Annotated in this window: 39 protein-coding genes and 1 tRNA gene (2 of these 40 only partly in view); 20 read left to right on the forward strand and 20 right to left on the reverse strand. The window is 69.5% G+C overall.

All coding sequences use genetic code 11. The features are described from left to right. Together F788_RS0107810 and F788_RS0107815 are read left to right on the forward strand one after the other, a co-directional pair. Nucleotides 1–1,358: the 3' portion of a penicillin-binding protein 1A gene (locus F788_RS0107810; RefSeq protein ID WP_019589799.1), read on the forward strand. 1,012 nt of this gene lie to the left of the window's left edge; the window shows 1,358 of its 2,370 coding nt (coding positions 1,013–2,370); its start codon lies beyond the left edge, outside the window; it ends in the stop codon at nt 1,356–1,358. A gap of 2 nt (nt 1,359–1,360) precedes the next feature. Beyond that, nucleotides 1,361–1,981, forward strand: a complete 621-nt coding sequence (locus tag F788_RS0107815; protein ID WP_019589800.1) for a hypothetical protein — start codon at nt 1,361–1,363, stop codon at nt 1,979–1,981. A gap of 51 nt (nt 1,982–2,032) precedes the next feature. Here the strand turns inward: F788_RS0107815 and hemE are convergent, their stop codons facing one another. From hemE to rpsU, 4 genes are all read right to left on the reverse strand, one after another. Beyond that, complete coding sequence (hemE, locus tag F788_RS0107820; RefSeq protein ID WP_019589801.1) at nt 2,033–3,094, reverse strand: uroporphyrinogen decarboxylase; 1,062 nt, start codon at nt 3,092–3,094, stop codon at nt 2,033–2,035. A 7-nt stretch (nt 3,095–3,101) separates the two neighbouring features. Then, a complete protein-coding gene (locus F788_RS0107825) occupies nt 3,102–4,511 on the reverse strand; it encodes an FAD-dependent oxidoreductase (RefSeq protein ID WP_019021733.1) in 1,410 nt (469 codons plus the stop codon). Between the two features lie 109 nt (nt 4,512–4,620). Continuing rightward, the gene (locus F788_RS0107830; RefSeq protein ID WP_019589802.1) at nt 4,621–5,070 is read right to left on the reverse strand and encodes a GatB/YqeY domain-containing protein; all 450 of its coding nucleotides are present in this window, start codon (nt 5,068–5,070) and stop codon (nt 4,621–4,623) included. Nucleotides 5,071–5,138: 68 nt separating this feature from the next. Further along, the gene (gene rpsU / locus F788_RS0107835) at nt 5,139–5,354 is read right to left on the reverse strand and encodes a 30S ribosomal protein S21 (protein ID WP_018870999.1); all 216 of its coding nucleotides are present in this window, start codon (nt 5,352–5,354) and stop codon (nt 5,139–5,141) included. Between the two features lie 235 nt (nt 5,355–5,589). On the opposite strand from rpsU, the gene aroB reads away from it, so the two are divergent. The 10 genes from aroB (at nt 5,590) to F788_RS0107885 (ending at nt 20,856) form a co-directional block, all read left to right on the forward strand. Beyond that, nucleotides 5,590–6,687, forward strand: coding sequence for a 3-dehydroquinate synthase (gene aroB / locus F788_RS0107840; RefSeq protein ID WP_019589803.1), 1,098 nt, complete (start codon nt 5,590–5,592; stop codon nt 6,685–6,687). Continuing rightward, nucleotides 6,677–7,864: a deoxyguanosinetriphosphate triphosphohydrolase gene (locus tag F788_RS0107845; protein ID WP_019589804.1), complete on the forward strand. Its 1,188-nt coding sequence runs from the start codon at nt 6,677–6,679 to the stop codon at nt 7,862–7,864. The genes aroB and F788_RS0107845 overlap by 11 nt, the downstream gene beginning before the upstream one ends. 5 nt (nt 7,865–7,869) lie before the next feature. Then, complete coding sequence (locus F788_RS0107850) at nt 7,870–9,618, forward strand: AAA family ATPase (RefSeq protein ID WP_019589805.1); 1,749 nt, start codon at nt 7,870–7,872, stop codon at nt 9,616–9,618. A 141-nt stretch (nt 9,619–9,759) separates the two neighbouring features. Further along, a complete protein-coding gene (gltB, locus tag F788_RS0107855; RefSeq protein WP_019589806.1) occupies nt 9,760–14,220 on the forward strand; it encodes a glutamate synthase large subunit in 4,461 nt (1,486 codons plus the stop codon). A gap of 149 nt (nt 14,221–14,369) precedes the next feature. After that, nucleotides 14,370–14,966 (forward strand): Uma2 family endonuclease, encoded by a 597-nt coding sequence (locus tag F788_RS0107860; protein ID WP_019021728.1) that lies wholly within the window; start codon nt 14,370–14,372, stop codon nt 14,964–14,966. 203 nt (nt 14,967–15,169) lie between these two features. Next, nucleotides 15,170–16,987 (forward strand): DNA primase, encoded by a 1,818-nt coding sequence (gene dnaG, locus F788_RS0107865; protein WP_019589807.1) that lies wholly within the window; start codon nt 15,170–15,172, stop codon nt 16,985–16,987. Between the two features lie 188 nt (nt 16,988–17,175). Continuing rightward, nucleotides 17,176–19,059, forward strand: a complete 1,884-nt coding sequence (gene rpoD, locus F788_RS0107870) for an RNA polymerase sigma factor RpoD (protein ID WP_019589808.1) — start codon at nt 17,176–17,178, stop codon at nt 19,057–19,059. Nucleotides 19,060–19,180: 121 nt separating this feature from the next. After that, a tRNA-Ile gene (locus tag F788_RS0107875) sits at nt 19,181–19,257 on the forward strand. A 45-nt stretch (nt 19,258–19,302) separates the two neighbouring features. Next, entirely contained in the window at nt 19,303–20,643 is a 1,341-nt protein-coding gene (locus F788_RS0107880; RefSeq protein WP_019589809.1) for a hypothetical protein, read from the forward strand. A 24-nt stretch (nt 20,644–20,667) separates the two neighbouring features. Then, on the forward strand, nt 20,668–20,856 hold the full coding sequence (locus F788_RS0107885) for a hypothetical protein (protein ID WP_019592875.1): 189 nt from the start codon (nt 20,668–20,670) through the stop codon (nt 20,854–20,856). Here F788_RS0107885 and F788_RS0107890 read toward each other — a convergent pair. From F788_RS0107890 to F788_RS0107965, 16 genes are all read right to left on the reverse strand, one after another. Continuing rightward, complete coding sequence (locus F788_RS0107890; protein WP_231372038.1) at nt 20,844–24,152, reverse strand: DEAD/DEAH box helicase; 3,309 nt, start codon at nt 24,150–24,152, stop codon at nt 20,844–20,846. The two genes, F788_RS0107885 and F788_RS0107890, sit on opposite strands and share 13 nt — an antisense overlap. A gap of 68 nt (nt 24,153–24,220) precedes the next feature. After that, a complete protein-coding gene (locus F788_RS0107895) occupies nt 24,221–24,487 on the reverse strand; it encodes a type II toxin-antitoxin system RelE/ParE family toxin (RefSeq protein ID WP_019021722.1) in 267 nt (88 codons plus the stop codon). Further along, nucleotides 24,471–24,716 (reverse strand): DUF6290 family protein, encoded by a 246-nt coding sequence (locus tag F788_RS0107900; RefSeq protein WP_026300806.1) that lies wholly within the window; start codon nt 24,714–24,716, stop codon nt 24,471–24,473. Before F788_RS0107900 ends, F788_RS0107895 begins: the two co-directional genes overlap by 17 nt. Before the next feature lie 163 nt (nt 24,717–24,879). Then, nucleotides 24,880–25,581, reverse strand: coding sequence for a hypothetical protein (locus F788_RS0107905; protein ID WP_019589813.1), 702 nt, complete (start codon nt 25,579–25,581; stop codon nt 24,880–24,882). Between the two features lie 19 nt (nt 25,582–25,600). Beyond that, nucleotides 25,601–27,736, reverse strand: coding sequence for an adenosylcobalamin-dependent ribonucleoside-diphosphate reductase (locus tag F788_RS0107910; RefSeq protein WP_051080617.1), 2,136 nt, complete (start codon nt 27,734–27,736; stop codon nt 25,601–25,603). A 172-nt stretch (nt 27,737–27,908) separates the two neighbouring features. Further along, nucleotides 27,909–28,328, reverse strand: coding sequence for a hypothetical protein (locus F788_RS0107915; RefSeq protein ID WP_019589815.1), 420 nt, complete (start codon nt 28,326–28,328; stop codon nt 27,909–27,911). A 124-nt stretch (nt 28,329–28,452) separates the two neighbouring features. Further along, nucleotides 28,453–28,791, reverse strand: a complete 339-nt coding sequence (locus F788_RS0107920; RefSeq protein WP_019589816.1) for a nucleotidyltransferase family protein — start codon at nt 28,789–28,791, stop codon at nt 28,453–28,455. Beyond that, nucleotides 28,788–29,207 (reverse strand): nucleotidyltransferase substrate binding protein, encoded by a 420-nt coding sequence (locus F788_RS0107925; protein ID WP_019589817.1) that lies wholly within the window; start codon nt 29,205–29,207, stop codon nt 28,788–28,790. Before F788_RS0107925 ends, F788_RS0107920 begins: the two co-directional genes overlap by 4 nt. A 61-nt stretch (nt 29,208–29,268) precedes the next feature. Next, nucleotides 29,269–31,332, reverse strand: coding sequence for an exodeoxyribonuclease V subunit alpha (recD, locus tag F788_RS0107930; RefSeq protein ID WP_019589818.1), 2,064 nt, complete (start codon nt 31,330–31,332; stop codon nt 29,269–29,271). Next, complete coding sequence (recB, locus tag F788_RS0107935) at nt 31,329–35,117, reverse strand: exodeoxyribonuclease V subunit beta (RefSeq protein ID WP_019589819.1); 3,789 nt, start codon at nt 35,115–35,117, stop codon at nt 31,329–31,331. The genes recD and recB overlap by 4 nt, the downstream gene beginning before the upstream one ends. Further along, nucleotides 35,114–38,674 (reverse strand): exodeoxyribonuclease V subunit gamma, encoded by a 3,561-nt coding sequence (recC, locus tag F788_RS0107940; RefSeq protein ID WP_019589820.1) that lies wholly within the window; start codon nt 38,672–38,674, stop codon nt 35,114–35,116. The genes recB and recC overlap by 4 nt, the downstream gene beginning before the upstream one ends. Nucleotides 38,675–38,748: 74 nt before the next feature. Continuing rightward, nucleotides 38,749–39,438, reverse strand: a complete 690-nt coding sequence (locus F788_RS0107945) for a 2OG-Fe(II) oxygenase (protein WP_019589821.1) — start codon at nt 39,436–39,438, stop codon at nt 38,749–38,751. A 227-nt stretch (nt 39,439–39,665) separates the two neighbouring features. Then, nucleotides 39,666–41,567, reverse strand: coding sequence for a diguanylate cyclase (locus F788_RS0107950; RefSeq protein ID WP_019589822.1), 1,902 nt, complete (start codon nt 41,565–41,567; stop codon nt 39,666–39,668). A 91-nt stretch (nt 41,568–41,658) separates the two neighbouring features. Further along, a complete protein-coding gene (locus tag F788_RS0107955) occupies nt 41,659–42,417 on the reverse strand; it encodes a molybdopterin-binding protein (protein WP_019589823.1) in 759 nt (252 codons plus the stop codon). A 48-nt stretch (nt 42,418–42,465) separates the two neighbouring features. Further along, nucleotides 42,466–43,560, reverse strand: a complete 1,095-nt coding sequence (gene hemH / locus F788_RS0107960; protein WP_019570473.1) for a ferrochelatase — start codon at nt 43,558–43,560, stop codon at nt 42,466–42,468. Between the two features lie 72 nt (nt 43,561–43,632). Further along, complete coding sequence (locus tag F788_RS0107965; protein WP_019021709.1) at nt 43,633–44,229, reverse strand: HNH endonuclease; 597 nt, start codon at nt 44,227–44,229, stop codon at nt 43,633–43,635. Nucleotides 44,230–44,578: 349 nt separating this feature from the next. Here F788_RS0107965 and F788_RS0107970 point away from each other — a divergent pair, with 349 nt between their 5' ends. From F788_RS0107970 to F788_RS0108005, 8 genes are all read left to right on the forward strand, one after another. Further along, nucleotides 44,579–45,709 carry an NAD(P) transhydrogenase subunit alpha gene (locus F788_RS0107970; protein WP_019589825.1) on the forward strand — a complete coding sequence of 377 codons (1,131 nt, stop codon included), beginning with the start codon at nt 44,579–44,581 and terminating at the stop codon, nt 45,707–45,709. Then, complete coding sequence (locus F788_RS0107975) at nt 45,706–46,014, forward strand: NAD(P) transhydrogenase subunit alpha (RefSeq protein WP_019589826.1); 309 nt, start codon at nt 45,706–45,708, stop codon at nt 46,012–46,014. The genes F788_RS0107970 and F788_RS0107975 overlap by 4 nt, the downstream gene beginning before the upstream one ends. Then, nucleotides 46,011–47,399 carry an NAD(P)(+) transhydrogenase (Re/Si-specific) subunit beta gene (locus tag F788_RS0107980; RefSeq protein WP_019589827.1) on the forward strand — a complete coding sequence of 463 codons (1,389 nt, stop codon included), beginning with the start codon at nt 46,011–46,013 and terminating at the stop codon, nt 47,397–47,399. The genes F788_RS0107975 and F788_RS0107980 overlap by 4 nt, the downstream gene beginning before the upstream one ends. 394 nt (nt 47,400–47,793) lie before the next feature. After that, nucleotides 47,794–50,028: a primosomal protein N' gene (locus F788_RS0107985; protein ID WP_019589828.1), complete on the forward strand. Its 2,235-nt coding sequence runs from the start codon at nt 47,794–47,796 to the stop codon at nt 50,026–50,028. Between the two features lie 94 nt (nt 50,029–50,122). After that, entirely contained in the window at nt 50,123–51,886 is a 1,764-nt protein-coding gene (argS, locus tag F788_RS0107990) for an arginine--tRNA ligase (RefSeq protein ID WP_019589829.1), read from the forward strand. 4 nt (nt 51,887–51,890) lie between these two features. Further along, nucleotides 51,891–52,493, forward strand: a complete 603-nt coding sequence (locus F788_RS0107995; protein WP_019589830.1) for an SPOR domain-containing protein — start codon at nt 51,891–51,893, stop codon at nt 52,491–52,493. Nucleotides 52,494–52,495: 2 nt separating this feature from the next. Further along, nucleotides 52,496–56,440: an ATP-dependent RNA helicase HrpA gene (gene hrpA / locus F788_RS0108000; protein WP_019589831.1), complete on the forward strand. Its 3,945-nt coding sequence runs from the start codon at nt 52,496–52,498 to the stop codon at nt 56,438–56,440. An 18-nt stretch (nt 56,441–56,458) separates the two neighbouring features. After that, a protein-coding gene (locus tag F788_RS0108005) for an FAD-dependent oxidoreductase (RefSeq protein WP_019589832.1) crosses the window boundary here: on the forward strand, nt 56,459–57,671 show its 5' portion. Its footprint extends 44 nt past the window's final position; only the first 1,213 of its 1,257 coding nucleotides appear in the window; it begins with the start codon at nt 56,459–56,461; the stop codon falls past the right edge of the window.

Genomic DNA, 57,671 nt, shown 5'->3' on the forward strand with positions numbered 1-57,671 from the left:
GCGAACGGGCACTGAGAAACCTGGGCATTCACGGACGCCTCCTCTATCCCGCCGCGGTGCTGGAGACCGGCGACGACGGGACCCTGCGGGTCGACGGCGGCTGCATCGGGGAGATCGAACTGACCGCCGAGGGTCTGGCGCGGGCGGATTCACCGGACCTCCGGCGAGGGGACGTCATACGGATCCGGGCGCATGAAGAGACCGGGTGGCGACTGGCACAGAAACCCGAAGTCACCGGCTCGCTGATCGCCCAGTCCCCCGACGACGGCGCCATTCTGGCCCTGGCCGGCGGCTTCGACTTTTTCGACAACCATTACAACCGGGCCGTCCAGGCACAACGCCAGCCCGGCTCGGCCTTCAAGCCGCTGGTGTATGCCCTGGCGCTGCGCGAGGGCTACCGGCCACGCAGCACGCTGGTGGATGCCCCGATGGTGTTTGATGACCCGGCCCTGGGGGCGGAATGGCGCCCGCAGAACTATTCGCGCCAGTTCCAGGGCGACACGCCGATGCAGAGCGCGCTGGCGCATTCGCGCAATCTGGCTTCGATCCGTCTGCTCGACACGATCGGCGTTGAGAACGTGCACGATCAGCTGGGACGTTTCGGGCTGGACCCGGAGCGCCAGCCGCGCAACCTCTCCATGGTGCTGGGCACCGGTTCACTCACGCCTCTGCAGCTCAACACGGCCTACGGCGTGTTCGCCAGCGGCGGGCGACTGCACAGCCCCTGGATCATCTCGCGGATCGAAACCGTGGATGGCGAGCTGCTCTATCAGGCACCCGCTCCCCGCAGCTGTGAACCGCCCTGCGACAATCCGCCCGGGCAGGACCTTACGCTGTCCACCGGCGAGACGGTTCTGCAGCAACGCGACCCGGTGCCAGTCCTGGAGCCCGGCGTCGCCTGGCAGATGAGCCGGATGCTGAAACACGTAGTGGACGCCGGCACCGGACGGCGGGCGCAGGAACTGGGCCGTTCCGATCTGGCGGGAAAGACCGGCACCACCAACGACTATCGCGACGCATGGTTCGCCGGATTCAACGGCGAACTGGTGGCGACGTCGTGGATCGGGTTCGACGACAACCGGGAGCTCGGCCGCCGCGAGAGCGGAGGGCGGGCTGCCCTGCCAATATGGACCCGCTTCATGGGGAGCGCCCTGACGGACACCGAGGAAAGCCTTCCGGAACGGCCGGACGACCTGGTACGGGTGAGCATCCTGCCCGACGGCGGGCGCGCACCCGACGCCGGTGACAGCCGTGCAACCACCGAATGGCTGCTCCCGCAGCAAATTCCCGAGCGTTCGCGCAGCATTCCGGGTGACGACCGCAACGGTCGCGGCCAGCAACCCGAATCGGTCTTTTGACGATGAGCAGCAACGGCTCCCGACTGCGTCATGAACTCGCCCAGGAAGCCGGGCGAATCCTGCTCGACGAGGGCATCCGCGATTTCGGTCTCGCCAAGCGCAAGGCCGCGGAACACCTCGGGGTGGACGCTCGCCACGACATGCCGGCGAACATCGAGATCCAGGATGCCGCACTGGAACGCAGCCGGCTGTTCGCGACCGACGAGAGCCGCCAGGCGTATCGCAACCGCCTTGCCGCGGCACTGCAGGTGATGCAGCGCCTGTCGCATCTGGAGCCGCGCCTGGTCGGACCGCTGCTCACGGGGATGATCGAACGCTTCCCGGTGATCAATCTGCACGGATTCGCCGAGACCGTGGAAGAGGTGCTGATCGATCTGGCCGACCGCGGTATCCACTGCGAAACCGGCGAGCGCCGCTACCGCAGCCGGCAGGGCCGTGAGCAGCGCGTGCCCTTCATCGCCTTCCGCGGACCGGACGACACCGAGGTCGAACTGACGATCTTTCCGCTGGACGGGATCCGCCAGGCACCACCCTCGCCGGTGGACGGCAAACCCATGGCCCGGGCCGGGGCCGGAGAAGTGGAACGCCTCCTGACGGAGGGCCGCGAGGCGGAACGCCTCTGAGGCGCCCGCACCCCTTCCGAAGCGGGAGGGGTGATTCGGTGCGTTCCCGGCTCAGTCAGCGCGACGGTAATTGACCACCGTATCGACCATCGCCGCCACGCGATCCGGATCGATCGCCGGGTGCACGCCGTGCCCGAGATTGAAGACGTGGCCAGTGTCGCGGCCGAAGCCGTCAAGAACACGCCGGGTCTCCTCGCGCACCACGGCTTCCGGGGCATACAGCACGGAGGGATCGAGATTGCCCTGCAGGGCGACACGGTCGCCGACGCGCTGCGCGGCCTCGCCGATCTCGATCGTCCAGTCCAGGCCCAGGCCATCCGCGCCGGTGTCGGCCTGCGCCTCCAGCCAGGCCCCGCCGCCCTTGGTGAACAGGGTCACCGGGACGCGACGGCCTTCGTTCTCGCGGATCAGGCCGTCGACGATACGCTGCATGTACGCCAGCGAGAATTCGCGGTAGCTGCGCGGTGTCAGCGCACCGCCCCAGGTATCGAAGACCATGACCGCCTGAGCCCCGGCGCGGATCTGCGCATTCAGGTATTCGGTGACCGCATCGGCCACCTTCTGCAGCAGCGCATGCATGGCCTGCGGATCGCCATACAGCAGGCGCTTGGTCTCGGCGAAATCGCGCGAGCTGCCACCCTCCACCATGTAGGTGGCGAGGGTCCAGGGGCTGCCGGCGAATCCGATCAGCGGTACCTGGCCGTTGAGTTCGCGCCGGATCAGACGCACCGCATCGGTCACATAGCCCAGCGAATCCTCCGGGTCGGGGACCGGCAGCCGCTCGATGGCTTCCGGGCTGCGCACCGGATCGCGGAATTTCGGTCCCTCACCGGTCTCGAAGTACAGACCCAGCCCCATGGCATCGGGGATGGTGAGGATGTCCGAAAACAGGATGGCGGCATCCAGAGGAAAACGCCGCAGCGGCTGCATGGTGACTTCGCAGGCCAGCTCCGGGTTCTGGCACAGGCTCATGAAGCTGCCGGCCTGCGCCCGTGTCTCGCGGTACTCCGGCAGATAGCGACCGGCCTGACGCATGATCCAGACGGGCGGGCGGTCCACCGGTTCGCGGGCCAGTGCCCGCAGGAGGCGGTCGTTTTCGAGTTGCTGGGCCATGCAGTCCTCAGACGCCGAGGTATTCAAGAATGCCTTCGGCGGCCTGGCGGCCCTCGAAGACGGCGGTGACCACCAGGTCGGAGCCGCGGACCATGTCGCCGCCGGCAAAAACCTTCTCGTTGGCGGTCTGGAAGGCATGCCGGCCGGACTCCGGCGCACGGACGCGGCCGCCCTCGTCGATGTCGATGCCGTGTTCGCCGAACCAGTCGGACGGTGACGGACGGAAGCCGAAAGCCACCAGCACGCGGTCGGCGGGGATCACGTACTCGGAACCCGGCACCGGCTCGGGACGCCGCCGGCCACGCTCGTCCGGTGCACCCATCCGGGTGCGCACGACCTTCACACCCTCGACCTTGTCGTCGCCCACGATCTCGAGCGGTTGCACGTTGAACTCGAAGTGCACGCCCTCCTCGCGCGCATGCACGACCTCCTTGCGCGAGCCCGGCATGTTCTCTTCGTCACGGCGGTAGGCACAGGTCACCGAGGTGGCGCCCTGGCGAATGGAGGTGCGGTTGCAGTCCATTGCGGTGTCGCCGCCGCCGAGGACCACGACCTGCTGCCCGGCCATGTCGACGAAACCGTTCTCGTCGTGCTCCCAGCCCATCACTTCGCGGATGTTGGACACCAGGAACGGCAGGGCCGGATAGACCCCGGGCAGATCCTCGCCGGGAAAGCCGCCCTGCATCGCGTTGTAGGTCCCCATGCCGAGGAAGACCGCGTCGTATTCGTCCAGCAGCGCCTGGAACTCCACGTCGCGGCCGATCTCGGTATTCAGGCGAAACTCCACGCCCATGCCCTCGAGCAGTTCCCGACGGGTGCGGATCACGTTCTTTTCCAGCTTGAACGGGGGGATCCCGAAGGTCAGCAGCCCGCCGATCTCGGGGTAACGGTCATAGACCACCGCCTCGACACCATTGCGCGCGAGGATGTCGGCACAGCCGAGACCGGCCGGCCCGGCGCCAATCACCGCGACCCGCTTGCCGGTCGGCACCACATCCGACAGATCGGGCCGCCAGCCGGCCTTCAGCGCCTCGTCGGTGATGTATTTCTCCACCGAACCGATGGTGACCGCGCCGAAGCCGTCATTCAGGGTGCAGGCACCCTCGCACAGGCGGTCCTGCGGGCACACCCGGCCACAGACCTCCGGCAGGGAGTTGGTCTTGTGCGACATCTCGGCGGCGGCAAACAGATTGCCTTCCTCCACCAGCTTCAGCCAGTTGGGGATGAAGTTGTGGACCGGGCACTTCCACTCACAATAGGGATTGCCGCAGGCCAGGCAGCGCCCGGCCTGCTGGCCGGCGGTGGCGGGATCGAACTGGCCGATGATCTCGCCGAACTCGTGGATGCGGATTTCCGCGGGGGTCTTCTGGGGATCCTGGCGCGGGAGGTCCAGGAACTGCATCGGATTGGTCGCCATGGGTCAGTCGCTCCAACGAAACGGGGTCGGGGCCACAACGGCCGGAGGGGGCCCGGCACCGGCGCGGCAGGTCATACGAGGACAACATTTGACACGGGCCCGTCCGGGGTCAAGATTTCCCCAGTGCTGCGCGGACCTTGCCGCTGACGGCACCCATGTCGGCACGCCCGAAGACCCGCGGCTTGAGTACGCCCATCACCCGGCCCATGTCACCCGGGCCCTCGGCCCCGGTCTCGGCGATGACCTCGGCAATCACCGCATCCAGCGCGGCGTCGTCGAGCGGCTCGGGCATGTAGGCCTCCACCACGTCAATCTCCGCGGCCTCACGGTCGGCGAGATCGTCGCGCCCGCCCTGACGGTACTGCTCGATGGAATCGCGCCGCTGCTTCAGCATGCGGTTGAGGATCGCGAGCACGGCGTCGTCGTCCGCGTCGCGGCGCTCGTCGACTTCGAACTGGGAGATTTCCGCCTGAATCTGACGCAGGATCGCCAGGCGGTCCCGTTCCCGGGCCCGCATGGCCTGTTTCACGTCATCCTGCAACCGGGCCTTCAGCGACATTCGGCATCCCTCCTCGCAAGGATTCATGCGCAAGCCACGGGCCCGGTCGGGCCGGGGCTCCGCGGGGTTCAGTACAGCCGCGGCCGACGGGTCATGTCGCGCGAATTCTTCTTCAGCTGCCGCTTCACCGCGGCGGCCGCCTTGCGCTTGCGCTCGGCCGTGGGCTTCTCGTAGTACTCGCGGCGGCGGACTTCGGCCACCACACCGGCCTTTTCACAGGTGCGCTTGAAACGGCGCAGGGCAACCTCGAAGGGTTCGTTTTCGCGGACTCGAACGTGCGGCATACAATCTCCGGTTACAGCATTGGTTTCGACGAAACGGTGTACGTTAAGCCATGGCCGGCACACACGCCCGCCATGCAGAACGAAGCATGATAATCCAGGACAGCCCCTTTGGAAAAGCCCGTGACTCGGGAAACGCGGATCCATGTGCACGTTCGCGCTCGAGTCGCGTTTCACGAGACGCACAGGTTCACGGGCCTGACTTACGAGCACGCGACGTGCACGCTATGATGACCCTATGGAAACCTTGAACGTCGAACTGGGCGAACGCAGCTACCCGATCCACATCGGCCCCGGCGAGGCCGCGCGGGCCGAACGTTTCGCTCCGGTGCTGGAGGGACGGCGCGTCGCGGTCGTCACCAACAGTACCGTGGGTCCGCTGTATGGCGAGCGCCTGCGCGCCAGCCTGGCCGCGGCCGGTGTGCGCGGCGAGCCCCTGTGGATCGAGCTGCCCGACGGCGAATCGCACAAGACCCTGGCGACGGTGGAACAGATCCTGACCCGGCTGCTGGAGGCCCGCTTTGACCGCGGCAGCCGTATCGTCGCACTGGGGGGTGGCGTGGTGGGCGACATCGCCGGTTTTGCCGCCGCGATCTACCAGCGCGGAATCGACTTCGTTCAGGTCCCGACCACCCTGCTCGCGCAGGTCGACTCCTCCGTGGGCGGCAAGACCGGGGTCAACCACCCGCTGGGCAAGAACATGATCGGGTCCTTCCACCAGCCGCGCGCGGTGGTCATCGACACCGACAGCCTGCAGAGCCTGCCGACCCGCGAGCTGCGCGCCGGTCTCGCCGAAGTCATCAAGTACGGCCTGATGCAGGACGCGGATTTCTTCGCCTGGCTGGAGGAACACCTCGACCGCCTGCTCGCCCTGGAACCCGAGGCGCTGGCCCACGCCATCCGCCGCTCCTGTGCCTGCAAGGCCGAAGTGGTCGCCGCGGACGAACGCGAATCCGGCCGCCGCGCCCTGCTCAACCTCGGCCACACCTTCGGCCACGCCATTGAAACCGGCATGGGCTATGGCGCCTGGCTGCACGGCGAGGCGGTAGGCACCGGCATGGCCATGGCCGCCCGGATGTCCGCGCGCATGGGCTGGCTGGCGCCGGCCGACGCCGCGCGCGCCGAGGCCCTGATCCACCGCGCCGGCCTCGACACCCACCCGCCGGCGGAACTGGATGCCGCCCGCTTCCGCGAACTGATGGGGATCGACAAGAAGGTCAGCGAAGGGCGCCTGCGGCTGGTGCTGCTGCGCGGGCTGGGCGCCGCCGAGCTGACCGCCGAGTTCGACGACCACGCGCTGCAACACACCCTCGACGAGACCGCCCGTGCCGCCTGAGACCGCCTCGATCGCCCGCACCCCGAACGGCGTCGGCCTCGCCCCGTGGGCGGCCGCCCCGGAGCGGACACGCGGCCGCCGGCATCCGGAAGACGCCCCGCGCCACCGCAGCGAGTTCCAGCGCGACCGCGACCGGATCGTGCATTCCAGCGCCTTTCGCCGTCTCGAGTACAAGACCCAGGTGTTCATCAGCCACGAGGGCGACCTGTTCCGCAACCGCCTCACGCATTCGCTGGAGGTCGCGCAGATCGGGCGCTCCGTCGCCCGCGCCCTGGGCCTCAACGAAGACCTCACCGAGGCGGTCGCGCTGGCCCATGACCTGGGCCACACCCCGTTCGGCCACACCGGGCAGCACGCCCTGAACGACTGCATGCGCGAACATGGCGGCTTTGAACACAACCTGCAGTCGCTGCGGATCGTGGACCACCTCGAGGCGCATTACGCCGACTTCGACGGCCTCAACCTGACCTTCGAGACCCGCGAGGGCATCCTCAAGCACTGCTCGCCGGAAGACGCCCGCATCCTCGGCGAGGTGGGCGTGCGCTTTCTGCAGCGCGGCCAGCCATCGCTGGAGGCCCAGCTGGCCAACGTCGCCGACGAGATCGCCTACAACAATCACGATGTCGACGACGGCCTGCGCGCCGGCCTGCTGCAGCTGGACCAGCTGATGGAAGTCCCGCTGTTCCGCGACTGCCTCGACGCGGTGCGCGCGCGCTACCCGAGGCTGGAGGCCCGCCGCGTACAGCACGAAACCGTGCGGCGCATGATCGACACCCTGGTCCAGGACCTGGTCACCACCAGCCGCCACGCGATCGAGAGCAGCAGCCCGGAATCGATCGACGCCGTGCGCGCGGAGAGCGGCCCGCTGATCCGCTTCAGCCCGGAGATGGCCGAGCGCAACCGCATGCTCAAGACCTTCCTGCGGGAAAACCTCTACCGGCATCACCAGGTCCATGGCGTAATGCACAAGGCGCGCCAGATCATCCTCGACCTGTTCGCCGCCTTCGACCGCGACCCGCGCCTGATGCCGGAGCACTACCAGCGCCACGCCCGCGCCCTGAGCGAGGATGATCCGCACGGACAGCAGCGCGCCATCGCCGACTACATCGCCGGCATGACCGACCGCCACGCCATCCGCGAACATCACCGCCTGTTCGACCTCGGCACCCTGACCTGACCGCCATGGCACTCCGCGACCAATGCCTGGAACAGCTGGGCCTGCGCACCGACCCGTTCGCGGAGGTGCCCGACGCGGACTTCCTGTACACCGATCCGCTGCTGGACGGTGTCCTGGAATCCGCGCGACAGGCGCTGGAGCATCCCGGTGCCGTGGTTCTGCTGACCGGCGACAACGGCTCCGGCCGCAGCCTGCAGCTGATGCGCCTGCTCGGCATGCTGCCCGAGGGCTACGAACTCATCGCCTTCAAGGCACGCATCAACACCCATTTCGAGTCGGTGGACCTGACCATCCGCAACTACCTGCGCTCGCAGAACGCGGATGACCCCGATCGCTCGCTGACCGAACTGCTCGCCCAGCGGGTCGTCGACGGATTCGTACCGGTGATCGCGATGGACGACGCCCACCTGGTGGGCACCGACATCGTCAACAACCTGCTGCGCATGCGCTCGGAGATCCTCGAGCAGCATGGTCGCGCACCGCGCATCGTCCTGGTCGGCGGCGCGGGACTCCTGCGCCGCCGCCTGTACCTGCCGGACCCGGGAGACGAGGACCAGCTGACCCGCCTGAGCCTGCGCGCGTTCAACCTCGAACAGACCGCCGCCTACCTGCGTCATCGTCTGCTGGCCGCCGGTGCCAAAGACCCGGATACCCTGATCCCGCGCGAGGCCGTGCAGCGCCTGCAGACCGACAGCCAGGGGCTGCCGGGCGCCCTCAACCGCGAGGCGCGGATCCTGCTGGAAGCGAAATGTCGCCCGGCACCGGGCACGGCTGCGGCCCCTGCAGGCATGTCCGCCGGAGAAGCAGCCGCCACCGATGCCGCCGACGCCGGCGACAAACAGGAAGTTGCGGAATCCGGGACGGCGCGGTCGGGAACCGAACCCGGGCCCGCCCCCGATCCCGGAGAAAGCCTCCGTGCCAGCCGCGACGGCGACGATTTCACCCCGGCCGCCTTCGCCCTGCGCGGCGAGCGCGATACCCCGGACGCCGCCGCCGGAACCACGGCGGAGGACCCGCCCCTCGCGCCGGCAGAAGCACAACCGTTCTGGAACCAGCGCTGGTTCGTTCCCGCCGTAGCCGCCACCGTGGCCTTCGGGATCGCCGCCCCGCTGCTGTGGCAGCTGCTGAGCGGCTCGCCCGAGCATGCCCCGGAACCCGAAGAACGGGTGGAACTGCCCCTGCCGGAACGCCCGGACGAGCGGGACGCGGCCACGGACCCGCCCCTCGAAGCGGAAGAGCCGTCACAGGAGATCGCCCGGCTGGAACCGGAGCCCATCCTGCCCCCGCCAGCCACCGACGAACCGGCGGAGATGCCGGAAGAGCCGGGCCCGACCCCCGACGCCGAGCCGGAACCAGAACCAGAACCAGAACCGAAACCGGAACCGGAGCCCGAGCCCGAGCCCGAGCCGGCCGATCACACCACCGAAGCCCTGGCCGACGCCGAGGGCGACGGCGAGCGCCTGCAAGGCGACCTGGAATGGCTCGAGGGTCAGGATGCCTCGCGCATGACCATCCAGCTGGTGGCCGCGCCGGACATGGACACCGCGCGCGAATACGCCGAGCGCCACAATCTCGGCGGCATCCGCTACATCCCCACCCGGACGGACGGGAACGACTACGTCGTGATCCTCGCCGGCGCCTTCCCCGACCGGGGCGCTGCGGAACAGGCGGCTGCCGAGCTGCCGGACAGCGCGCGGGACGCCGGCACCTGGATCCGCTCAATGGGTTCGGTCCAGGAGGCGGCCCGCCGCTGACACCGGCCCCGGGCAGGGCTGTCCACTCCACCTGCGCGTGTAATTGCACCCCTCCGGTTTGCCGGAACACGATCATTCCGGTATATTCCTGCGCCCCTTTTTCCAGCCTGGTGCATACGCACCACGACCGGAGGCCTATCGATGCAGCAGACCCGACTGACCGGCACCCTCCATCGCCCCGAATTCGAACGCGACAACTGCGGATTCGGCCTCATCGCACACATGGACGGGCAGGCCAGCCACTGGGTACTGGAAACTGCAATACGGGCTCTCGAACGGCTGACGCATCGCGGCGCGATCGCCGCCGACGGCAAGACCGGCGACGGCTGCGGCCTGCTGATGCGCACCCCCGAACCGTTCCTGCGCCAGCTCGCGGATGAAGCCGGCATCGCGCTGGCCGAACGCTTCGCCGCCGGCCTGGTGTTCATCAACCCCGAGGCCATCACCGAGACCCGTGCCGCAGTGGAAGACGCCCTCGACCGTGGCGGCCTGACCCTGGCCGGCTGGCGCGAAGTTCCGGTCGATCCCGACGCCTGCGGGGCGGAAGCCCTGCGCACCCGGCCGCACGTCCTCCAGCTGTTCGTCAACGCCCCGGCGGAGATGGACGGCGACGCCTTCGAACGCGCCCTGTACGTCGCGCGGCGGCGCGCCGAGATGGCGATGGCTTCGGACCCGGTGTTCTACGTGCCGAGCCTGTCGGCGCGGGTACTGTCGTACAAGGGTCTGGTGATGCCGGCCAACCTGCCGGTGTTCTACCCCGACCTGCAGCGCCCGGAGCTGGAAACCGCGATCTGCGTGTTCCACCAGCGCTTCTCCACCAACACCTGGCCGCAGTGGGGCCTGGCCCAGCCGTTCCGCTTCCTCGCCCACAACGGCGAGATCAACACCGTGCAGGGCAACCGCAACTGGGCGGTCGCGCGCCAGCACAAGTTCGCCAATGAACTGCTGCCGGAACTGTCCGAGCTGGAACCGCTGGTGAACCTGGAAGGTTCCGATTCGCAGAGCCTCGACAACATGCTCGAGGTCCTGCTGGCCGGCGGCATGGACCTGTTCCGTGCGATGCGCCTCCTGGTCCCGCCGGCGTGGCAGAACGTCGCGCACATGGATCCGGATCTGCGCGCGTTCTACGAGTACAACTCCATGCACATGGAGCCCTGGGACGGCCCGGCCGGCATCGTCCTGACCGACGGCCGCTACGCCGGTTGCACCCTGGACCGCAACGGCCTGCGCCCGGCGCGTTACGTGATCACGAAGGATCGTCACATCACCCTGGCCTCGGAGATCGGCGTGTACGACTACGCCCCCGAGGACGTGGTCGCCAAGGGCCGCCTGAAGCCCGGACAGATGCTCGCCGTGGATACCGAAACCGGCGATCTGCTGCAGCCCGAGGACATCGACCGGATCAACCGCAAGCGTCAGCCCTATCGCCAGTGGCTGCGCGCGCAGGTGCACCACCTGAAAAGCCAGCTGGACGACAACCAGCTGTTTTCCGGCGAGCCGATGCCTGCCGACCGCCTGGAGACCTACGAAAAGCTGTTCGACGTCACCTTCGAGGAACGGGACCAGGTCCTGCGCGTGCTGGCCGAAGCCGGCCAGGAGGCCGTCGGCTCGATGGGCGACGACACCCCGTTCGCCGTGCTGTCGCAGCAGACCCGTTCGCTGTACGACTACTTCCGCCAGCAGTTCGCCCAGGTCACCAACCCGGCGATCGACCCGCTGCGCGAGAGCATCGTGATGTCGCTGGAGACCTGCTTCGGCCGCGAACAGGGGCTGTTCGAGGAAACCCCGGAACACGCCCACCGACTGGTCGCGGATTCTCCGGTGCTGTCCGAGGCGAAATTCCGCGAACTGTGCAACGTCACCGACGACGCCTTCCGGGTTGAGCGCCTGGACCTCAACTACGACCGCCAGCACCACGGCCTCGAATCGGCGCTGAAGCAGCTCACCGAAGACGCGGTACAGGCGGTGCGCGACGGCGCCGTGATCCTCGTACTGTCCGACCGCGCGATCGATCGCGAGCGCCGGCCGATCCCCGCGGCGCTGGCAGTAGGCGCGGTGCATCACGCCCTGATCGCCGCACGCCTGCGTACCGATGCCAACATCGTCATCGAGACCGCCACCGTGCGCGACCCGCACCACTTCGCGGTCCTGATCGGCTATGGCGCGACCGCGATCTACCCCTATCTCGCCTACTCCGCGCTGCACGGCATGAGCGAATCCGGGGAAATCCCCGGGGTGGACGCCCTTACCCTGGCGCAGAACTATCGCAAGGGGATCAACAAGGGCCTGTTCAAGATCCTGTCCAAGATGGGGATCTCGACCATCGCCAGTTACCGCGGGGCCCAGCTGTTCGAGATCGTCGGTCTCGCCGACGAGGTTGTGGAGACCTGCTTCAAGGGCACCACCAGCCGCATCCGCGGCACCCGTTTTGCCGATATCGAGGAAGACCTGGATACCCTCGCACAGCGTGCCTGGAATCCGCGCAAGGCGCCCAAGCAGGGCGGGCTGCTGAAGTACATCCATGGCGGCGAATACCACGCCTACAACCCGGACGTGATCCAGACCCTGCACCGCGCGGTGCAGTCCGGTGACTACGGGGTGTACCAGGAATACGCAGCCCTGGTAAACGAACGCCCCGTGGCGACCCTGCGCGACCTGCTCAAGCCGCGCGAGGACATCGAGCCGATCGAGGTCGACGAGGTCGAATCCGAGGCCGACATCCTGCCGCGTTTCGACTCCGCCGGCATGAGCCTGGGCGCGCTGTCGCCGGAGGCCCATGAGGCTCTCGCCACCGCGATGAACCGCCTCGGCGGGCGTTCCAACTCCGGCGAGGGCGGCGAGGCCGTGTCCCGCTACGGCACCGAGCGGATGTCGAAGATCAAGCAGGTGGCCTCCGGCCGCTTCGGCGTGACCCCGCATTACCTGGTCAACGCCGAGGTCCTGCAGATCAAGGTCGCCCAGGGCGCCAAGCCCGGCGAAGGCGGCCAGCTGCCGGGCCACAAGGTCAACAAGATGATCGCCGAGCTGCGCTATTCGAATCCGGGCGTGGCCCTGATCTCGCCGCCGCCGCATCACGACATCTACTCCATCGAGGACCTGGCGCAGCTGATCTTCGACCTCAAGCAGGTGAACCCCAACGCCCTGGTCTCGGTGAAGCTGGTCTCCGAGGCCGGTGTCGGCACCGTGGCCGCCGGTGTGGCCAAGGCCTACGCCGACCTGATCACCATCTCCGGCTACGACGGCGGCACCGGTGCCAGCCCGCTGACCTCGGTCAAGTACGCCGGCACCCCGTGGGAGCTGGGCCTGGCCGAGACCCACGCGACCCTGCGCGGCAACGACCTGCGCGACAAGGTGCGCCTGCAGACCGACGGCGGCCTGAAGACCGGGCTGGACGTGATCAAGGCGGCGATCCTGGGTGCCGAGAGCTTCGGCTTCGGCACCGGCCCGATGGTCGCGCTGGGCTGCAAGTACCTGCGCATCTGCCACCTGAACAACTGTGCGACGGGTGTCGCCACGCAGGACAAGGTGCTGCGCATGAACCACTTCATCGGCCTGCCCGAGATGGTCATGCACTACTTCCAGTTCGTCGCCCGCGAGACCCGCGAGTGGATGGCGAAACTGGGCGTGCGCAGCCTGACGGACCTGATCGGCCGTACCGACCTGCTCGAGGTCCTGCCGGGCGAAACGCCCCGGCAGCAGCACCTGGCCGTCGACCGCCTGCTGGAGACCGGCGACCTGGACGACAAGCCGCGCTTCTGCAAGGAGCCGAAGAACGAGCCGTTCGACAAGGGCGAACTGGCCGAACGGATGGTCGCGGACATGCTCGACGCCATCGAAAACAAGTCCGGCGGCGAGCACCACTATCAGTGCAGCAACACCGACCGCTCCATCGGCGCGCGGCTCTCCGGCGAGATTGCCCGACGCCACGGCAACCAGGGCATGGCCGAAGCCCCGCTGCAGGTACGCCTGCAGGGCACCGCCGGGCAGAGCTTCGGGGTGTGGAACGCCGGTGGCCTGCACCTGTACCTGGAAGGTGATGCCAACGACTACGTCGGCAAGGGCATGACCGGCGGCAAGCTGGTGATCCGCCCGCCGGAAGGTTCGGGCTTTGCCAGCCAGGACACCACCATCATGGGCAACACCTGCCTGTACGGGGCCACCGGCGGGAAGCTGTTCGCCGCCGGTCAGGCCGGCGAGCGCTTCGGCGTGCGCAATTCCGGGGCCATCGCGGTGGTGGAAGGCGTCGGCGACCACGGCTGCGAGTACATGACCGGCGGGGTGATGACCATCCTCGGCGGCACCGGCGTCAACTTCGGTGCCGGCATGACCGGCGGCTTCGCCTTCGTGCTCGACCGGGAGAACGACTTCCCCGACCGCATCAACAACGAGCTGATCGACCTGCACCGCCTCGACACCGAGGACATGGAGGCCCATCGCAACTATCTCGAGGAACTCATCACCGAGTTCGTGCACGAGACGGACAGCGCCTGGGGCCGCCAGGTCCTCGAACAGTTCGACAGCTGGCAGGGTTCCTTCTGGCTGGTCAAACCCAAGGCGGCCGATCTCAGCGGCCTGCTCGCCAACCTGCGCCAGGCGGCCTGACCGGGCCTGCACCCCGGAGCCAGACCCGTCACGGGCCCCGCAAGGGGCCCGTTCTGTTTGCGGCCCCCTTCGCCGGACACCACTGGACGCTGCAGGCCCGCAGGTCAATACTGGGGGCAGTAACGGCATTCTTGGTACGGAGGCAGCCGATGGGAATGGCCAACGCCCGGACGTTCACACCGGTGGACGAATACCTGCAGGGAGAGCTGGAGACCGAGATCCGGCACGAATACGTCAATGGCGCCGTCTATGCCATGGGCGGGGCCAGTCGCAATCACAACCTGATTACCGGAAATCTGTTCGCTGCCCTGCACGCCGCCCTGCGCGGCGGCCCGTGCCAGACCTTCATGGCCGACATGAAGGTGCATCTGCGCCTGGGCGACGACGAGCTGTTCTACTACCCCGACGTCGTGGTCGGGTGCGACCCGGACGACCGCCACCGCTACTATCTCGAGCGCCCGCGGGTGATTGCCGAGGTGGCCTCACCGGCCACCGAACGCGTCGACCGCCGGGAGAAGCTGCTGGCCTACACCCGGCTCGACAGCCTCGCCACCTACCTGATCGTCGAGCAGCAGCGCCCGGCGGTCCAGGTCTATCGGCGAAGCGCCGGCTGGGCCGCGGGACACCTCGGCGCCGAGGACCGCCTGGAGCTCCCCGAGCTGGAATGGAGCCTGCCCGTGGAGGAGCTCTACACCGGCATCGACCCCAACGCCGTCGCCGAGGACCCCGCCCCGCCATACCGCTGACCCCGCACCTGATCGGCCGGAGGGCCGGCCTCCCACGGCCCGGGCCCGCCCCCTGTGCGGTGATGTAGGAGCGCAGCCCCCTGCGCGATCCGGCGCTCCGACCGCTATCTCCGGCGGGCCAATGGTCCCTGCGGGTGCGGGCGCGGTATTATGAACGGCCACGCCCCGCCCGGGGCGGACTCTCCCGTCCGGCGACGAGGACCATGGCAGGCCGTATCCCGCAGGCATTCATCGACGAGCTGCTCGAGCGCACCGATATCGTGGAAGTGGTGCGCCGGCGCGTCAGCCTGAAGAAGGCCGGCAGCGAATACGCCGCCTGCTGCCCGTTCCACGGCGAAAAGACCCCGTCGTTCTACGTATCCCCGCAGAAGCAGTTCTACCACTGCTTCGGCTGCGGCGTGCACGGCACCGCCATCGGCTTCCTGATGGATTACGAGAACCTCAGCTTTCCCGAGGCGGTGGAACAGCTCGCCGAGCAGGCCGGCCTGGAGGTCCCGCGCGAACACGACGACAGCCCGCGCCAGGATGCCACCGCGCCGCTGTACGCGGCGCTGGAGGCGGCGGCGGACTACTTCGTGCGCCAGCTGCGTGAGACCCCGCGCGCGGTCGATTACCTGAAGAACCGCGGCATCGACGGCGCCACGGCGCGCGATTTCCGCCTCGGCTGGGCCCCGGCATCGGGGCTGCTGCAGGCCCTGTCGGATCGTTTCTCCCCGCAGCAGCTGGTGGATGCCGGCCTCGCCGCGCGCCGCGACAATGGCGACCTGCGCGAACGCTTCCGCTCCCGCATCATGTTCCCCATCCGCGACCGGCGCGGGCGCATCACCGGCTTTGGCGGGCGCCTGATCGACGACGGCGAGCCCAAGTACCTCAACAGCCCCGAGAGCACGGTCTTCCACAAGGGACAGACCATCTACGGCCTGTTCGAGGCCCGCCGCGCGCAGACCCGGCTGGATCACCTGGTGGTGGTCGAGGGGTACATGGATGTGGTCGCGCTGGCCCGCAGCGGCTACCACCGGGCGGTCGCCTGCATGGGGACGGCTCTGGGACGCAGCCACTTCGACGTACTGTTCCGCCAGGTCGGCCACCTGACCCTGTGCTTCGACGGCGACGCCGCCGGACGCCGCGCCGCCTCGCGCGCGCTGGAACAGGCACTGCCGGTGATGCAGGGCATGCGTGAGGTCCGTTTCCTGTTCCTGCCCGAGGGCGACGACCCCGACAGCCTGGTGCGCCGCGAAGGCCTCGCCGCCTGGGAACGGCTGCTGGAGCAGGCCCTGCCGCTGTCCGAGGCCCTGATCCGCCTGCTGCGCGACGAACACCCCACCGACACCGCGGAAGGGCGCACGCATTTCGCCCACGCCGCGGTGCGCCGCATCGCCACCACGCGCGATCCGCTGTTCCGCGAACTGCTGTGCGAGCGCGTCGCCGAGGAGAGCCACCTCCCGCGCGAGCGCCTGGAGGAACAGCTGCAGGCTGCCGCCTCCGCCGACGCCGGTTCCGCACGCGGGCCCGCACCCGCGTCGGGGGCCAACGCCCCGCCGGCCCACGACCCGGAGATGACCGCCCGGCCACCGGCCGGCACCCCCTCACGGAGCGAGCCGGCCGGCGCCGGCGGTCGCCGCAGCTCGTCGCTGTGGGCCGCACTGCTCGCGCGCATCCTGCAGCATCCGGAACTGGACTGGGACACCCCCGCCCTGCGCGAGCTGGCGGCGGCCAGCGGCGAGGCCTCCGGCACCCTCGGCCGACTGCTGGAGGCCCTGGGCGAGCAGCCGCGGCCGGATACCGCGCGGCTGCTGGAGCGATTCCGCGAACACCCGCGCTTCGAACGCCTGTTGTCGCTGGCCGGCGCCGAGCTGCACGACGGCGAAGACGGGATGACCCGTCAGGTCGCACTGGACGCCGCCGACCAGCTGCTGCGGCGCCACTGCCGCGAACGCATCCGTGAACTCACCGCTTCCGGGAGTCTGGATACGGAACAACGCGACGAACTCGCGCGTCTCACCTCCATCCTGCAGGGCTGAAGGCGAGACCGCGCCGCAGTCACAGCTGCAACCCGTGACCCCTTGAAATCCCCGTTCGTGCCCGCATCCACTTGATTGCACGAACCATTTTTCGCGCGCCTCGCGGGGCGAGCAATATAAGAAACTTCTGCTATAATGCAGGGTTCACTTTTCGAAGCCGAACGACGAACCTCGGAGATCAGATCGCGATGAACCGTGAAGAGCAGCAATCCCAGCTCAAGGAACTCATTGCCAAGGGCAAGGAGCAGGGATACCTCACGTATACCGAGGTGAACGACCACCTGCCCGAAACCATCATCGACTCCGACCAGGTCGAAGACATCATCGCGATGATCAACGACATGGGCATCGAAGTCCACGAACAGGCGCCCGATGCCGACAGCCTGCTGCTGTCCGACGGCTCGGTGTCCGCCGACGAGGACGCCGAGGACGCGGTCGCCGCACTGGCCTCCGCCGACAGCGACTTCGGCCGCACCACCGATCCCGTGCGCATGTACATGCGCGAGATGGGCACCGTGGAACTGCTCACCCGCGAGGGCGAGATCCGCATCGCCAAACGTATCGAAGAAGGCCTGATGCAGGTCCTGTTCGCGCTGGCCCACCATCCCGGCGCGATCGACAAGCTCATCAAGGATTACGACCAGATCGTCGAGAACGGCAGCCGCCTGACCGACCTGGTGGTGTCCTTCATCGAACCCGACGGCACCAATGGCGAGGCCGTCGCCCGCGGCCTGGCCGAAGAGGTCGACGTCAAGGAGCAGCCTCAGCCGAAAAAGGAAGAGGCCGCCTCGCCCGAACTGGACGCCATCTCCGAAGCCGTGGACGAAGCCGACGAAGAAGCCGGCGAACCGGTGGACAGCGGGCCCGACCCCGAAGAGGCCCGCCAGCGCTTCGAAAAACTGCGCGAACTGCACGCCCGCGCCCACGCCGCCTTCGAGGCCGGCGACATGGAGGCCTACGCCACTGCGCGCGAGCAGACCGCGAAGTACTTCATGGAGTTCAAGCTGGTGCCGCGCGTGGTCGACCAGCTGACCCAGGAACTGCACGACACCATCGACCGGATCCGCAAGCACGAACGCCGGATCATGGACATGGCCGTGAACCAGGCGCACATGCCGCGCAAGACCTTCATCGACGGCTTCCCGCGCAACGAGACCAACCTCAACTGGATCCAGGAGGTCCAGAAGGAAGGCAAGGGCAAGTATGTCAGCGCCCTTGCCGAGTTCGAGGACGACATCGTGCGCACGCAGAAGAAGCTGGCCGAGATCGAACGCGAAGCCAGCCTCAGCATCTCAGAGATCAAGGAGATCAACCGCCGCATGTCCATCGGCGAGGCCAAGGCCCGCCGCGCCAAGAAGGAGATGGTCGAGGCCAACCTGCGCCTGGTGATCTCCATCGCCAAGAAGTACACCAACCGCGGCCTGCAGTTCCTCGACCTGATCCAGGAAGGCAACATCGGTCTGATGAAGGCGGTGGACAAGTTCGAATACCGTCGCGGCTACAAGTTCTCGACCTACGCCACCTGGTGGATCCGCCAGGCCATCACCCGCTCCATCGCGGACCAGGCCCGGACCATCCGTATTCCGGTGCACATGATCGAGACCATCAACAAGCTCAACCGCGTCTCCCGCCAGATGCTGCAGGAGATGGGCCGCGAGGCCACGCCGGAAGAGCTGGCCGAGCGCATGGAGATGCCCGAGGACAAGATCCGCAAGGTGATGAAGATCTCCAAGGAACCGATCTCCATGGAGACCCCGATCGGCGACGACGAAGACTCGCACCTGGGCGACTTCATCGAGGACGAGAAGGTCGCTTCGCCGACCGAATCCGCCGCCCAGGAAAGCCTCACCGAGGCCACCCGCGAGATCCTGTCCACGCTGACCCCGCGCGAGGCCAAGGTCCTGCGCATGCGCTTCGGCATCGACATGAACACCGACCACACCCTCGAGGAAGTCGGCAAGCAGTTCGACGTCACCCGCGAGCGCATCCGTCAGATCGAGGCCAAGGCCCTGCGCAAGCTGCGCCACCCGACCCGCGCGGAACTCCTGCGCACCTACATGGACGCCGAATAACCGGTGTCCCCGCCCGTCCCGCAGACGGGCCAGCCCTCCACGATGCGGCGCCCTGCCCCCTCGGGGTAGAATGGCGCCGCAGTCGTTTGCGGCCCCGCGCCGCAGACCCACCCGAGCACCCGGGCCTGTAGCTCAGTTGGTTAGAGCAGAGGACTCATAATCCTTTGGTCGTCGGTTCGAGTCCGACCGGGCCCACCACTCGCTTGCGCGCCTGCCCGCCTGCCTGCCATTGAGGATCTTCCGATGCCCAGAACCGTTGCCCCGCCGCTCAAAAGCTGCCGTCACGCCCTCTCGACGCTTGCCCTTTGCGCCACGACCGTCTGGGCCGCCCCGGCCCTGGCCGGGTACGACCCGGTCGCCTTTTTCGAGGAATACTGGGGGACGAAGGTCGACTTCAGCGACCGGGACGCGCTCGAGCGCTTCTACAGCGCCGAGGCCCTGAGCGAACTGGAGGGATTCACCGACGGCGAAAAGGCGATGCTCAAGGAGCTGGGCGCCCAGCTGGAACTGTTCAAGACCTCCACCGAGATCGCCGGGATCGATGTCATCGACGCGGACGACGGTCAGGCGCGGATCGAGGCCGACCTTCGCGTCACCGACGAGGACGCGCGCCGGGAGATGGCCTCCGGGCTCGACGCCGATATCCGGCTGACCCGCCAGGACGGGGAGTGGCGCATCAACGAAGAGCACTTCCACATGCGGAGTCCGGAACGCCGTGGCGCGGGTGACCTGGAATGCCCCGAGGACGCGGTGGTGGGCAACCCGGACGCCCCGAACCACCTCACCGTCACCGATGGCGGCCGGAGCTGGGAACTCCGCTTTGAAAAGGCCTCGCTGGTCGCCACGGAGACCCGCCCCCGCCTGGACCTGGCACAAATCGACACCACCCCGTGGCGGCTGGTCTTGCCGCACCTCAACCTCGACGAGCCGGAACAGGAAGTCCGGATCAGCGTGCCCACATCCGCCGAACCGCATTGTTTCGATCTGCCGGAGGGGATGCGTGGACCGGACGGAGACATCGTTGGCCGCCTGGTGTTCGATGAGCCCCCGGCTCAGGGGCAGACCGAGTACAGCGCCCGCATCGAGATCCCCGCCGACCAGGGGGACTTCGGGGTGCGGGGTACCGTCAAGCGGGGCCTGCTGGTCGAGCCCACTCCGGGCGCGGTCGAAGAAGGGTCGCACTACATCGACGACGGCGAAGAACTGGGGGTCGCACGAGGCCTGTTCTTCCACCGCCCTGCGGACAATGCGGTCCATGTCAATGGCATATATTCCCGGGGCAGTGGCCGCGGCTGGGGTAGTTTCCGCACGAGCGTGGTTCAATTCGACGGCGAACCCGGGGTCTACACCAGCACCCAGCGCAGGCATTTTGACGGCGAATTCCAGGATGTAACCGAGATCACCCTGGTGCACGCCTTCTCGGAAGACCGGGTGGAGATGGAACGCCGACGGTTGCCCGCAAACGAAATGCCGGATGGCGAACCGAGCCTTGAGGAGGCCGGCGATCTGGGCGAGGCTCACTGGTACATGGTCACGGATCAGCTGATGACCGACCCGGAACTCGAGCGCGTCAGCACCCCCTGACGCCACCGCCGGAGGTACGAAACCATGATGCGACTGATCTTCACCCTGCTGCGCATGCGCCGTCTGATGCGGCTCTACCGCATGTTTGCCGGCGGCGGAGGGAACAACCGATCCCGGCGGCAGCACCAGCCCCGGGAATCCGGCTCGCGGGACAAGCCGCATCAGAGTGCTCCGGGCACACCCAACCGTGACCCGGACGATCACCAGCAATGACCGGGTCCTGACAACCCCGCGCCCCGGGGCAAGCCCGGGGCCCTTCTCGAAACGGGTGCTCTGTCGCCCGTGAGCAGCTCCTGCAGGGTTTCCGCGTCCAGCGGTGGCTGGTCGTCATCCTGCCCCTTGCGGCCATACACGTGGTCGGCCAGATGCTGCTTGCGCTCCTGCAGGCTCAGGATCTTCTCCTCCACCGTTCCTTCGGTCACCAGCTTGTACACGAACACCGGTTTGTCCTGACCGATGCGGTGCGCGCGGTCCGTCGCCTGAGCCTCCACCGCGGGATTCCACCAGGGATCGTAGTGGATGACCGTATCCGCCTCGGTGAGATTGAGCCCTACCCCGCCCGCCTTGAGGCTCACCAGGAACACACTGGCCTGCCCGGAGCGGAAACGCTCGATCGCCTCATCGCGCTTGCGCGTCTGCCCGGTCAGCTTGCTGTAGGCGATTCCGCGTTCCTCCAGCGCGTGCTGGATCAGACCCAGCATCCGGGTGAACTGCGAAAACAGCAGGATCCGGCGCCCTTCATCCAGGAGTTCCGGCAGGATCTCCAGCAGCAGCTCCAGCTTGGCCGAAGGGATACCCCGGGTATCGTGCCCGCCGCTCTGCACCAGTCGCGGGTCGCAGCACACCTGCCGCAGCTTCAGCAGGGCATCGAGGATGGTAATGTGACTGCGCGCCAGCCCCTTGCGGGCCACCGCATCGCGAACTTTCTTCTCCATCGTCAGACGGATGCTCTCGTACAGGGTTCCCTGCCGGCTCCCCATGCGCGTCGTCCGCAGCAGCTCCGTGCGGGGCGGCAGTTCTTCGGCCACCCGGTCCTTGGTGCGGCGCAGCATAAACGGAGCCACGCGGCGACCGAGCCGACCCATGCGCTCCTGATCGCCCTCCTCCTCGATCGGCTTGCGGTACTGCTGACGAAAACGTTTCTGATCCCCCAGAAACCCCGGCAGCAGAAAATCGAACTGCGCCCACAGTTCGCCCAGGTGGTTTTCCATGGGCGTCCCCGTCAGACACAGCCGATGCCGCGCCTCCAGGCTGCGCACCACCTGCGAGGCCCGCGCCCGCGGGTTCTTGATCTGCTGCGCCTCGTCCAGAATCAGGCAGTGCCACGGCTGCGCCTCCACCACCGGATGATCCCGTGCCAGCAAGGGATAGGTGCTCAGCACCAGATCGAACTCGGTCAGCCGCTCGAAGTACTGCTTGCGCTGCGGCCCCTGCAGCACCAGCACCTTCAGCTGCGGCGCAAACTGCTCCGCCTCGCGCTGCCAGTTGCTCATCAGGCTGGTGGGCGCAATGATCAGGCTGGGCCGGTCCATGCGGCCGGCTTCCTTCTCCGCCGTCAGGTGCGCCAGGGTCTGTACCGTCTTGCCCAGACCCATGTCGTCGGCCAGCACGCCGGACAGGTCATACTCGCGCAGGAACTGCATCCAGTTCAGGCCCTGCTGCTGGTAACCGCGCAGCTCCCCGTGAAAACCCGACGGCAGATCCACCGACCGAATGCCCTCGAAATCCTTCAGGCGCTGTGCCAGACGGTACAGCGCCTCGACACCGCCACCGCGGACCGGGGTGTCTCCCATCTCCAGCAGGCGCGGCGCATCCAGCCGCGACAGCGCGAGCCGCTCGCCGGCGTCGTCCACCTCCCGGTCGAACAGCTCGAACACCGTCTGCAGCACCGGACGCAGCCGGTCTCCCGGCACCGCCACGTAATGGCCCCCGCCGGTATCCAGATAGAGCGTCTCCGGCAACTCGTCATCGGGCGTGTATTCTTCCAGCAGATCCGTCAGCAGCGGCAGCAGCGGGACCGATCGCCCGTCGACCTCCAGGTCAAAACGCAGGTCGAACCAGTCCATGCCGGAGGGCTCCACCTCGGCCCCGATCCGGTCCGCATGCTCCAGCGTCGGCAGCTCTTCCGTCCCTTCAACGATCTCCCATCCCCGCTCGCGCAGCCCCGGCAGCACCTGCTCCTGAAACTCGAACCACCGCCGCACGGCCGCCGACGACAACAGCCCGTCTGCGGGATCATCCCCCGCCAGGCGGAAATGCCCCGGCCGCCCCTCAACGGACTGCAGCAGCCCCGAAGCCTCCAGCGTGGCCCGCGCCGCAGCCTCCTCCTCCGCATCCCGCGCGATACGCAAGACCCGGTCTTCCTCCTCCAGCACCGGAACCGTCGATTCATCTCCGGGCTCCAGGACGGCATCGTCATAACGGAAGCCCAGCCCCGCTGCGGCCGACTCCGGGCGGCCCGAATCAAACAGCAGTACCAGCCGCGGAACCGGCGCCAGCGTGCATTCCTCCACCGCTACCGGAACGGGCGTGGGCAGGCCCGCATCCTGCAGCACCAGGCGCCGGCTCACCGCAGCGGCCGAATCGGCCGGCACCGGCGGCGCGGACTCCAGATTGGCCAGATGCTCCCGATCCAGCCCCGGCGGCAATTGCAGCACACCCGCCTGCTCCGATGCCGGATCCACATACACCGGCGGGTCCAGGTCGGGGAACATCTCCAGCTCCGGACTGGCCACGCGCAGGAAATACCAGTCCCCCTGCGCGACCCACTCCAGCTCCAGATCCCGCACGGGCCCCGGCTGCAACGGCCCCTGCCGATCCTCGCCCCAATAGCAGCGCCCCGTCTCCAGTATCGCCAGCAGGGCCGTCGCACCGGCGCGCCCCCGGGGTTTCGGCTCATCCCACAAGTCCCACGCGCACGCCATCAACAACCGGCCGATCTCCTGATCGTCCGCCGACGCCCAGCTCGAACGGCCACCCACCGGCATCGCCAGCGACTGCGCCTTGACCCGACGCCCGACTCCCCATTTCCCGTCCTTGCGCCGACGCGAAACCACCAGCGACACGTCCAGCTGCCCTGAATCCAGTGGATGGGGCTGCAGCACATACTGCAGCTGCTCCCCGGAAGCGGGCGCCGGAGCCGGTTCTGCCTGCGAACCGCGCGCCAGCCACGTCCCGAAATCCTCCCCCGCGGCGCCCGCCGACCACCGTTCTTCCTGTGCGCGCCAGGCCAGCACGGCCGCGACCACGTGCTTGCAGTTGAAGCCAACGGGGCAGTCACAGTGCCCCACGACGCGCGGCCCCTCATCAAACAAAACCATGACGTGCTGATCGTACATACGCCGGCCGCTGCCGCGGCACCGGCCGTACAGATGCACCTCGTCCGATCCGGTCTCTTCCACGGACCGCAGCTGCACCCGCCCCGACTCGAAATATTCGACACCGCGCCGAAAGCTGCCCGAATCGAACTGGCTCGCCAGTTCCCGCACACTGTCCCCAAACGTAGACATTGATGAACTCCGCCAGAACCGATGGTGATGGCAGTCAGGCGCATGACATTCACGGGTGGAAGCCCGGGTCAGTCGTAAACCTCTCTCCGATGACCAATCCGCACCACCAGCACGACAAGCAACTCGTCGCGCAGCTCGCAGACCACCCGGTAATCGCCGACCCGATAGCGCCATAGCTCGGAAAACCGCCCCTTGAGGGGCTTGCCGAGCGTTCTCGGGTCGTGCATGTGGGCGACACGCCGTTCCAGATAATGGCGGATGCGCTTTCGCGCCTGCTGATCGAGTTTCTGCACCTCCTTTTGAGCGGAACGTGCGTACTCAATCCTCCACGTCACGCCAGAACTCCTCGGAGCCGATCACCTCTTCCTCCCCGCTTCGGACACGTTCCAGCGTCTGCTCGGCGAGATAGATGTCCTCCAGATCCTCCAGGTGTTCCTCGATGGCCTCGCGGATGTAATAAGTGGTCGTGCGCCCCGTCTTTTCGGCCAGCACTTTCAAGCGTGCATACGTCTCTTTCGGGAGCCGAACGGCCGTTTGCCGAGTATCTTCTGTGCGTATGCCCATGGCCCATACTCCTTCGGGATGCGTGCATACCAATATACATTCCCCGATCGCACCATGGAACTGCCCCGGCAGCCGGACCCTACGGTCAGCTTGCGATACCCCTGACTTTCCGGACCTGCCCCCACGGAACCAGGCGCACCCGGGCAAACGCCGAAGTATTTCCCTAGCACTTCGAGTAACCACAGTCGCGGCAGGTGAGGCAGCCGTCGATGAGGACCCGTTCGCCGCCGCACTGCGGACACGGGCCCATCCCGGAGGGCACTGGCAGGGACGGTTCCGCCCGGTGTGCGCCGGTGGCCCCCGGGGATCCGTCTCGGTAGAGGGCGGCAAGCTCGCGCAGCGGGCGGGGGTGGCCCTCCGGGTCGAGGAAGCCGCGGCGCTGGAGGATACGCTGCAGGGCGTGGGCGATGGCAGCGACCTCGGAGGGGTGGTACAGGGGCTTGCCGTATTCGTTGGTGCCGCAACGCACCGGACCGCGATCCCAGGTCACCTTGCGCAGGTCGCGCAGGGCGCGGGCGGCGTAGCCACCACGGGCCGCCAGCGACAGGCTGCGCATGGTGGCGGAGATCCACTGGCAGGACTCGGAGTGCTGGCCGGTGGGCAGGAAGAACTCGATCGGGCGCTCGATGGTCACCGTCTCGCCGCCCACCGTGCCGGAAACGGCCACGAAGCTGACCACCAGGTAGACCGTCTGCGGCCCTTCCTGGGTCCAGTAGCGGACTTTCTCGGTGACCGACTCGAGCTCGCCCTCGGGGCGCGACGGGATGCGCTTGCCGACCGGGTCGTCGTCGCCAGCCGGCGCCGACTCGCCCTGCGGAATATCCGAGCGGCGAAACGCGATGATGGGCTGATCGATCCGGTGCATGGTTTTCTCCGCAACGCCGTTACAGGTCGTCGTAGTAGCCCTCGTCCAGCGCGGCATAAAGGTTGGCGGCGGTGTGGACCTGGCCTTGGTATTCCACCTCTTCGTCGCCCCGCAGGGTCACCTCCTGCCCGTCTGCGAGCGTAAAGGTATACCAGGTGCTGCGCAGGCGCTCGGGGTCCATCAGCACGCCCATCTGCGCCTGCGGATTGGGCCGGTAGGTGGTGCACCCCTTGAGCCCCGCACGCCAGGCCTGCAGGTAGACTTCCTGGAACGCCTCGAACGGGATATCGCTCGGGACATTGAGCGTCCTGGAGATGGCTGAATCCACCCACGGCTGCGCGGCCGCCTGCATACGGATGTTGGCGTCCACACCGATCCGGTCGGCGGTGATGGCGCTGGCGGGGAGATCCCCCGGCCCCGCCTCGGCATCAACCAGGGCGCGATAGGCGAGCAGCTCGTACGAGTAGCAGTCGACGGCCTCGCGGGTACGCCGTCCGGGGCGGCGGATGTTGCGCGTGGTGTGGTGGAGGAAGGTCGGCTCGATCCCGTTGCTGGCGTTGTTGGCCACCGAAAAACTGATGGTCCCGGTGGGTGCGATCGAGGTGGCGTGGGTAAAGCGCGCGCCCTCCTCCGCCAGCGCGTCGACCAGCTCCGGGTCCTCCCCGGCGATGCGCTGCATGTATTCGCTGAAGCGGGCGTGCAGTTCGCGCCCCTTCAGCACGTCCCCGACGCGGTAGCCGGCCTCGGCCAGCGCCGGCTGACGCCGGAGCATGTCCGCAGTCAGCGTGAAATCCTCGTCCATGACCGGCGCCGGCCCCTTCTCCCGCGCCAGCGCCAGCCCGGCGCGCCAGCTCTCAAGCGCGAGCCGTCGACAGACTTCCGAGGTGAAGGCGGCGGCCGACTCGGAGCCGTAGGTCTCGCCCAGCATCGCCAGGGCCGAACCGAGCCCGAGGATGCCCATGCCGTGGCGTCGCTTGCGCAGCATCTCCGCGCGCTGCGCCTCGAGCGGCAGCCCGGAGATATCCGCGACGTTGTCGAGCATGCGCGTGAACACGCCCACCACGCGCTCGAAGCGTTCCCAGTCGAACGCGGCGGAGTCGGTAAACGGCGCGGAGACGAACCGCGTCAGGTTCACCGACCCCAGCAGACAGGCCCCGTCCGGCGGCAGCGGCTCCTCGCCGCAGGGGTTGGTCGCGCGGATCACCTCGTCGAACCAGGCGTTGTTCTGGCGGTTCACCTGATCGATCAGGATGACGCCGGGCTCGCCGACGTCGTAGGTGCTGCGCATCAGGGTCTGCCACAGCTCGCGGGCGCGCACGCGGCGGTAGATGCGGCAGGCGACCCGACCCCGTTCGTCGATACGGTAATCATCCTCGATCACCGGCCAGTCGCGATAGACGATGTCGGATGCGGCCACCCGCTCCTGCTCCACGGGCAGCAGCGGGAAGGCCAGGATCCATTCGTCGTCGCGCTCGACCGCCTCGAGGAAGGCGTCGCGCACCAGCACCGAGAGATTGAACTGGGTCAGCCGTCCCTTGCGGCGCTTGGCCAGGATGAAGCGCTCGATGTCCGGGTGTCCGATGTCCAGCGTCGCCATCTGCGCCCCGCGGCGCCCGCCGGCCGCCCCGATGGTCTTGCAGGTCTGGTCGAAGATCTGCATGAACGCCACCGGCCCGTTGGTCGGAGCCCCCAGCCCGGCCACCGGCGCCCCCTTCGGCCGCAGGGTGCTGAAGTCGTAACCGATGCCCGCTCCTGCCTTCAGTGTCAGGCCGGCGGCGGTATTGGCATCGAGGATGGCCTGCAGGGAGTCGTGGATCGTGCGCGAGACGGTGCAGTTGATCAGCGTGGTGCGCGACTGGCGATCTTCAGCGCCGGCATTGGCGAGGATGCGCCCGGCCGGCACGGCGCCATGCGCCAGCGCCCAGCGGAACTCGCGCTCGACCTCGGCGCGTTTCTCCGGCGCCTCCACCCCGGCCAGGGCACGGGCCACGCGGTCGAACATCGCCTCCACCGAGGCGTCCACCGGCTCGTCATCCGCATTGTGCAGCTGGTAACGCTCGGCCCAGATCGAAGCCGACGAGGGCTGCAGCGGCACGTCGGGCGACGTGTCTCCCGGGAACCGGACACTGCCTTGCGATTGTCGGCCCTTGCCCATGCTGACCTGCCACCATGCATCCACTGCGGGGGGCGCCCCCCGTGTTCCATCATGGGCGCCCGTGTCCGGCGCCGCAACATGGCCGCCGCCGGTGGCTGCTGGAGCTCCTGGAATGCAACAGTGGCAGGTTCGTCCTTGTGCAAGCGGCCCGGAACCGTCCCGGCCGCTGCGTTCAGTCCCCCTGCGCGCTGATCACGCCCCGCTGGAGGTCGATGGTGATCCGCTTGCCCTCGATGACCGTGGCGCAGGCCAGCAGGAAGAGCTCCACGAACTCGTTTCGCTCCTCCTCGGGTATTTCCGCAGAGCCATTGAAGGTGCCGAACATGGTGTCGTGGGCACCGGCCGTGTAGAGGATCAATCGCTGCATGGCGTCCTGGTCGTCCGGCGAGGGTGCGGCGGTGTCCAGGGTCGGCTCGCCCACCTTTTCCTTGATGGTGGAGTAGAGGTGGAACAGGTACTCCGCCGCGCTCTGGCGCCCCCGCCGGTCCTGCAGGGTGAAGTTGGCGGAGACCTCCTGGCCACTGCGGGCGCGCAGGACGATGTATTTCGACTCGGGCTGATCGTCGGCGTAGGGATTCAGGATATCGGCCACGGTGTCTCCGGATCGGGATGGGCGAACGAGCCCGGAGGGTACGAGACACCCCGGGAGATTTCCACGGCGGCCGCGCCCGCCGAGGGGTTATCCACCCCGATGCCCGGGCGATGTGCGGACAGCTTCACCCGGCGGGGATGTCCGAAGGACACAGCTCCACCGCCACCCGGCGGATGTGGCCGCGCAGGTCTTCTTCCTCGATCTGATGCCAGAGCGACAGATCCACCTTCCACGGCAACAACAGATCATCGATCTCGCCCTCGATCCGGAGGAGGTCGCGCACACCGAGACTATCCGCCTGCAAACACAGATCGATATCCGAGGCCTTGCGCCAGGTCCCCTTCGCGCGCGAGCCGTACAACCACACGCCGGTAATCTCCGGCCAGCCGGCGAACACCGCGCACAGGCGCGTGACGACATCGGCCGGCAACCCGAACTTCGTGGCACTGGCCGCTGCCGTCATGCCTGCCCTTCCAGCTCGCCCATGCGCCTCGCGAACGCATCGAACAGCGCGTGATAGCGCCACACCACCTGCTCGGCAATCTCGCGGGCCACCTGCTCGTTGTAGGCATGGGCCGTCAGATTCCGGCTGCGGATCATCTCCATCCAGCCTTCGCCATCTTCGACGAGCCCCTTCGCAAACGCCTCCCGGATCGCGTCGCGCGAGCCCGTGATCGCGGTGTTGCCCTGCCAGGCGAAATAATCCTTCATCACGTTCCAGGCCAGCTCATGATTGAACTCGAAGGCCTGGATCAACCCCTGGCGTTCCAGATCCGACAGCTCGCGCTGCTGCGCCAGACGCACGGCACTCTCCAGCTGTGCCAGGGCCCGCCGGAAATTCGCCAGGCGCTGTTTCCAGCGCACATCCAGATCCGCCATTACGACCTCCTTTCGCGTCGGGTCACACTCTATCTCGTCTCGCCCATCACGGCATTCACCGTCATAGGCTGCCCTCGAGCCAGCGGTGCAGGCCGCCGCCGCGGCGGATGCGGCGGCCCGCGGCGGTTTCGAGGCGGCCGGGGCGAGGTTCCAGCAGGGTGAAACGGCGGCTGGCGCGGGTGATGGCGGTGTAGACCAGCTCGCGGGTCAGGATCGGGCTGTCGGTGTCCGGCAGGATCAGGGCCACGTGGTCGAACTCGGAGCCCTGCGCCTTGTGCACGGTCAGGGCGAAGGCGGACTCCACGCCCTCCAGGCGGTTGGGCGGGATCCAGCGCACCCGACCGTCGGTGGCGAGGAAGGCGACCCGCAGCACCCGCGACTCCGGCCCGGAGGAGGCTTCGTCGTCCTGCGGCCCGTCCGCGCCCGCGGCCAGCCAGCGCGGCACGGCCAGCGCGATGCCGATGTCGCCGTTGATCAGGCCCAGGGCGTAGTCGTTGCGGGTGACGATCACCGGCCGCCCCTCGACCCATGTGCCCTCGCCCGCCAGCAGCCCCCGCTCCCGCAGGGCCGCGGCGATGCGGCGGTTCAGCTGCTCCAGCCCCCGGGGGCCGCGACGCACCGCGCACAGCAGCTGGAAATGCCCGTGCGCCTGCAGCACCTCGCGCGCCCAGTCCTCCCATGCACCGCGCGCGGCGCCGCCGGCCGGCCGCAGCCGCGCGAGGGCCTCGAGGTAATGGCGATACCCGGCGGCCTCGCGCTGCGGGTCGCCGTCCAGCACCCGCGCCAGCCAGCCACGCCCGTCGCCGGCCTCCAGGGTCAGCCGATCCACCGCGCCATCGGGCGTGGGCAGACGCACCTCCCCGGCCCGGCCCACGTTGACCGCGGTGGCCAGCTGACCGATGCCGCTGTCGGCATCGAAACGATGGCTGTGGCGCAGCATCACCACGTGCTGGTCCAGTGGCTGGCCGGCGCCGTCCTGCAGCGCGGCCGGGATCTCCGCGCCGGCATGTGCCTTCAGCCAGGCCACGGTCTCCGGGGTGTAATGGCCGTCGGATGCGCGGGCACAGAGTTCACCCATCACCGCGCCGGCCTCCACCGAGGCCAGCTGGTCGCGATCGCCCAGCAGGATCAGGCGCGCGTGGCGCGGCACCGCCTCCACCAGCGCGGCCATCAGTTCCAGATCGATCATCGACGCCTCGTCCACCACCAGCACGTCCACCGGCAGCGGGTTCGCCGCGTCGTGGCGAAAACCGCGCGCCCCCGGACGCGCCCCCAGCAGCCGATGCAGGGTCACCACCCCGGCGGGGATGCGGCTGCGCAGGCGCTCGCCGTCCGGCAGGGCCTCGAGGTTCAGGCGGTCCAGCGCCCCGCCCACCGACGCATTGAGCCGCGCGGCGGCCTTGCCGGTGGGCGCGGCCAGACGGATGCGCAAAGCCTCGCCGTCGCCCTGCAGGCCCTGCAGCAGCGCCAGCAGGCGCAGCACGGTGGTGGTCTTGCCGGTGCCGGGACCGCCGGTGATCACGCCGAAGCCGCTGCCGGCGGCCAGGGCACAGGCAATGCGCTGCCAGTCCGGGCCGTCCCCCGGTGCCGCGGCGGGGAACAGCCGGTCCAGCCATTGCCGGGTGCGGGCGGGATCCAGGGCCTCGCGCCAGCCGGGGGCGTCTTCCAGCCGCGCGCGCACCGCCTCGCCCACCCGGCGCTCGGCCTCCCAGTAGCGACGCAGATAGAGCTGGCCCCGGGCACGCACCAGCGGGCTGGCGCCCGGCGCGTCGTCGGCGCACAGCCGCGCGTCCGCCAGCGCCTGATCCAGTTCCGCCCGGGTGGTTCCGCGCAGGGCCTCGGAGGGCAGCACCGCGGTGGCCGCCTCGCCCTCGGGCGGCAGCGCCAGGGTGCGGTCGGGGGCCTCCAGCAGCGCGTCCAGATCGAGACACACATGCCCGCGCCCGGCCTGATGACTGGCCAGCGCCGCCAGCAGCAGGGCCAGCGGATCCAGCTCCGGGAGTTCCTCGTGCAGCAGGCGCACCAGCGCGCGGTCCACGCCGCGCAGCCAGCCGGCCTGTTCCCATTCGGCCAGCCGCGCGAGCACCCCGGCGGCGTCCGGCCGGGTCGCGATGGCCGCAGTCATGCCCCGGCCTCCGTGGAGCGCACCGCCGGGCGATCCGGACCTTCGGCGAAGGCGCGGTCCAGCCACTCGATCAGCTCGCGCGGCGGGCGCTGATGGAACACGCCCCGCCCCGGCGCATCCACCCCGCGCAGGAACAGGTAGACCCCGCCGCCCATGTGCGTGTCGAAGTCGTAGCCGGGCAGGCGGGCCTTCAGCAGGCGGTGCAGCGCCAGGGTATAAAGCACCAGCTGCAGGTCGTAGCGGTGATCCAGCACCGCCGCGTTCAGCTGCGCCGTGGTGTAGGCCTCCGGCCCGGCACCCAGGCGGTTGGACTTGTAGTCGGCCACGTAATAACGCTCCCCGTGCCGGAACACCAGATCGACGAAGCCCTTGAGCATCCCGTTGATCCACTTGCGCCCGGCCGGCGGGCGCGCCTCCCCGGGCAGGACATCACGGCGCACCGCCGCATCCAGGGTGTCGCTGTGCAGCCAGCGGGTCTCGAACAGGAACTCGAGCTCGGCCTGATAGCTGTCCAGCCCCGCCAGCGAGAACCCCCCAGTGCCGTCCAGCGGGAACTCGGCCGCCAGCAGGTCGTGCAGCCAGCCCTCCAGCACCGGCACCCAGTCGTCCCAGCCGCGGGCACCACAGCGCCGCGCGACCTCGGCGTGCAGACGCGCGCGATCGCCGGCCACCCGCGCAAAGCCCTGTTCGCCGGCCCATTCCAGCAGCCCGTGCAGGAAGGTGCCGGGCTCCGGGCCGTGCGGGAAATCGTGGTGCCCGCCGGCCGGGGCCGTGGTCACCGCCCCGGACTCACGATCGCTGTCCGCGTCGAGGTCACGCCCACCGGCATCCTCGCGCAGGATGTCCTCCTCGGCGGTATCCGGGGCATCGGGGCCGGCATCGGCGAGCGCGGCACTGTCGTCCGGGCCCGGCTCCTCGCGCCGTGCGATGGCGCTGTAGCTGGCCACCCACCAGGGCTCGCGCACCCGGCGCCGCGGGACCCGCGCGGGCCCGGTGGCCGGCGCGGCCTCGCCCGCGCGGCAGCGTTCGGCCGCCGGCGGCGGCAGCGGCTCCACCCGCACATGGCCTTCGTCGTCGCGCAGTTCCTCCATGCGCGCGGCCAGCGCCGGCGGCTCCACGCCCTCCGGGCCGAACAGCAGGTAGCCGACGGCCGTGCGGTGCAGATCGCTATCCTTGCGGTTGCCGTGGCGCACGGGCGCGATCGCCATCCAGCAGGCGTGGCGGGCGCGGGTCATGCCCACGTACAGCAGACGCAGATCCTCGGCGCGCTGCTCGCGCTGCTGGCGTTCCTTCGCCGCGTCGTCCATGTGGAAACGCCACTGCGGGGCCGCGCCCGGCGAGCGGTCCAGGAACGGCACGTCCTTGCTGGTCACCTCGCGGAAACCGCAGACGAACGGCAGGAACACCAGCGGGTACTCCAGCCCCTTGGACTTGTGCAGGGTGACCACCTTGACCAGGTCCTCGTCGCTCTCCAGGCGCAGGATCTGCTCGTCGCCGGGCGCGAAATCCGCATCGCGATGCTCGGCCAGGTGGCGGATCAGCGCCTGCTCGCCATCCAGCTCGGCATCCGCCTCCTGGAGCAGCTCGCTCAGATGCAACAGGTTGGTCAGCGCGCGCTCGCCGCCCTCGTCCGCCAGCAGGGCGCGCGGCACGTCGAAATCGTGCAACAGGGCGCGCAGCATCGGCAGCACCCCGCGCGCCTGCCACAGCCGGCGATAGGCGCGGAACTGCTCCACCCGCGCCTCCCAGCGCAGCTCGTCCACGGTCAGCCGGTGCAGCTCCGCCAGCGGCAGTCCCAGGGTCGGCGTCGCCAGGGCCGCGCGCAGCAGCCGCTCGCTGGTGGGCTCGGCACAGGCCCGCAGCCAGCGCAGCAGATCCCCGGCCTCGGCGGTGGTGTAGACCGAATCCCCGCCCGAGAGGTACACGCTGCGCACGCCCCGCTCGCGCAGCGCGCGTTCGATCTCGGCGGCCTCCTTGCGATCGCGCACCAGCACGGCCATGTCGCGCGGGCGCAGGCGGCGGAAGCGGGCCTCGCCCGCGTCCCCGCCCTCGACGAAGCCGGTGTGACCCTCCTCGCCGCCGTTCAGCAGCTCCACCATGCGGCTGGCACAGGCCGCCGCGGCACTCGCCCGCCAGTCGCGGATGCCCACCGGCTCGTCGCCGCCGGCCTGCCACAGGGTCAGCGCGGGCAGCGCGGTGCCATGTTCCGTCAGGGTCTCGGAGCGGCCGTGGGCGGTGACCCGATGGAACGGCAGTTCCCCGCCTCCGAAGCCGAACGCGCCGTCGGGCCAGGCCTCGGCACGAGCGAACAGGTGGTTGACGCCGGCCACCAGGGATTCCACCGAGCGGAAATTCTTCGGCAGGGTGTAATGCCGCCCGGCGGTGGCGTGGCGAGCACGCAGGTAGCTGTGGATGTCGGCCCCGCGGAAGCGGTAGATCGCCTGCTTGGGGTCCCCGATCAGCAGCAGCCCGGTGACGTCCGGGTTCTCCTCGATGCGGTACACCTTGTCGAAGATCCGGTACTGGTCCGGATCGGTGTCCTGGAACTCGTCGATCAGGGCCACCGGGAAGCGCTCGCGCAGGGTACGCGCCAGGGCCTCGCCGTCGGGACCGTACAGGGCGTCGCGCAGGCGGGTGAGCAGGTCGTTGAAGCCGATCTGCGCGCGCTGCTGCTGGGCACGGCGAAAACGCCGGTCGATCGCGGCCGCGGCGGCCTTGAGCAGGCGCTCGCTCTCGTCGGCACAGACCTCGGCGTGGTCGTTCAGCGCGATGAACGCCGGATGCAGGTCGGCGGGCAGGGACTGGCCCTTCTTGCAAAACCCCTCCTGCGCCATGCCGGCCGCGCTCATGCGCTCCAGCAGCGGAGTGCTGCCGCCGATGCGCGGCTGCAGCAGCCCCGGGGTGTCCGCCCATTCGCGCATCGCCTCCAGCAGCTGGTCGGGCTTCTGGTACTTTTTCCCGTTGAGCACGTCACGATGCAGCTGGCGGAACTGCGCCTCCACGGCCTCGCGGTCTTCGTTCCAGCGCTGCTTCATCGCCGCCAGCCGCTGCAGGCGATCGCCCAGCCAGGCGTTCAGCCCGTCCGGGGTGGTCAGCGCCTCGGTGGCCGACGGCAGCGGTTCCACCCGCCCCAGCAGCGCGCGCACCTTGCCCAGCAGGGCCTCGGGGTTGGCACCCCAGGCCCCGCGCAGCAAAAGCAGGGCATCGACGCTCTGCGGATACATGAAACTGCGCCAGAAGTCCCGCGCCGCCTCGGCCAGCAGTTCGCGCTGGTCGGCCGCCAGCTCCTGACGGAACGGGCTGCCGGAGGCGAAGGCGTGTTCGCGCAGCACCCGCTGGCACCAGGAGTGGATGGTGGACACCGCGGATTCGTCCATCCACTCGGCGGCCACCTCCAGACGCCGCGCCGCGCCCGCGCGTTCGTCCGGGTCCGGCCACTGCGCGCGCAGATCGAGGTGGACGGGTTCGGCGCCGGCGACCTGCTCCGGCACCTCGGCACGGAACACCCGCGCGGCGGTGGCCAGGCCGTCGCGGATGCGCTCGCGCAGTTCCTGGGTCGCCGCCTCGGTGAAGGTCATCACCAGGATCTGCGGCGGTGTCAGCGCCCCGCAGCTCTCGGGCAGCGGGCCGTGTCCCAGCACCAGACGCAGGTACAGCGCGGCGATGGTGTAGGTCTTGCCGGTACCGGCGCTGGCCTCGATCAGCCGCGAGCCGTGCAGGGGCAACGCCAGCGGATCCAGCTCGCGCACGTCCTCACAGGTGTCCGTCCCGGGCGCGTGGATCATGCCGTCTCCTCCCCGGTGCTCAGGCTGTCGAACAGTGGGCGATACAGGCGCGTGCTCCAGTGCGCCATCGCCGGATCCGCCAGCAAGGCCTGCGGATCCGGCCAGGCGCGCGCCAGCGCCGGGCGCCGGGCCAGTTCGCCGGCCTCGTGGTAGCCGTCCCCTTCCAGCACGCGCAGCGCGGCCGCGTGCGCATCCCGGTCTTCATCCTCGGCCCGCAGCCAGGCCCCGGCCACCGCGGCCGCCAGCGGCAGCGGGCGTTCCAGCGCGGCGGCCCAGCCTTCCAGCAGGGTCTCCAGATGCGCGCGGGCGGTGGCCCGGTCGAGGGCCACGAAACGGCACTCGGTATCCAGGCCCACCAGCCGGGTCTCGACATCGGCGCGCGCGGCGCAGGCGACCAGGTGACGCACCCAGGCGCCCGTCAGCTTGTCGATGCGCCAGGCCTTCTTGTCCTTCAGCCGGCTGACCGTGGATTCCAGCTGCAGGGCCGCCTCCTGCGGAGCGCCCTCCGGCGGGATCCGCAGCGCGGCCGGCAGGGCCTCCAGCTGCCAGCCGGCCGCCGCCACGCGCACCGCCGGCAGCGCCGGGGCCCGCCGCGGGAAGGCCTGCAAAGGTTCGGCGATGCGTTCCAGGAGTCGTTCGGCGTCCCCGATCAGTTCCGTGCGCTGCAGCTCGCCGGCCGCCCCCAGCGGCAGGTGCCCGGCGCGCAGCAGGCGACGGGATTCCGCCTCCAGGGTCGGACGGCGCCGCTGCAGCCAGGCCTGCGCGTCCTCGTCCGCCCCGATCTCGCCGTCCTCCAGGGCCGTGGCCACCAGCCGCTGGCGCAGCTGCCAGCCCTCCAGCCCCGCCACGCCGAACGGCTCCAGGTCCTCGGTCGCGCCCGGGTCCTCATCGAAATGCACGCCCAGACGCTGGGCGAAGAACACCTCGACCGGGTCCTTCAACAGCCACACCAGGGTCTCCGGCCCGAGCACGGCGTCCTCCGCCTCCGGTGCCGGGGGTGGCAGGGTTTCGTCCTCCGTCGGCGCGTCCGCTGGCGCAGCGCCCGCCGCCGGGGCGGCGTGCACCGCCTCCCATTCGGCGGCATAGGTGAAATGCCGCGCCGGCGCGGACGCCGGATCCGGATCCTCCGCGGGGAAGTTGACCGGCGCGAAGGGCTGCAGCGGGTGTTCGATGGTCAGCTGCTCCAGCAGGGGCGCCTCGCCCGCGGGCTGCCAGCCGGCCGCCAGATGGTCGCGCAGCTGGGCCACCAGCACCGACGGCGGACGCGGTTCGTTGTCGCGTACGCTGCGCCCCACCCAGCTGACATGCAGATGGTCGCGGGCGGACAGCAGGGCCTCGAGGAACAGGTAGCGGTCGTCCTCGCGCCGCGAACGGTCGCCGGGGCGGTAGTCGCGGGTCATCAGGTCGAAGTCGACCGGCGTCGGGCGCCGGGGGTAGTCGCCATCGTTCATCCCCAGCAGGCAGACCGCCCGGAACGGGATCGCGCGCATCGGCATCAGGGTGCCGAAGTTCACCGCCCCGGCGAGGAAGCGCTGCCCCACCCCGGCCTCCTCCTGGCTCGCCAGCCACTGCTCGCGCACCACGGTCAGCGGCAGGGCCTCGGTCAGGCCGGCCGCGTCACAGTCCTCGCGCCACTGCTCCAGGGCATCCTCCAGCCGCCGCAGGCTCAGCAGCTCGTCCTCTTCATCGCCCAGGAAGAAGTCCTGCAGCAGGCCGTGCAGGCAGGTGGCCCAGTCCTCCGGGCTCTGCGCGCGGCGCAGGGCCTCCCAGGCCCCGGACAGCGTCTCGATCAGGTGGTCCAGCGGCCCCAGCAGCGTGGCCGCCAGTCCGCCGCTCTCGGCAAACGGTTCGATGGCCTGCCAGGCCTCGCCGTCGCCCACCGCGTAGCCCAGCAGCATGCGCCGCAGGCCAAAGCGCCAGGTGTTCTGCTCCAGACCCCCGGGCAGGCCCAGGCCGGCGCGCTGGCGGGCATCCAGTCCCCAGCGCACGCCGGCGGCCTCGGCCCAGCGGTGCAGGGCCGCCAGATCGTCCTCGCCCAGACCGAAGCGCCGCCGCACCGCGGGCACGTCCAGCAGGTCCAGCACCTCGCTCACGCCCATGCGGCTCTCGGGCAGGGCCAGCAGGCGTTCCAGCGCGATCAGGACCGGGTCGCGCCCGCGCGGCCCCTGATCGGCCAGGGTATAGGGGATGTGCCCGGGCTCGTCGGGCCCGCGCTGGCCGAACACCGCGTCGATGTACGGGGCGTACACGTTGATGTCCGGCACCATCACGATCACGTCGCGCGGGCGCAGGTCGGGATCGGCATCGAACAGTGCCAGCAGGCGATCATGCAGGATCTCCACCTCGCGCAGCGGGCTGTGCGCGACATGGAAGCGTACCGAGGCGTCCGCCGGGTCCACCGGCGGCCAGGCCTCGCGGGTCTCGCCGAGCGGGCGCAGCGTGCGGATGTCCTCCTGCAGCTGGTGCAGCAGGCGGGCCTCGCCGTGCGGCTCGAAGAAGTCGATGCGCTCCCAGTCCAGCCCCTCCAGCACGCGGTTGCGGGCGGCCGGCTCATCGTGTTCATCCAGCAAGGCGATGTAGTCGCGCCCCTGGCGCCCCCAGGCGGCCAGCAGCGGATTGGCGTGGCTGTGCAGCGTGGTCTCGTCCAGCACCTCGGGCATGTCCGGGCGCCGCGCCTGGCGCCGGCGGCGGGCGCGCAGCAGGTCGCGGTCGGCCACGATGTCGGCCCAGTAGTGCTCGCAGGGGTTGTGCACGCAGACCAGGATCTGACACACGCCCGCCAGCCCCTCCAGCGCCTCCAGGATCTGCCCCGGCATGGAGGAGATGCCGAACACGATCAGCCGCCTTGGCACCCCGGCGGGTCGCTGCTCGAGATCCGCCACCGCCCGCATGTAGCGCTCGTGCACCGCGGAGCGGCTGACCCACGCCTGTTCGTCGCCCACGTCGTCCAGCAGGGCCCGCCACAGCTCGGCCTGCCAGCGCTGTTCCGGGGCCAGTTCGGGCTCCTCGCCGCGCGCCCCGCGCAGCACGTCACGGCCGTCGGCCCAGTCCGCCAGCCAGTCGGCCCGGTATACCTGATACTGGTCGAACAGATCGGCCAGACGCTCGGCCAGCTGGTAACGCTTGCGCAGGTCGCCGCCCGCTTCCGGGCCGTCGTCACGCAGGAATTCGGCCAGCGGGGCAAAGGCCGGGCGCTGCAGCAGCGCCGGCAGCAGGCGCATCAGCCGCCACAGCAGCGGACGCTTGGCGAACGGGGATTCCAGCGGCACCGCCTCGGAACCCAGCACCGCGCGATAGGCGGACCAGATGAAGCGCGAGGGGAGCTGCATGTCCAGCGCCGCGGCGATCCCGCAGCCGGGCGGGTCCGCGTCCGGATCGGCCGCCAGCGCGTGCCGCAGCCATTGCGCCATGCCGTTGCTCTGCACCAGCACGGTCTCGTTCTCCAGCGGCGCCGGCGGCGCCCGCCGCACCCACTCGACCACCAGCGAGCGCAGCGACTCCAGGCGGTTGCCGTGCAGCACCACCATCCCTGGCTGCAGTTCCTCGCTTGCCTCCACGCCCGCTCCTGCCGCTGTCCGTCGTCGTGCCGGCTACCGTCGCAAAAGCCCGCCGGGGTGTCCAGCGAGGGGGCTTACGGCAGCCTGCGATCCAGGCTGTCCAGCGGGTTCGCGATGTCGCGCAGACCCATCCAGCAGGCGATGCTGGCACGCCAGCGGCGGGTGGGGAGCACGGCGTGGGGCATGCTCTGGCTGAGGAAGATCGCGAGGGTGCCGGCCTCGGGGCGCACGCGTTCCAGTTCGCGGGCTTCGTCGCCCTCGCCCTGCGGCGTGTAGAACGCCAGCTCACCACCGTCACGGGCGCGCCAGTGGCGGTTGAGATAGAGCACCAGCGACAGCCGCCGGCGGTTACCCTCGCGAAAGGCGTCCACGTGGCGAGCGTAACCCGTGCCGGGCGGATACAGCGCGAAGTGTGCCTCGGTCTCGAACAGCCCCGGGATCAGCCCGCGAGCGGCGACCCGACGCACCTGATCCAGACGCTCCAGCAGTTCCCGCTGGGCCGGCGTCGCGCCTTCCAGCCAGTGGATGCGGTCACCGCGTTCGGCGGCATCGTGGCGGCGCTCGCGACCCCGCCCCACCCGTGCGGAGCGCAGGCGTGCGGCATTGCGCAGGGCGTACACCTCCTGGCGCAGGGCATCGGTCAGGCGGCCCTCGAGAAACCCGGGAAACACCGCCCGCCCGTCACGTGCAAGCGTGTCGAGCCAGCCGTCATCCGCCAGCGATGCTGCGGCGAGGGATTCCTCCCGGATGCCGTCCGGCGGCACGGGACGGGGCCCGGCGACCGCGCCGGATAATCGGTGCACCGCCGGGACCAGGGCGGCAGGGGGTATCGCGATGTCCGGGGTGCCGATAGGGGTGCCGATATCGGCGGGACGTGCTTTCATGAACGGGCGGATTCTCTTGCGGGCCCGCCAACCGGGGCGCGGCGGGCATCACTTCGAATATAACCCGTTCCCGCCCTCCCGCAAAGCATCCGCCCTCCGGCCGCGAATCACCCGCCCGCGCCGGCGCCCGCGGTCGCATCACCCACGAGCATGACACGGTTGCGCCCGGCGTCCTTCGCCTCGTACAGGGCGGCATCCGCGGCGTCGATCAGGGCGGCGGGTTCGCTCACGGGTGCCGGCCAGGTGGCGACGCCGACGGAGGTGGTGACGGTGCCCAGGCTCCGCCCCTGGTGGAACAGGGCGAGTTCGGCGATGGCCTCGCGCAGTTCTTCGGCGCGGGCCAGGGCATGGTCGCCGTCCGCCTCGGGCAGGATGACCAGGAATTCCTCCCCGCCCAGCCGGCAGGGCAGCTCGGCCCCGGTGAACAGCTTCTGCAGCAGATGGGCGACCGCCACCAGCACCACGTCCCCTGCATCGTGGCCGTAGGTATCGTTGAACTGCTTGAAGTGGTCGACATCCAGCATCAGCACCGACAGCGGCCGTTCGGCCCGCCGGCAGCGCTCCACTTCGGGGTCGAGCGTCTCGTCGACGAAACGCCGGTTGTACAGGCCGGTCAGCGGATCACGGATGGTCAGGTTGCGCAGGGCCTCGCGCAGGCGGATGTTGGACAGCGCCAGCCCCAGACGCGCCGCGGTGGCGTCCACCAGGCGTTCGTTTTCACCCGCGCTTTCGCCCGGGGAAGCCCCGTGCGTCCCGCCCGCCACGTGCAGGACCCCCAGCGTCTTGCCTTCGGCATGCATGGGGGCGCAGATGGAGTCGATCTCCGAATTGCCGTCATGTCGGCAGGCGGGGTTGCGGGCCTCCGGATCATAGACCCAGGTCCGGCCGAGCCGCAGGGCCCAGCAGTCGTCCGGCGCAAAGGTGTCGGGGTGTTCCTCGTGATACTCGCCCCAGCCGGTGATGCGCTCCAGCGAGTGCCCGTCTTCGCTGAACAGATAGACCGTGCCGGACAGCCCGGCGAACAGCTCGCCCAGGGAGCGCTGAATAATCGCACGGGTTTCATCGAGGGTGCGGCAGGATTGCAGCAGATCGGTCAGCTCGTTGAGGACGGTCATTTCCTTGCGCTGGCGCTCGAGGCTGGCGGCGCGCTCGGTCGCCGCGTCACTGGCGCGCGCCAGCTGGTCGGTGCGCTCGCGCACCTTCTCCTCCAGCTCGTCCCGGGCCCGGCTGAGCTTCTGCTGGGTGGCCTCCTGTTCCTGCTCGTATTGCTCCAGGTTCTCCACCATGCGGTCGAAGGCCCCCGCCAGCGTGGTCAGCTCGCTGGCCCCGTGGATATCCCCCACCCGCACGTTCAGCCGCCCGTCCGAGATCTGCCGCGCGGCACCGGCCAGCCGCCCAACCGGACGTCGCACGGCCACCTCGCCGAGCAGCCAGGCGATGCCCAGCGCAAACAGAAACACGGCGCCCAGAAGCAGCAGTGTGCGCTGGAACAGCGCATCCACTTCGGAAAACAGCACGTCGGTGGACAGGCCGACGGTCACGATCCGGCGCTCATCATCGCGGCCGAAGACGGTGTAGGCGTAGCCACGAGTCACGCCGTCCAGACCCGCGCTCTCCAGGGTTCCGGCATGGCCGCCCTGCGTCCGCACTTCACGCAGCAGGTCCGCCTCGGCCGAGTCGCCTCCGGCCGGCCCGGCGGTGTCGGGGGCACGCGCGAGCACCCGGCCTTCCGGGTCCCAGAGCGTGGCGACGGGCGTGCGCACGGCGGCGCGGTCCATCGCGGTCAGGTGCTCCACGGCCCCCAGCGGGTCCTCGTGTCCCGCTTCCACCCGCTCCCGGATCACTGCGGCCAGGGTGGCGAGGTTCTCGGCCGCCTGACGGGAATTGATCTCCCGCGCCTCCACGGCGGAGTGGATGATCACCAGGGCAACCGGAATCATGGAGAGGAGGGTGAGCAGAATGAGACGGCTGCGGATCCCCGACAGCCAGGCGTGATAAAGGTTCTTCATCGGCAGGTCCCCTGATTTCGGGGCCCAAGTTAGCGCATTTTGGCGCGACCGTCCCATCCTGCCGGCGGCGGACCGGTCCGGGCGGACGAACTCAGTGCTCGAGGAAGCCGCCGTCCACCAGATGGCGCCGCAGGGCAGCGCGGGCCTCGGTCACGCGCGGCGCGGGCCCCCGCAGCCCCAGCTCCACCTGCGGGGCCCCGTCGCGCATGCGCGGCAGGCAGGAGATGCGCAGGTCGGGGAAGGCCGCTTCCATGGCCTCCAGCACCGGGACCAGGCGGCTCTCGGTCACGCCCTCCAGCGTCAGGCCCTCCTCCACCGAGCCGGCGGAGGCATCGCGGCCCGGGAAGCGCTGGTCCAGGACCCAGCGGATCATCGGCTCGGCCATGTCGGGGAAACCGGGCACGCAGTGATGGCGGGCGCAGGAGAAGCCCGGGATGCCGTTGACCGGGTTGGGGATCAGTTCGGCCCCTTCCGGCAGGTCGGCCATGCGCACGCGATGCGGCCGGGCCTCGGCGCCGAAGCGCCGCTCCAGCAGCTCGATGAATTCGGGATGGGGCCGCAATGACAGCCCGAGGGCCTCGGCCAGGCAGGCCCGGGTACGGTCATCCGGGGTCGCGCCGATGCCCCCGAAGCTGAACACGTCGGCCCCGGTATCTGCGGTCTCGCGGAAGGTCCGTGTCAGGCGCACGGGATCATCCCCGACGATGCGCAGCCACGCCAGCTCCAGGCCCTTTTCCGCCAGCGCGGCGGTCAGATTGGCCTGGTGGCGGTCGCGCCGCTTTCCGCTGAGGATCTCGTCGCCGATGATGACCGCGCCAATCTCGATGTTGCGTCCGTCGTGGGGCTCCATCCCGCCCTGCTCTCCCCTGCTGTCATGCCGGTGGCGGCACCGGTCCGTTCAGTTCTCCGCGCCCAGCGCCAGGGCGCGTTCGCGGGCCGCCGCCCGCTGCTCGGGGCTATTGTCCGGATCCCCCAGCCACGGCGCCAGATGCCGCCCGGCGAGTTCGGCCAGGAACTGCAGATGGTCGTCGCGATCGTTGAGCGCGGGGATGTAATGGAAACGCTCGCCGCCGGCCTCGAGAAAGATCTCGCGGTTCTCGTCGGCGATCTCCTCCAGGGTCTCCAGGCAGTCGGCGGAAAAGCCGGGGCAGATCACGTCCACCGAACGCACGCCCTGGCCCGGGAGCGCCTCCATGGTCTTGTCGGTGTAGGGCTGCAGCCACTCCTCGCGGCCGAAACGTGACTGGAAGGTGACCTGCCACTGGTCGTCCTCGAGCCCCAGGGCCTGCGCCAGCTTGTGCCCGGTGGCATGGCACAGGCAGTGATAGGGGTCGCCATTGAGCAGATAGCGCTTCGGCACGCCATGGAAGGACATCACCAGCCGTTCGGGCTGGCCGTGCTCCTCCCAGTGTTCGCGCACGCTGTTCGCCAGCGCCCGGATGTAGCCATCCTCGGCGTCGTAGCTGGCGACGAACTGCAGATCCGGCACCCAGCGCCAGCCCTTCAGCACCTCCGCCACGGCGTCAAAGGTCGAGCCCGTGGTTGAACCGGAATACTGCGGATACAGCGGCAGCACCACGACCCGCCGCACGCCCTGGCGCCGCAGCTCGTCCAGCCCTTCCTCGATCGACGGGTTGCCGTAACGCATGCCCAGCGCCACCGGCACGTCCTCGCCGGTCTGCTCCGCCAGGCGCGCGCGCACCCCCGCCGTCTGGCGTCGGCCGATGGCCAGCAGCGGCGAACCTTCGTCGGTCCACACGGTGGCGTATTTCGCCGCGCTGCGCCGCGGACGCACGTTGAGGATGATCCCGTTGAGGATCAGCCACCAGATCGGCCGCGGCACCTCGACCACGCGGGGATCCCACAGGAACTGCTTGAGGTAGCGCCGCAGTGCCGGCGCGGTGGGTTCATCGGGGGTCCCCAGGTTGGTGAGCAGCACGCCGGCGTCGCGCGCCTGGCCGTGGCGGTAATCCGACTCTCCGAAGTACTTCATGACGTTCCTTAATGGCTGGATCCGGCGATTCATGGGAGTCCCGGCCACCGTCAAAGGTTCGACCGGAACGCATCAGGATAGCGCGTCGCCCTCGAGACGTCCCCGCAGCGGGCTGGTCCGCGGGAAATGGGCCTGCAGGAATTCCATCTGGTCCGCCAGCACCCGGCGTCCCTTCAGGTAGATGTACTCGGCATGCGTGGGCGTGAACGGGATCGCCAGCAGCTGCATGCCGGCCTGTTCCGGTGTGCGGTCGGCCTTGTGGTTGTTGCAGCGCTTGCAGGCGGTGACCACGTTCTTCCACATGTCCTGCCCCTGCTGGCTGACCGGGGTCACATGATCGCGCGACAGCTCGCGGGCGGGGAAATGGCGGCCGCAGTAGAGACACAGGTGGGCGTCGCGCCGGAACAGGGTGGGATTGTTGAGCGGGGGGACGTAGTTATCGCCCTGGCGGGCGCGGGTACCGTGGGTGGCGATGATGGAGTTGACCTCCACCGAGGACTGGCGGCCGGAACGCGCGTTGATGCCGCCGCGCACGCGATAAAGCGGTCGGCCGCAGGCGTAGGCCACCTGCTCGCAGTAATAAAGCCGCACGGCCTGTTCCAGGCCGATCCATTCCAGCGGCATCCCGGAGGCATCCGTGCGCAGGACCTGATGCTCGGTCGGTAACATGACCTCGCCCACCCTCAAGGAAACACGGATTTCCTCACGCGGCTCACGGTTCCGGCGACCCCCGCGCCCGTGAACAAACCGGTGCTTCCTCGGCACGTATACGCACAATAAACGGCGTCGGCGCGCAATACAATTTCATCCACATGAATCGTCCCGTCGCCATACTCCGGCCCGGACTCCGGTTTATGCGCGACGGCGATTCCGCTACACTCATGGGCTCGTTTTTCGCTGCGGGGCGCTTTCGGCCCCGCGGCATCCGGTTTTTCCACCACCCGCGAGCGCGGTCGTGCCTCCCTTTGCCATTGGGGCCATCGGGATTGCGGGAACGCACGGCCCGGGGAGAAAGCGCATGGCAATCAGACTAACCGTACCCAAGGAGAGTGCCAGCGGCGAACGCCGTGTCGCACTGGATCCGCTGGTCACCGGCAAATTCGGCCAGCTGGGCGTAACCGTTCAGGTCGAGAAGGGCGCCGGCGAAGCCGCCGGTTTCCCCGATTCGGCCTACGAGGGCGCCACCCTGCTGGACACCGAGGCCGCCTATTCACAGTCGGACATCATGGTCCGCGTGGCGCCGCCCACGGTCGATGAGGTCAACCGACTGCCGGAAGGCTCGACGCTGGTGGGGCTGTTCCACGCCCACCGTCATCCCGACGTCGTCCGGGCCATGCAGGAGCGGCGCATCCAGAGCTTTGCGATGGAGCTGATTCCGCGCATCTCGCGCGCGCAGAGCATGGACGCGCTGTCCTCACAGGCGGCCGTGGTCGGTTACAAGGGCGCCATCCAGGGCGCCGACCTGGCCTGCCGGTTCTTCCCGATGCTGACCACCGCGGCCGGCACCATCCGCCCGGCCAGGGTGATCGTGATCGGCGCCGGCGTGGCCGGGCTGCAGGCGATCGCCACGGCCAGGCGCCTGGGCGCGATCGTCGAGGCCTACGACGTGCGCTCGGCGACCAAGGAGCAGGTGGAATCACTGGGCGCCAAGTTCCTCGACCTGGGCGTATCCGCCGAGGGCGAGGGCGGCTACGCCCGCGAACTGACCGCCGAGGAAAAGAAGCAGCAGCAGGATGCGCTGGGCGAATTCATCGCGCAGGCCGACGTGCTGATCACCACCGCGGCGATCCCGGGCCGCGAGTCCCCGAAGCTGGTGCCCGAAGACATGGTCAAGGGCATGAAATCCGGCGCGGTGATCGTGGACCTGGCCTCGGAAGGCGGTGGCAACTGCGTGCTGACGCAGCCCGGCGAGACCATCACCCAGCACGGCGTAATCATCCACGGCCCGCTGAACGTGCCGTCGCAGGTTCCGCTGCATGCCTCCGAGATGTATGCCAAGAACCTGCTGAATTTCCTGACCCCGATGCTTCCCGAGGGCGAATTCCAGCCCGACTGGGAAGACGAGGTCATCGCCCAGAGCGTGCTCACGCGTGACGGCGAGATCGTGCATGCCGCCACCCGTGATGCCATCCAGGGAGCTTCCTCATGATCGAGATCTCAGGTTTCGTAGCGCTGTATATCTTCATGCTCGCGGCCTTCACGGGCTTCGAGGTGATCTCCAAGGTGCCGGTCATCCTGCATACCCCGCTGATGTCCGGTTCCAACTTCGTCCACGGGATCGTCCTGGTCGGGACCATGGTCGCGCTGGGCCAAGCCGACACCGCGCTGGAGCTGGCGATCGGCTTTGTCGCCGTGATCCTGGCCGCGGGTAACGCGGCCGGCGGCTACGTGGTCACCGAACGCATGCTGGAGATGTTCAAGTCCAGCAAGGACGACAAGGGAGACAAGGCATGAGTCTGATCATCAACCTCGCCTACTTCGTGGCGGCGGTGCTGTTCATCGTCGGCCTGAAGCAGATGTCGTCGCCGACCACCGCACGGCCCGGCATCATCTGGGCCGGGGTCGGCATGGTGCTGGCCACGGTCGTCACCTTCGCCCATCCGGAGATCTCCGGCGGCTTGAACTACACCCTGATCGTCCTCGGGATCGCGATCGGCGGCGCGCTGGCCTGGTGGAGCGGCAAGAAGGTCCAGATGACCGACATGCCGCAGATGATCGCGCTGTACAACGGCATGGGCGGCGGCGCCGCGGCCGGCATCGGCGCGATCTACCTGTTGAAGGCCACGCCTGAAACGGTCACCACCACCGGCCTCGCCATCGCAGTGATCGGCTCGGTGATCGGCTCGGTGGCCTTCTCCGGCTCGCTGGTGGCCTACGCTAAGCTGCAGGGCCTGATGAAGAAGACCCTGAACTTCCCCGGGCAGCAGCTGCTGAACCTGGTGATCATCGCCCTGGTGGTGATCCTCGGGTTCATGATGTCCGTGAGTGATGGCGAAATTGGCGGCGGCACGCTACTGGTCTTCTTCGTTCTGTCACTGGCCTTCGGCGTACTGATGACCCTGCCGATCGGCGGCGCCGACATGCCGGTGGTCATCTCGCTGTACAACGCCCTGACCGGCCTGGCCGTCGGCTTCAAGGGCATCGTGCTGGACAACCCGGCCCTGATGATCGCGGGTATCGTGGTCGGTGCCGCCGGCTCGCTGCTGACGCAGCTGATGGCCCAGGCCATGAACCGGCCGCTGAAGAACATCCTCTTCAGTCAGTTTGGTGGTGGTTCCGCCGCCGCGGAAGAGGAGATCGAAGGCACGATGAAGGAGATCCAGGCCAACGACGCCGGGATCATGATGGCCTACTCCAGCAAGGTGATCATCGTGCCCGGCTACGGCATGGCCGTCGCCCAGGCCCAGCACAAGATCTGGGAGCTGACCGAGCTGCTGCAGAAGCGCGGCGTGGACGTGAAGTTCGCGATCCACCCGGTGGCCGGCCGCATGCCCGGGCACATGAACGTGCTGCTGGCCGAGGCCGGCGTGCCGTACGACATCATCTATGACCTCGACGAGATCAACGACGAGTTCAAGACCGCCGATGTCGCGATGGTGATCGGGGCGAACGACGTGGTGAATCCGGTCGCCCGGACCAACCCCGATTCGCCGATCTACGGCATGCCCATCCTCAACGCCGACGAGGCGCAGAACGTTATCTGCGTCAAGCGCGGCCGCGGTTCCGGTTTCTCCGGCATCGAGAACCACCTGTTCTATGCCGAGAACAACCGCATGCTGTACGGCGACGGCCAGAAGGTCGCCGCGGAGCTGGTGGCCAGCGTCAAGGCGCTCGGCTGAAGCTCGCGGCCGGAGGGCGGCATCGCCGCCCCTCCGGGACGCCCCGGACGGACCCGGAGACCCGGCCCCTGTGGCCGGGTTTTTTGTGCCGGCACGCCGTGCGCGGCCCGCAACTTGTACACAACCCCTACAGGTCCCGCGCTCGCCCGGCGACCATGGCGCACTTGCAGCAACGTGCGCTCAAACGAGCTTACATAATCTCGATATGTCTTTGTTTTTTAAGTTTTTCTTAGAAAGATGGTCATTCCGTAACCAATTTGTCATCGTCCGCGACAGTACAAGGGTTTAGGAAGTTTCCCACCGCTTCTTCCACAGAGTTATCCACAGGTTCTGTGGAAAACCTCACCCCACCCACGGACTCGGGAGGCGTGGCCACGTCGCGTACACTGACCCCATGCCCGACACCCCCTCATCCACACCGTCCATCGTCCGGGTCGCCATCGACCGCCCGCTGGACCGCCTGTTCGACTATCGCACGCCGCCGGATCGCGACGTGCGGCCCGGCATGCGCGTGCGGGTCCCGTTCGGCCCCACCCGCCTGACCGGGGTGGTGATCGAAACGGGGGTCACCAGCGAGATGGAACCCGAGCGCCTGCGTGCGATCAGCGAAGTGCTGGACGCCACCCCGATCCTCCCCGACTCGCTGCGTGAACTGCTCGGCTTCGGTGGCCGGTACTACCACCACCCGATCGGCGAGGTGGTGCTGGGGGCCCTGCCACCCGCCCTGCGTCGCGGCCGGCCACTCCCGCAAGCCGCCACGCCCGAACCGCTGTGGGCGGTAACCGAGCAGGGACACCGCGCCCTGGCCGACGGCGCCGTGCGCGGCGAACGCCAGCGCGCCATCCTCGCGGCGCTGGCCGACCCCGACAGCGCCCCCGGTGGTCGCCTTGATCGTCCGACCCTGGCCGGCATCCTCGGCCGCCGACCCGCCCCGCGCGAGCTGGAACGCCTCGCCGAACGCGGCTGGCTGGAGTGCCGCGCCCCGGAACACACGACGGATGCCCCGCCGGAGGCCGATAGCGCGGCGGGGCGCCCCCTGACCCCCGAACAGCAGGCCGCGGTGGACGCGCTCACCCCCGGCGAAGCCCGACCCCTGCTGCTGGAGGGCGTGACCGGCTCCGGCAAGACCGAGGTCTACCTGCGCATGGCGGAACGGGTCGTCGCGCGTGGCGAGCAGGTCCTGGTGCTGATCCCCGAAATCGCCCTGACCCCGCAGCTGGCAGCCCGTATCCAGGCGCGTTTCCCCGGCCGGGTCGCGCTGCTGCACTCCGGCCTGGCCGAGGGCGAACGGCTGCGGGCCTGGGCCAGCGCGGCCCGCGGCGAAGCGCGGGTGGTGGTCGGCACCCGTTCGGCGCTGTTCACGCCGCTGCCCGAACCCGGCCTGATCGTGGTCGACGAGGAGCACGACGCCGCGTTCAAACAGCAGGACGGCTTTCGCTACAACGCCCGCGACCTCGCGATCAAGCGCGGCCAGCTGGAGGCCATCCCGGTGGTGCTGGGCTCGGCCACGCCGACCCTGGAGACCCTGCAGGCCGCCCGCCAGGGCCGCTACACCCACTGCCCGCTGCGCACCCGCCCCGACGGCACGGCCCCGCCGCGGATCGAGGCCGTGGACACCCGGGTCCACACCCCCGACGAGGGGCTGACCTCGCCGCTGCTGGACGCCATGCAGGCCACCCTCGCCGGCGATCAGCAATGCTTCGTCCTGCTCAACCGGCGGGGCTATGCCCGCACGCTCGCCTGCGATCACTGCGGCTGGGTGGCCGACTGCCGCCACTGCGATGCCCGCCTCACCGTGCACGCCGGCAACCCGCGGGCGGTCTGTCACCTGTGCGGGCACCACGAACCGGTCCCCGACCGCTGTCCGGACTGCGGGGCCGAACTGGCCCGCCGGGGGCTGGGCACCCAGCGCCTGGAACAGGCCCTGGCGCGGCACTTCCCGCAGACCCCGCTGATCCGGCTGGACCGCGACAGCATTCGCCACAAGGGCGCGCTGGAGGAAGCCCTGGAGCGCATCCGTTCGCTGGACGCGGCGATCGTGGTCGGCACCCAGATGCTGGCCAAGGGCCACGACTTCCCGCGCGTGGGGCTGGTCGGCGTGATCGACGTGGACCAGGGCCTGTACTCGGTGGACCTGCGCGCCGCCGAACACACCCTGCAGCTGATCGTGCAGGCCGCCGGGCGCGCCGGACGCGGCGAAGCCGGCGGACGGGTGCTCCTGCAGACAGGGCACCCGGAGCATCCCCTGATACGCGGTCTGGACGCCGCAGACTACACCGCCATGGTGCGCCCCCTGCTGGACGAACGCGCGGAGAGCGGCTTCCCGCCCTTCGGTCATCTGGCCCTGGTGCGGGTGGAGGCCGAGGACGCGAACACCGCGGAAAACCGCGCCGGCGAGGTGGCCGCGCCCCTGCGCCGCGCGGCCGCGTCCGGCGTGCGCGTCCTGGGTCCTGCCCCGGCCCCGCGCCACCGCGTGAACCGGCGCTACCGCGAGCAGATCCTGGTGCAGTCCGGCGACCGCCGTGCCCTGCACGCGACCCTGCACCAGGCACGCCGGGCCTGGGAGGGGCTGACCCTGCCGCGCGAGGTGCGCATCGCCCTGGATGTGGATCCGGTCAGTCTCGCCTGAAGCCGCCCTGTTCGCCTGCAAGCAGGCGAACAGGGCGGCATCGAGGGCCCCAAGGGGTTAGAATACGCGTTTTGCCAGCACGGACCCGCGACCCTTGAAAGACACCCTGACCCAGGCCCTGGAAACCGCCCTCGCAACCCTCGTCGCCGACGGCCGCGTGCCGGCCGATCATGGCGTGTCGGTGGAGGTCAGCCGCGCGCGCGACCGCGAGCACGGCGACTTCGCCAGCAACCTCGCCATGCAGCTGGCCAAACCCGCGCGCAGCAAGCCGCGCGACCTGGCCGAGGCCCTGACCGCCGCAATGCCCGAGGTCCCCGGCCTGGCCAGCACCGAGATCGCCGGTCCCGGCTTCATCAACTTCCGCCTGGCCGCCGATGCGCGCACGCAGGTGCTGGGGCACATCGCGGAACGGGCCGGCGATTTCGGCCGCTCGAACGCCGGCGGCGGACGCCCGGTGCAGGTGGAATTCGTCTCCGCCAACCCCACCGGGCCGCTGCACGTGGGTCATGGCCGTGGGGCGGCGTTCGGCGCGACGGTCGCCGACCTGCTGGACTTCTCCGGCTACGACGTCACCCGCGAGTACTACGTCAACGACGCCGGGCGGCAGATGAACATCCTCGCGGTCAGCGTGTGGATGCGCTATCTCGAGCGCCACGGCGTGGAACTCCCGTTCCCGGCCAACGGCTACCGGGGCGACTACATCTACCCCGTCGCCGATTCCCTGACCCGGCACATCGGCGACCGCGGCGTGCATCCGGCCGCGGACGTCACCCGTGACCTGCCGCCCGACGAACCCGACGGCGGCGACAAGGAGACCTACATCGACGCGCTGGTGACGCGCGCGCGGGACCTTCTGGGCGAGGCGCTGTGGGACGAGTTCTTCGAGGGCGGCCTGAACGCCATCCTCGAGGACATCCGCGACGACCTGCGCGAGTTCGGGGTGGAATACCAGTGCTGGTTCTCCGAACGCAGCCTGGCCGACTCCGGCGCGATCGACGCGGCGGTGGAAGACCTGCAGGCGCGCGGCGCGCTGTATGAACAGGACGGCGCGCTGTGGTTTCGCTCCAGCGACTACGGCGACGACAAGGACCGCGTGGTACGCCGCGAGAACGGCGACTACACCTACTTCGCCTCGGACATCGCCTACCACCGCGAGAAGTTCCAGCGCGGCTTCGACCGGGTGATCAACATCTGGGGCGCCGACCACCACGGCTACGTCCCGCGCGTGCGTGCCGCGCTGCAGGCCCTGGGCCTGGAAGCCGAGCGCCTGGACGTGCTGCTGGTGCAGTTCGCGATCCTCTATCGCGGGGGCGAACGCCTGCCGATGTCCACCCGCGCCGGGCAGTTCGTCACCCTGCGCGAGCTGCGCGACGAAGTCGGATCGGATGCAGCTCGCTTCTTCTACGTGCAGCGCCGCTGCGACCAGCACCTGGACTTCGACCTCGACCTGGCCAAGTCGCAGTCGAACGACAACCCGATGTACTACATCCAGTACGCCCACGCGCGCATCGCCAGTGTGCTGCGCACCGCGGGCGAACGCGGCCACCAGCCCGCGGCGGCACAGGCCGACGGCCTCGCCGAACGGCTCGTCGAGCCGCACGAGGACGAGCTGCTGGACCGCCTGGACCGCTTCCCCGAGGTGGTCGCGGCCGCCGCGCAGGCCTGCGAGCCGCACCAGATCGCCCAGTACCTGCGCGAACTGGCCGGTGGCTTCCACACCTATTACAACGCCGTGCCGTTCCTCAACGCCGGAGACGACGAGCTGATCCGGGCCCGCCTGGTGCTGGTGACCGGCATCAAGCAGGTGCTGGGCAACGGCCTGCGCCTGCTGGGCGTGCACGCCCCGGAGCAGATGTAACCCCATGGCCCAGGCCCGCAAGGTACGCCGCAAGCCGGCACAAAAGAAAGAACGCGGTCCGCTGCCCGGCTGGATCTGGCTGCTGGCCGGCCTGCTGATCGGGCTGGGCGTGGCCGCAGTGCTGTACCTCCAGGGGGCGGATCGCCCCGACAGCCTGAGCGACTGGCTGAGCGAACGCGATCGCCCGGCGGCCGAACCGCGCCCGGAACCCGTGCCCGACCCCGCTTCCGAACGCGAGCCCGAGCGCGAGGAGCCGCGCTTTCGCTATTACGAACTCCTGCCCGAGGACGAAGTCACGGTGCCCGACGCGCCCGCCCGCGACGATGCGGATACGGACGCCCCGCCCGCACCACTGGATACACCGGATGCCGACGGGCCGGTGGTGCTGCAGACCGGCTCGTTCCGGCGCGCGGAGCAGGCGGACGAGATGCGCGCCCGGCTGACCCTGCTGGGCCTTTCCCCCGAGGTCCGCGAAGCCGAGATCGACGGCGACACCTGGTACCGCGTGTACCTCGGGCCGTACAGCGATCCCGACCGCACCCGCGAAGTCCTCGAGCGGCTGCGCTCGGAAGGCATCGAGGCCCTGCGCCTGCGCGACCGGGGCTGACCATGGAGACCGGGGAGAGCGCCGCGCCGGATCTCGACGCGCTGTCCGCCGAAGTCGACGGTCTCCAGCGCATTGCCGAACGGCGCGACCTGCAGGACCTGCTCCGCCGCGCGCGACGCCGGCGCGACCGTGGCCAGGCGTTCGACCGCCTGGCCCGCAACCTGCAGCAGCGCCTCGCGACCGAACAGCAACGCGAGGCCGCGGCCGAGGCGCGTCGGCCGCAGCCCGTATATACCGGGGATCTCCCGGTGCACGCGGAACGCGACCGGATCATCGAGGCGATCCGCACCCACTCCGTGATCGTGCTCTCCGGCGAGACCGGCTCCGGCAAGACCACCCAGCTGCCCAAGCTGTGCCTGGAGGCCGGACGCGGTCGCGGCGGGCTGATCGGCCACACCCAGCCGCGGCGCATCGCCGCGCGCTCGGTGGCCGCGCGCATCGCGGAGGAGCTGGGCACCCCGCTGGGCGAGGAGTCCGGCGCCGCGGTGGGCTGCAAGGTCCGCTTCTCCGACCGCACCGGGCCGGACAACTTCGTCCGCCTGATGACCGACGGCATGCTGCTGGCCGAGATGGCCCACGACCCCGAGCTGCTGGCCTACGACACCGTCATCGTCGACGAGGCCCACGAGCGCAGCCTCAACATCGATTTCCTGATGGGGGTCCTGCAGCGCCTGGTGCGCAAGCGCCCGGAACTGCGGGTGATCATCACCTCGGCCACCCTGGACCCGGAACGCCTGTCGCGGTTCTTCGACGACGCCCCGATGATCGACGTGCCCGGGCGCACCTACCCGGTGGAGCTGCGCTACCGCCCGCTGGAACCGGACACCGCGGACGCGGGCGAAGACGGTGACGACGGCGAACGCGACCTGTTCACCGGCATCCGCGACGCGGTGCGCGAATGCCGCCGCGCCGGCCCCGGCGACATCCTGGTGTTCCTGCCGGGCGAACGCGAGATCCGCGATGCCCACCGCGCCCTGCGCGGCGAGGAATCCGCGCCCGACACCGAGGTCCTGCCGCTGTACGCCCGGCTGTCGGCGCGCGAGCAGTCGCGAGTGTTCCAGGCGCACTCGGGCCGGCGCATCGTGCTCGCCACCAACGTCGCCGAGACCGCGCTGACGGTCCCCGGCATCCGCTACGTGATCGACTCCGGGCTGGCCCGGGTGTCGCGCTATTCGTGGCGCACGCGGGTGCAGCGGCTGAGCCTCGAACCGGTGTCACAGGCCGCCTGCGACCAGCGCGCCGGCCGCTGCGGCCGCCTCGGGCCGGGGGTCTGCATCCGCCTGTTCTCCGAGGAGGACTACCAGCAGCGCCCGGCCTTCACCGACCCGGAGATCCAGCGCTCCAATCTGGCCTCGGTGATCCTGCAGATGGCCGCGCTGAAACTGGGCGACCCGCGGCGCTTCCCGTTCGTCGACCCGCCGGATTCGCGCCTGATCAAGGACGGCTACCGCCTGCTGGAGGAACTGGGGGCGGTGGATGCCGGCCATCGTCTGCAGGAGCGCGGCCGTCAGCTCTCGCGCATGCCGGTGGATCCGCGCCACGGGGCGATGCTGCTGGCCGGCGCCGAGCATGGCTGCGTGACCGAGACCGCCACCATCGCCTCGTTCCTGTCCCTGCAGGACCCGCGCGAGCGCCCCGCCGATGCCACGCAGGCGGCCGACACCGCACATGCCGAGTTCCGCGTCGAGGGCTCCGACTTCATGGGCATGCTGCGGCTGTGGCAGGCCTGGCACGACGCGCGCGAGGCCCGCGGCTCGAACGCCCTGAAGCGCTGGTGCCGCGAGCACTTCCTCAACTTCATGCGCATGCGCGAATGGCAGGAACTGCGCAGCCAGCTGCTGCGCCTGGCGCGCGACATGGAACTGCACCCGGGCCGCGCGACGGCCGAACCCGAGTCCGTGCACCGCGCCCTGCTGAGCGGGCTGGTCAGCCAGATCGGGCAGAAGACCGAACGCGGCGACTACCTCGGCGCGCGCAACCGCCGCTTCCAGATCCATCCGGGCTCGGTGCTGGCGAAGAAAAAGCCCAACTGGGTGGTCAGCGCGGAGATCGCCGAAACCACCCGGGTATATGCCCGCGAGAACGCGCGCATCGAACCCGACTGGCTGCTGGAGGTGGCCCCGCACCTGCTGCGCCATCATATCTTCGAGCCCCATTTCCAGCGCCGGAGCGGGCGCGTGGGCGCCTACGACCGCATCACCCTCTACGGCCTGGTGGTCGCGGCGAAGAAGCCGGTGGACTTCGCCCGCCACGACCCCGAGGAGGCCCGGCGGATTTCCATCCGCGAGGGGCTGGTCGGCGGCCAGCTGCGCACCCGTTCGCGCGGCGTGCGCGCCAACCGCGAGGCGGTGGCCGCGATCACCGAGGAGGAGGCCCGCGGCCGGCGCCGCGACCTGCTGGCCGAGGAGGACCGGCTGTTCGAGTTCTACGCCGCGCGCATCCCGGAGGACGTGCGTGACGGCCCGTCGTTCGAGCGCTGGGTGCGCAAACGCGAGCAGGAGGACCCCGATTGCCTGCGCATCGACCCCGCCGAGCTGCGCAACGAACCGGAAGAATCCCTGCCGCAGGGCGCCTACCCCGATCACCTCGAACTGGAGGGCCTGCGCCTGCCGCTGCATTACCGCTTCGAGCCCGGGCAGGAAGACGACGGGGTGACCGTGGACGTCCCGGTGGCGGTACTCAACGCGGTGCCGGACTGGCTGGGCGACTGGCTGGTGCCGGGCCTGCTGGAAGAACGGGTCACGGCACTGCTGAAGAGCCTGCCCAAGAGCCTCCGGCGCCAGTTCGTGCCGGCGCCGGACTTCGCCCGCGCCGCGCTGGCCCGGCTGGAGCACCGCCAGGGCCCGCTGCTGCCGGCGCTGGCGGAAGAACTGGAGCGCATGACCGGCACCGCCATCCCGCCCGATGCCTGGCGCCCGGACACGCTCGAACCGCACCTGATCCTGCGCTTTCGCATCCTCGACCCGGACGGGAACGAGCTGACCGCCGGGCGCGACCTGCCGGCGCTCAAGGCCGAACTCGGCGGCACCGCGGAGGCCACCTTCGACCCCGGCCCGACGAGCGGCCCCCAGCGCGAGGGCATCACCGAATGGGACTTCGGCGCGTTGCCGGAGAGCGTGGAGCACGAACACCAGGGCGCCCGCATGCGCGCCTTCCCGGTGCTGGTGGACCGCGGTGACAGCGTGTCACTGGAGCTGGAACCCGACCCCGCCGCGGCCGAACGCCGCCATCGCGCCGGGCTGCGCCGGTTGTTCCTGCTGGCCCTGCGCCCGGCGGTGCGCGATCTCAAGCGCCAGCTGCCGGACATGGACCGCGCCAGCCTGCACTACGCCACGCTGGGACAAGGCGACACCCTGCGTGACCAGGTGCTGGAGGCGGCGGCCGACCGGGTGTTCCTCGCCGACGCCCCGGAACAATGGCCGCGCGATGCCGAGGCCTTCGCCGAGCGTCTGGAAGCCGGGCGCAGCGAACTGGGTCCGGCCGCTACCGAACTGGCCCGCCTGGCAGCCGACATCCTCGCCCGCTGGCACGACCTGCGCAGCCGGCTGCACGGCGATCTGCCGCTGTCCTGGATCGAGGCGGCGCGCGACATCCGTGACCAGCTCGACGCCCTGGTCCCGCCGGATTTCCTGCTGAGCACCCCGCCCGACGTGCTGCCCGAGTTCCCGCGCTACCTGCAGGCCATCGACCGGCGCCTGGAACGCCTGTCCCGGGCCCCGGACAAGGACCGCGCCGGCCGGGTGGCGGTGGAACCGCTGTGGCAGAAGGCCCGCGACCTGCTGGAGCGCCGTCCCGACGACCCCGACGTCCTGGCCTTTCGCTACCGCATCGAGGAGTTCCGCGTATCGCAGTTCGCCCAGGAGCTGGGCACCCGCGAAAAGGTCTCGGCACAGCGCCTGGAACGCGAGTACGACACGCTGATCAAACGCTTTGCCGGATCTTTGTAGGCAACGGGAGGGGAGCGCATGCATGTGGTGGTCATCGGAGCCGGCGTGATGGGGGTCACCACCGCGTGGTATCTGCGCGAGGCCGGACTCGATGTCACCCTCCTGGATGCCGCGACGGAACCGGCGGCCGGCGCCAGCCATGCCAACGGCGGCATGCTGCACGCCAGCCATGCCGAGCCCTGGAACACCCCCGGCGTGGGCCTCGACCTGCTGCGCTATCTGGGGCGCGAGGACTCCCCGCTGCTGATGCGCCCGCGCGCCCTGCCGGGACTGGCCGGCTGGGGTCTGCGTTTTCTGTGGCACAGCCGGCGTTCGGCCTTCCAGCGGCACGCCCTGGTCAACGCCCGCCTGGCCGCTTTCTCCCTGCGCGAGACCCGGCGCCTGAATCGGGAACTGGCCGGCTCCGGCCTGGACTTCGACTTCCGTGAATCCGGCATCCTCAAGGTCTTCCGCGATCCGGACAGCCTCGCCCGCAATCGGCATGCGGCCGAGGCCATGCAGGACGAGGGCGTGCGGTTCGAGGCCTGGGACACCGAGCAGGTGATCAACCGCGAACCGGCGCTGGCCGGGGTGCGCGACGAACTCTGCGGCGGGCTGTATTTCCCGGATGATGCCATCGGGGATGCGCGCCGCTTCACCACCGGACTGCTCGAGCTGGCGCGGGACCGCGGCCTGCGCTACCGGCCCGCGACACGGGTGCGGCGGCTGCGCACGTTCCAGGGGCGAATCGACGCGATCGAGACCGATGAGGGACCGATTGCAGCCGATGCCTGCGTAGTCGCGAGCGGACACGAGGCCCCGGCGCTGCTGCGCCCGCTCGGGCTGCACCTGCCGGTGGCCCCGGTGAAGGGCTATTCCCTGAGCCTGACGATGGATGCCTCACGGCGACTGAACCTGCCGCTGATCGACGACGCCAACAAGGTGGTCATGACCCCGCTGGGCGATCAGCTGCGGCTGGCCGGCACCGCCGAGTTCGCCGGCACCGACGCGCGCATGGAACCCCGACGCGCAGCCAACGTGCTGGCCCAGTGCCGGCGCACGCTGACCGCGCTGCCGGCGGAGCTCGACCGCGAGACCATGGCCCCGTGGGCCGGGCTGCGCCCGATGAGCGATCGCGGTACGCCGATCCTGGGGCCCACGGCGGTACCGGGTCTGCATCTCAACACCGGCGCCGGGCATCTCGGCTGGACCTTTGCCTGCGGCGCGGCGGCGCTGGTGCGCGACGGGCTGC

The organism is Thioalkalivibrio sp. ALE10 (assembly GCF_000381385.1).
Taxonomy (GTDB): domain Bacteria; phylum Pseudomonadota; class Gammaproteobacteria; order Ectothiorhodospirales; family Ectothiorhodospiraceae; genus Thioalkalivibrio.

Bases quoted from the DNA above. Each gene is read 5' to 3' on its own strand.
- F788_RS0107905 (WP_019589813.1), bottom strand. From the start codon at position 25,581: ATGCACCGGATCGATCAGCCCATCATCGCGTTTCGCCGCTCGGATATT.
- F788_RS0107970 (WP_019589825.1), top strand. From the start codon at position 44,579: ATGGCAATCAGACTAACCGTACCCAAGGAGAGTGCCAGCGGCGAACGC.
- F788_RS0107950 (WP_019589822.1), bottom strand. From the start codon at position 41,567: ATGAAGAACCTTTATCACGCCTGGCTGTCGGGGATCCGCAGCCGTCTC.
- recB (WP_019589819.1), bottom strand. From the start codon at position 35,117: ATGATCCACGCGCCCGGGACGGACACCTGTGAGGACGTGCGCGAGCTG.
- F788_RS0107900 (WP_026300806.1), bottom strand. From the start codon at position 24,716: ATGGGCATACGCACAGAAGATACTCGGCAAACGGCCGTTCGGCTCCCG.
- F788_RS0107920 (WP_019589816.1), bottom strand. From the start codon at position 28,791: ATGACGGCAGCGGCCAGTGCCACGAAGTTCGGGTTGCCGGCCGATGTC.
- recD (WP_019589818.1), bottom strand. From the start codon at position 31,332: ATGACTGCGGCCATCGCGACCCGGCCGGACGCCGCCGGGGTGCTCGCG.
- rpoD (WP_019589808.1), top strand. From the start codon at position 17,176: ATGAACCGTGAAGAGCAGCAATCCCAGCTCAAGGAACTCATTGCCAAG.
- F788_RS0107885 (WP_019592875.1), top strand. From the start codon at position 20,668: ATGATGCGACTGATCTTCACCCTGCTGCGCATGCGCCGTCTGATGCGG.
- F788_RS0107890 (WP_231372038.1), bottom strand. From the start codon at position 24,152: ATGTCTACGTTTGGGGACAGTGTGCGGGAACTGGCGAGCCAGTTCGAT.
- gltB (WP_019589806.1), top strand. From the start codon at position 9,760: ATGCAGCAGACCCGACTGACCGGCACCCTCCATCGCCCCGAATTCGAA.
- hemE (WP_019589801.1), bottom strand. From the start codon at position 3,094: ATGGCCCAGCAACTCGAAAACGACCGCCTCCTGCGGGCACTGGCCCGC.
- aroB (WP_019589803.1), top strand. From the start codon at position 5,590: ATGGAAACCTTGAACGTCGAACTGGGCGAACGCAGCTACCCGATCCAC.
- F788_RS0107955 (WP_019589823.1), bottom strand. From the start codon at position 42,417: ATGGAGCCCCACGACGGACGCAACATCGAGATTGGCGCGGTCATCATC.
- F788_RS0107850 (WP_019589805.1), top strand. From the start codon at position 7,870: ATGGCACTCCGCGACCAATGCCTGGAACAGCTGGGCCTGCGCACCGAC.
- F788_RS0107975 (WP_019589826.1), top strand. From the start codon at position 45,706: ATGATCGAGATCTCAGGTTTCGTAGCGCTGTATATCTTCATGCTCGCG.
- F788_RS0107815 (WP_019589800.1), top strand. From the start codon at position 1,361: ATGAGCAGCAACGGCTCCCGACTGCGTCATGAACTCGCCCAGGAAGCC.
- rpsU (WP_018870999.1), bottom strand. From the start codon at position 5,354: ATGCCGCACGTTCGAGTCCGCGAAAACGAACCCTTCGAGGTTGCCCTG.
- dnaG (WP_019589807.1), top strand. From the start codon at position 15,170: ATGGCAGGCCGTATCCCGCAGGCATTCATCGACGAGCTGCTCGAGCGC.
- F788_RS0107825 (WP_019021733.1), bottom strand. From the start codon at position 4,511: ATGGCGACCAATCCGATGCAGTTCCTGGACCTCCCGCGCCAGGATCCC.
- F788_RS0107880 (WP_019589809.1), top strand. From the start codon at position 19,303: ATGCCCAGAACCGTTGCCCCGCCGCTCAAAAGCTGCCGTCACGCCCTC.
- hrpA (WP_019589831.1), top strand. From the start codon at position 52,496: ATGGAGACCGGGGAGAGCGCCGCGCCGGATCTCGACGCGCTGTCCGCC.
- F788_RS0107985 (WP_019589828.1), top strand. From the start codon at position 47,794: ATGCCCGACACCCCCTCATCCACACCGTCCATCGTCCGGGTCGCCATC.
- F788_RS0107830 (WP_019589802.1), bottom strand. From the start codon at position 5,070: ATGTCGCTGAAGGCCCGGTTGCAGGATGACGTGAAACAGGCCATGCGG.
- hemH (WP_019570473.1), bottom strand. From the start codon at position 43,560: ATGAAGTACTTCGGAGAGTCGGATTACCGCCACGGCCAGGCGCGCGAC.
- F788_RS0107860 (WP_019021728.1), top strand. From the start codon at position 14,370: ATGGGAATGGCCAACGCCCGGACGTTCACACCGGTGGACGAATACCTG.
- F788_RS0107910 (WP_051080617.1), bottom strand. From the start codon at position 27,736: ATGGGCAAGGGCCGACAATCGCAAGGCAGTGTCCGGTTCCCGGGAGAC.
- F788_RS0107980 (WP_019589827.1), top strand. From the start codon at position 46,011: ATGAGTCTGATCATCAACCTCGCCTACTTCGTGGCGGCGGTGCTGTTC.
- F788_RS0107925 (WP_019589817.1), bottom strand. From the start codon at position 29,207: ATGGCGGATCTGGATGTGCGCTGGAAACAGCGCCTGGCGAATTTCCGG.
- F788_RS0107995 (WP_019589830.1), top strand. From the start codon at position 51,891: ATGGCCCAGGCCCGCAAGGTACGCCGCAAGCCGGCACAAAAGAAAGAA.
- F788_RS0107965 (WP_019021709.1), bottom strand. From the start codon at position 44,229: ATGTTACCGACCGAGCATCAGGTCCTGCGCACGGATGCCTCCGGGATG.